Here is a 57,671-nt window from a genome sequence, read left to right as displayed (position 1 = left end):
AACAGTTCCTCGCACTACATGAAAAACTCATGCAAAAGCGCGGTTACCATACGGATGGCAGTATTAAACAGGCCCAGGAGAAAGCAGGGGCTACGCCAGTGACGTTGGATGAAAAAAGCATGGAAACCATACGCACGAATTTGCAGTTGGCAAGGCTGGTCGGCGTGCAAGGAACGCCAGCGACGATCATCGGCGACGAACTGATTCCGGGCGCAGTGCCCTGGGATACGCTGGAAGCGGTGGTGAAAGAAAAACTGGCGGCTGCCAATGGCGGGTAAACTGCGGCGTTGGCTGCGTGAAGCCGCGGTTTTTCTGGCGCTCCTCATCGCGGTGATGGTGGCCATGGACGTCTGGCGCGCGCCGCAGGCACCTCCGTCGTTTGCTGCTACACCGTTACGTACGCTGACGGGAGAGTCGACAACTCTGGCGACACTGAGCGAGGAACGCCCCGTACTGCTCTATTTTTGGGCTAGCTGGTGCGGGGTATGCCGCTTTACTACGCCTGCGGTCGCTCGCCTGGCGGCGGAAGGGGAAAACGTCATGACCGTTGCGCTCCGCTCCGGCGATGACGCTGAGGTTGCCCGCTGGCTAGCGCGCAAGGGCGTTGACTTTCCGGTCGTCAATGATGCTAACGGCGCCTTATCCGCTGGCTGGGAAATCAGCGTGACGCCAACGCTGGTGGTGGTTTCACAGGGTCGGGTCGTTTTCACCACCAGCGGCTGGACCAGCTATTGGGGCATGAAGCTTCGGCTGTGGTGGGCGAAAACGTTCTGAATATGCGCCGGGATTTCCCGGCGCTAACGCGTTTACTGTAAGAAAAACCCCCGTTTTGCGAAATCGTTCCCGGAAAAATGATCCGTTTCTGTCACACTCAGAACGATTTGATAACAACAAGAGGTCATAGGGATGAAAAAATCATTACTCGCTGTTGCTGTGGCAGGGGCTATTTTGTTGTCATCCGCCGTACAGGCGCAGACAACGCCAGAAGGTTATCAATTACAACAGGTGCTGATGATGAGCCGCCATAATCTGCGGGCGCCGCTGGCGAATAATGGCAGCGTACTGGCGCAGTCGACGCCGAACGCCTGGCCGGCGTGGGACGTTCCCGGCGGGCAACTGACGACGAAAGGCGGCGTGCTGGAAGTCTATATGGGGCACTACACACGTGAATGGCTGGTCGCGCAGGGGCTGATACCGCCAGGAGAATGTCCGGCGCCCGATACGGTATATGCCTATGCGAATAGTTTGCAGCGCACCGTCGCCACTGCGCAATTTTTCATTACCGGCGCTTTCCCCGGCTGTGATATTCCGGTTCATCATCAGGAAAAAATGGGCACTATGGACCCTACCTTCAATCCGGTGATTACCGATGATTCCGCTGCGTTCAGGCAACAGGCCGTACAGGCGATGGAAAAAGCGCGTAGTCAGATGCATCTTGATGAGAGTTATAAACTGCTTGAGCAGATAACACATTATCAGGACTCGCCGTCCTGCAAAGAGAAGCATCAATGTTCGCTAATCGACGCGAAAAATACCTTCAGTGCGAATTATCAGCAAGAGCCTGGCGTGCAGGGGCCGTTGAAAGTAGGGAACTCGCTGGTGGATGCGTTTACCCTACAATATTACGAAGGTTTTCCGCTGGATCAGGTTGCCTGGGGCAAGATTAACACCGATCGGCAGTGGAAAGTGCTGTCAAAACTGAAAAACGGCTACCAGGACAGCCTGTTTACCTCACCAACGGTGGCGCGCAATGTTGCTGCGCCGCTGGTGAAATATATCGATAAGGTGCTGGTTGCCGATCGCGTTAGCGCGCCGAAGATTACCGTGCTGGTGGGGCATGATTCCAATATCGCTTCGCTGCTGACGGCGCTGGATTTTAAACCCTATCAGCTCCATGACCAGTATGAGAGAACGCCGATTGGCGGTCAGCTTGTCTTCCAACGCTGGCATGACGGCAACGCTAACCGGGATTTGATGAAAATCGAGTATGTCTACCAGAGCGCCCGGCAGTTACGTAACGCGGAAGCGTTAACGCTCAAATCGCCTGCGCAAAGGGTAACGCTGGAATTGAAAGGATGTCCGGTGGATGCGAACGGCTTCTGTCCGCTTGATAAGTTCGATAACGTCATGAATACAGCCGCAAAATAACAGTATGCCCCCGCGCAGGCGGGGGCGTTTGTGTTATACGTTCTTACGTTCGATGGTCTGTTCGCCCCAGAAGAGCGAGTCTTTGTCCGTTTTCTCAAAGGCTTTGATCAACACCTCATCGCTACCTTCTTCCCATATTTTTTCTGCCAGTTTCTCGTCATAGTGAGCGACTTCAAAAATGGCTTCGGCAATTTCCGGCGACGTATTACGCAGGCTTGCCCATTCGCCGACGCGGTGCGTTTTTGCTTCTTGAGTTGGCATTCGAATCCTCCTGTTGAAGATTAGCCGTTGAGTTTTACTGCCAGACCGGCGACGTATTCCCCCTGATAGCGCGCGATAGAAAGTTCCTCCTGGCTTGGCTGGCGTGAACCGTCGCCGCCAGCGATAGTCGTTGCGCCGTAAGGCGTGCCGCCGCGTACCTGGGAGACGTCAAACAGCTCCTGTGCGGCATAACCGATCGGGATAATCACCATCCCATGATGGGCAAGTGTAGTCCAGGTCGAGGTGATGGTCTGCTCCTGGCCGCCGCCCGTTCCGGTAGAACTAAACACGCTGCCGAGCTTGCCGTATAGCGCTCCGGATGCCCACAGTCCGCCGGTTTGATCCAGGAAGGTACGCATCTGGCCTGACATATTGCCAAACCGGGTTGGTGTACCAAAGATAATCGCATCGTAATCCGCCAGCTCCTGTGGGGTTGCGACGGGGGCGTTTTGCGTTTTACCGCCAGCTTTTGCGAAGATTTCAGGCGGCATCGTTTCTGGCACACGCTTTATAATGACCTCTGCGCCGTCGACTTTCTTTGCCCCTTCCGCCACCGCGTGCGCCATGGTTTCAATGTGTCCGTACATGGAATAATAGAGCACCAGAATCTTTGCCATTTGTACTACTCCTCAGATTAATCATGTGTGTAGCGATTCGCTACGTCTATTTAAAGATATGCCCTCCTGCGAAGAGTGCAAATTTCAGCGCCACTTCTTTGATTTATAACAATAATTGATTTTTCGGCCTTTGTTGCAAAATGATACATTTTTAAGCGCTTCGATTTTTTCAATCATAAGAGCAACTTATTTATTTCTTATGGTTATTATTCTGCATATTCGGCTTCTGATGTTGCAGAATATTTCGGTAAGCGGCATACCACGGCGATTTTCACTACGCTTAATCTTACGTGGCGTTACTGATGGCATCGTTTATACGCTGCGCGAGGAGATACTCCTCACTACCTATGCAATATGATGTCTAATCTATGACGGAGGTCAGTAATGGCAAACCATCGTGGCGGTTCCGGTAATTTTGCGGAAGACCGCGAAAGAGCATCAGAAGCAGGTCGTAAAGGTGGCCAGCACAGCGGGGGCAATTTTAAGAATGACCCGCAGCGTGCATCTGAAGCAGGCAAAAAAGGGGGCAAAAGCAGTAACCGTAATAGCTAGCCTGCGTAAAAATAGCTTGACGTTTAGTGTTTCTCGTTAAAAAGCGTTATGCGCCACCGCCGCCGGATCTCCGGCGGTTTTTTGTTTATAAGCCGGATTTGGTATGCTTGCGTCCTGACAAAAAGGAGAGGGCGCATGTCGCAACGCGTAGAGAAAAAAATCGGGAAACGTTCGCAGGCCGCCAGTGCAAAACGGCAGGCTATCTTGATGGCCGCGCTCGCTGTTTTTTCCCAGTATGGCATTCATGGCGCGCGCCTTGAGCAGGTGGCTGAACGGGCGGGAGTCTCCAAAACCAACCTGCTCTATTATTATCCCTCGAAAGAGGCGTTGTATGTCGCGGTAATGCGGCAGATCCTTGATGTCTGGCTGGCACCGCTCAAGGCGTTTCGCGCAGAATTTTCTCCTCTGGAGGCCATCAAAGAGTATATCCGTCTCAAGCTGGAAGTTTCGCGTGATTATCCGCAGGCGTCACGGCTATTCTGTATGGAGATGCTGGCGGGCGCGCCGCTATTAATGGATGAACTGACCGGCGATCTAAAAGCTCTGATAGATGAAAAATCAGCGCTGATTGCCGGATGGGTACACAGCGGGAAACTGGCGCCCGTCTCCCCGTACCATTTGATCTTCATGATTTGGGCCACCACGCAACATTACGCCGATTTTGCCCCTCAGGTTGAAGCGGTAACCGGCGCGACGCTTCGCGATGAAGCCTTTTTCAACCAAACGGTCGAAAGCGTTCAGCGCATTATTATTGAAGGGATTCGCGTGCGTTAACCGGCTGGCGGCAGTGGGCAGCTCAAATCACCCTCTTCACATTGCAACAGCGAGGCTAAAAATGCTTCGCGTTCGTTCGTTTTATCGGTCAGGCACTGGCTGGAGATCATCGGTTGCACGCTGCCGCCCTCTGTACCTGAGCGAATAAGCGCGCAATCGGCGTCCCGAAGGGCAATCCATGCAACCTGCGCTTTTTGTAACAGCTCGCGCTGCGGCGGTTGCGCACGTTTAATCGCGCTTTGATAGGTTTCGTTCAGCTTTTTATCTGCCGCCTGGTATTGCGCTGCGGCGCAGCGATTCATTTCCAGTTGCGTACTGGCGCTGGCACACTCATCAGCCAACGCCTGACTGCTGAACAACAACGCAGCGCAGGTAAGGAAAATTCGTTTCATATGGTCCTCTGATGCGAGTAAAAAGGCTCCATTGACGGAGCCCTAATTAACCACAGTATTAGCCAATTGTCATCAGGCTGGCATTACCGCCAGCGGCGGCAGTGTTTACGCTTAGCGAACGTTCAATATAGAGCCGTTCCAGCAGCATATTGCTTTCGCCGCGGGCGAACCCCTGTACCGACACTATTGCGCCTTCGCGGGCGGCGACGGCTTCGCACACGGTCCGCAGCTTGTCGGAGTCGCCGTGGAAAATCACCGCGTCAAACGGCTGCGCCATCAGCGTTTCCGCTTTCGCAAACTGGACACGCGCCGCAGCGGCGGCGGGGAGGCATTTCGCCAGATCACGGTGGAAGGCATCGTCCGGCCATAGCGCCTGACTGCCGACGGCGAGAACGGCGGCAAGCTGCGCCAGCGCGTCCTGTTCATCATCAGCCAGGCATAACACCCGTTCACGTGGCAACAGCGTCCAGGTATTGCGCTCCCCGGTCGGCCCCGGTAGCAGGCGCTGCGTGCCGGCCTGCGCCAGATCGGCGAATTGTTGGCAGAGCATCTGTAGCGCCGGGCGATCCGCCGCCCATTGCGTCAGGGCGGTCAACGGCGCGAGTAGCGTCGCTTTAAGCTGCGCATCTACCGGGTAACGCGCATCCTGACGAGTAAGAGTCGTATTGAGCGCATTGGACGGGCGGTGTGCCAGCAGGCGGTAGAGATAGAGTGGCCCTCCCGCTTTTGGCCCGGTACCGGACAGTCCCTCGCCGCCAAACGGCTGGACGCCGACGACCGCGCCCACTATATTACGGTTAACGTACAGGTTGCCGACATGGGCGGAACCGGTGACTTGCGCAATGGTTTCATCGATACGGGTATGCACGCCCAGCGTTAACCCGTAGCCGGAAGCGTTAATCTGATCGATAAGTGTCGCCAGTTGGTTACGGTTATAGCGCACGACGTGCAACACGGGTCCGAAGACCTCTTTCTCCAGTTCTGCGAAGTTTTCCAGCTCAATAAGCGTGGGCATAACAAACGTACCGGTCTGCCATTCCTGCGCATCTTCGCTGTTTTCACGCGCGGCCTGGAAAACCGGGCGACCTTTGGCGCGCATCGTCTGGATATGGCGCTCAATGTTGGCTTTGGCCTCGCTATCAATCACTGGCCCGATATCGGTCGTCAGACGGCCTGGATTCCCCATCCGACACTCCGCCATCGCGCCGCGTAACATTTTTAGCGTATGTTCGGCGATATCGTCCTGCAAACACAGCACGCGGAGCGCGGAACAGCGTTGTCCGGCGCTGTCGAAAGCGGAAGCCAGCACGTCCACGACCACCTGCTCGGTGAGCGCGGAAGAGTCGACAATCATAGCGTTCATGCCGCCGGTTTCCGCAATCAATGGAATAGGGCGGCCCTGGGCGTCAAGACGCGTGGCGATGTTGCGCTGCAACAACGTCGCGACTTCCGTGGAACCGGTAAACATCACCCCGCGTACACGCGCATCGGCGGTGAGCTGGGCGCCGACGGTTTCTCCCCGTCCCGGCAACAGTTGCACGACGCCCGGCGGTACGCCCGCTTCCAGCAGAATAGCAATGCCCTGGGCGGCAATCAGCGATGTCTGCTCTGCCGGTTTTGCCAGAACGCTGTTGCCTGCCGCCAGCGCGGCGGCGATTTGGCCGGTGAAAATGGCCAGCGGGAAGTTCCACGGACTGATGCAGACCACCGGTCCTAACGGGCGATGCGTTTCGTTATCGAAATCGTCACGCACTTGACCGGCATAATAATGGAGGAAGTCTACCGCTTCGCGCACTTCGGCAATGGCGTTGCTGAACGTTTTCCCCGCTTCACGCACCAACAGACCAATCAACTGCTGCATTTGGTCTTCCATCAATACCGCCGCCCGCTGCAAAATGGCGGCGCGTTCTTGCGGCGGCGTCGCAAACCAAACCGGTGCCTGATTGACCGCGTTTTGCAACGCCTGTTCAACCTCGCTTTCTGTCGCTTCGCGTCCCCAGCCGACAATATCTTTCGGTTCCGCCGGGTTGATAACCGGCGTCATCTCACCGTCGGCCACCGGTTGTTCCAGCACAGGTTTGGCTTGCCATTTCTGCATGGCGTTGCTTAACAGGGAAGAAGAAAGTGAGGCGAGGCGATGTTCATTCGCTAAATCAAGTCCGGCGGAGTTTATCCGGCCTTCGCCGTACAGATCGCGCGGCAGGGGAATTTTCGGATGTGGTATGCCAGCCTGACCTTCCTGCTGCGCCAGTTTTTCCACGGCCTCGACTGGGTCCGCCACCAGTTCATCGAGCGGTAGGGTGGCATCGGCGATGCGGTTGACAAAAGAGGTGTTGGCGCCGTTTTCCAGCAGGCGTCGTACCAGATAGGCCAGCAGGGTTTCGTGTGTTCCCACCGGCGCGTAAATACGGCAGGGGCGGTTAAGTTTTCCGTCCGCCACTTTACCGGTGACCTGTTCATACAGCGGTTCTCCCATACCGTGCAGGCACTGGAATTCGTACTGACCCGGATAGTAATTTTGCCCGGCCAGATGATAAATCGCCGCTAATGTATGGGCGTTGTGGGTCGCAAACTGCGGGTAGATCAAATTAGGTACGGCGAGCAGTTTTTTCGCGCAGGCCAGATAAGAGACATCGGTATACACTTTGCGGGTGTAAACCGGATAGCCTTCCAGCCCTTCCATTTGCGCGCGTTTGATTTCGCTATCCCAGTAGGCGCCTTTCACCAGACGAATCATCAGCCGACGGCGGCTACGGGAGGCCAGACTGACTAAATAATCAATGACCAGCGGGCAGCGTTTCTGGTAAGCCTGAATCACAAAGCCAATGCCGTTCCAGCCCGCCAGTTCGGGTTCGAAGCAGAGTTTTTCCAGTAGATCGAGCGAGATCTCCAGGCGATCCGCCTCTTCGGCGTCGATATTGAGACCGATATCATACTGGCGCGCCAGCAGCGTCAGGGATTTCAGGCGCGGATAAAGCTCCTCCATTACCCGATCGTATTGCGCGCGGCTATAGCGCGGATGCAGGGCGGACAGTTTAATCGAGATGCCTGGCCCTTCGTAAATACCGCGACCGTTAGACGCTTTGCCGATGGCATGAATCGCCTGCTGGTAAGAGACCATATAGGCCTGCGCATCGGCGGCGGTTAACGCGGCTTCGCCCAGCATATCGTAAGAATAGCGGAACCCTTTCTCTTCCAGTTTTCGGGCATTCGCCAGCGCCTGAGCAATGGTTTCGCCGGTAACGAACTGCTCGCCCATTAAACGCATCGCCATGTCGACGCCTTTGCGGATTAAGGGTTCGCCGCTCTTGCCGATAATGCGGTTCAGCGAGCGCGAAAGATTGGCTTCGTTATGCGTTGAGACCAGTCGGCCAGTAAAGAGCAGCCCCCAGGTGGCGGCGTTTACAAACAGCGACGGGCTACGGCCAATATGCGACTGCCAGTTGCCATTACTGATTTTGTCGCGAATTAACGCATCGCGCGTAGCTTTGTCGGGAATACGCAGCAGCGCTTCCGCCAGACACATCAGCGCTACGCCTTCTTGCGAAGAGAGGGAAAACTCCTGCAACAGGCCTTGCACCATACCCGCGCGACCACTGGCGGATTTTTGATTGCGCAATTTCTCCGCCAGTTGATACGCCAGTTTATGCGCCTGTTCAGCGACAGGCGGCGACAGGCGCGCCTGTTCCATTAGCATTGACACCGCATCGGTTTCCGGGCGGCGCCAGGCGGCAGTGATAGCGGCGCGCGAGACGGATTGAGGAAGGATCTGTTCGGCAAACTCCAGAAAGGGCTGATGCGGCTCATCCTGCGGCGCGGTCGGCTCCTCGCTTTCATTCGCCGCGCCGGCAAACAACGCAGGCAGCTCCGGCAGCGTATCGCTATTTTCCAGTTTGTCCAGATAACTAAAGATTGCCTGTTTAATCAACCAGTGCGGCGTGCGATCGATACGCGATGCGGCCGTTTTGATCCGCTCGCGCGTGGCGTCGTCCAACTTAACCCCCATCGTGGTGGTTCCCATACCCTCTGCTCCTGTTGTTCGCTATATCTGCTAACTGATAGTTAGCGGAAAATATCTACCATGTTGCAACTTTGTGCAACCGCGTTAAATGTGACCTGCGTTGCAAGCTTAAAAATGAATAAATTGTTAAAAAAAGAAAGAGCGACTCTGACGGGAAAACAATCTGGATTTATTTTCTCTGCGGTAGTTAACACTTTTAAAAGGTGCAACCGTAAAAAATGTGAGAGAGTGCAACCTGGAGAAAAATAGTATCCCTCTGCAATCAAATTTGATGTAAATGGTGTGTTAAATCGATTGTGAATAACCACCGCTTCCGGCAGGATACGGTCGCCCTGGTAAACATAAACACCGTTGCCACGTTCCGGCAGGGTACAAAACGGCACGCTACGGCATTGCCAATAAATAAATCTGGAGAACCTTGATGGCTATTAGCACACCGATGTTGGTGACATTCTGTGTCTATATTTTTGGCATGATATTGATTGGGTTTATCGCCTGGCGCTCAACCAAAAACTTTGATGACTATATTCTTGGCGGTCGCAGCCTGGGACCGTTTGTCACGGCCTTATCTGCCGGCGCGTCGGATATGAGCGGCTGGCTGTTAATGGGGCTGCCAGGCGCTATCTTTTTGTCGGGGATCTCTGAAAGCTGGATCGCCATTGGCCTGACGTTAGGCGCATGGATTAACTGGAAGCTGGTGGCCGGACGCCTGCGTGTGCATACCGAATTTAACAATAATGCGCTCACGCTGCCGGACTATTTTACCGGTCGGTTTGAGGATAAGAGTCGGGTTCTGCGTATTATTTCCGCGTTGGTCATTCTGCTGTTTTTCACTATCTATTGCGCGTCAGGTATTGTCGCTGGGGCACGACTGTTCGAAAGCACCTTCGGTATGAGCTATGAAACCGCTCTGTGGGCGGGGGCCGCGGCAACTATCATTTATACGTTTATCGGCGGGTTCCTTGCCGTTAGCTGGACGGATACCGTTCAGGCCAGCCTGATGATTTTTGCGTTAATCCTGACGCCAGTGATGGTTATTGTCGGCGTAGGCGGTTTTAGCGAATCGCTGGAGGTGATCAAGCAAAAGTGCATCGAAAATGTTGACATGCTCAAGGGGCTGAATTTTGTCGCCATTATTTCCCTGATGGGCTGGGGACTGGGTTACTTCGGTCAGCCGCATATCCTGGCGCGCTTTATGGCGGCGGATTCCCATCACAGCATTGTGCATGCGCGTCGTATCAGTATGACCTGGATGATTCTGTGTCTGGCGGGCGCGGTTGCGGTGGGCTTCTTTGGCATTGCGTACTTTAACAATAACCCTGCGCTGGCCGGGGCGGTGAACCAAAACTCAGAACGCGTATTTATTGAACTGGCGCAGATCCTGTTTAACCCGTGGATTGCCGGTATTCTCCTGTCTGCTATCCTGGCGGCGGTGATGTCGACGTTGAGTTGTCAGTTGCTGGTATGCTCCAGCGCGATTACGGAAGATTTATATAAGGCTTTTCTGCGTAAAAGCGCCAGCCAGCAAGAGCTGGTATGGGTAGGGCGAGTGATGGTGCTGGTGGTGGCGCTGATCGCCATTGCGCTGGCGGCGAACCCCAATAACCGTGTGCTGGGGTTGGTGAGCTACGCCTGGGCTGGATTCGGCGCGGCATTTGGACCTGTTGTCCTGTTTTCTGTGATGTGGTCGCGTATGACACGTAACGGCGCGCTGGCGGGAATGATCATCGGCGCGGTCACGGTTATTGTCTGGAAACAGTATGACTGGCTGGAACTGTATGAGATCATCCCCGGCTTCATTTTCGGCAGTATAGGCATTGTAGTCTTTAGCCTGCTTGGCAAAGCGCCGACAGCGGCGATGCAGGAGCGCTTTGCAAAAGCGGACGCGCATTATCATTCAGCGCCGCCGTCGAAACTACAGGCGGAATAACCGACATGTCCGATAGCGTTATTGCTATCGGACATGTTTTACCCGGCGGTATTATACGCCTGCCTGGTTCCCTGATAAGTCCCAGACCGGTTCCAGCAGCGATAACTGCGATTTGGCTTCCAGCGTGCTGAGCGTACAGGGCATAAATAATTCTCGTAGTTTCTCTTTCATCACTTCGACGCCAGCCTCCTGCATCGTCTTATTGGGAACGGATTCAGACGAGCCGGGCGTTTCCAGCTTCGCATTAATTCGGCGCTGAAATTCTTCGCTAACCGTAAAGGCGTTTTTTTCGCTTTCCGCAGCGTCCCAGGCGGCAGGATTAAGCCGTTTGAGCATTGCCTGCCATGGCTCCCACAGGCTCAGCCATTCCAGAAAATGTTGATTTTCTGCTGTCTGAACCTGAATCCTTGCCGCTTCCACATCTTCTGTTGTCAGATACGAACAGGTGAAGAAATACATATCCGGTACGACTTGCGTCAAACGAAGCGTATGTTGTAGAGCGGTTTGGTAACCCAGCAGGACCTCTAAATCTTCATTAAAGTGTTCGTGCGCGCGTTGAATTTGGGCGAGCTTCTGACTGGCGATCTGAGTAAGCCTTTCCATACGGAATACCTCGCGGGCGAGGTCGACCATTTTAGGCAGATTATGTTCAGCGCCGTGTTGTTCAACGGTGTAGGCCATTTCCGCGATGCGCATGTTGTTCCAACTCAGAGAGACGCGGTCGTCACAGCGAGCCGTTGCGCCCAGCGCGCACATAAATAATTTTTCCCGTAACCCAGGGGACGCGGCTAAGCGGATCAGGCAGCCCATAACCTGATACCTGAAAGTCTCATACTGCGGATCGGCGTAACGGTTGCGCAGCCGGTCTAAAAACTCGCTAAAAATTCCGGCGTTTGCTTCATGCGTGATCTCCCGAAAGCGCTCACGAATATCTCGTTGTTGGACGAGAGGAAACCAGTCGGCGACGCTATCCGTCAGCGGACGCGCAGTGTTGGTCGCGCCGCCTTCATAGGGGCTATTATTAAGTGTAATGAGTGACGGCGGCAAAACAGGAAATTGCAGTAGGGGATTTTCCAGGTAGTTAAGTTCGTCCAGGTCAAGAGGTAATGTTGGCATTTCCCGGAGCTGATTACGTGGGCAGATGAGAGAGTTTAGCGACTCTGGTAAGTCTGGCAGTGTTTCTAATTTGCACCCTGAGCAGTAAAGTGAACACAGTGATCCCGGTAAACCGGGTAATGCTGATAGTGGATTGTCTGAGCAAATCAACATGCGTAGCGATTCTGGTAGAGCAGGAAGCGATCTAAGGCCATTGTTTGTGCAGGTAAGATACCTCATCGATACAGGGAGTACGGGAAGTTCTTCCAGAGAATTCCCTGAGCAACAGAGTTCTTCCAGAGCGTCTGGCAATGAAGGCAAGTTTTTCAGATGGCAGGCTGAACAGGTAAGCTCTTTCAGCGAGTAGGGTAAGGGAGGCAGTTGCTCCAGTGGATTAAATGAACAGATGAGTATCTGTAACGATTCAGGCAGATCCGGCAACGACGAAAGATGATTATCATTCACGTGCAGTGTCTTAATCAATGGCGGTAAGTCTGGCAGCGAACTTAAGTTAAGCTCGCTGAGATCTAACGTACTTTCCTGTTTCGCCAGACAGGCCAGTAATCTTTCGACTGCCATCTCTCTCAATTCATGGCCTCCTGCGGGCGCTTCTTTTGCCCAGGCCTGCCAGAGAGCAGGATAGTCCTTGTCCGTAGCCGGCGGTGTTTCTGGCACCAATGTCGGAATACCTCCGGGATTATTTATTGGTAGCATAATAACTCTCCTGTTCATGGCATCAATGTCGTTGATATGTCGATACCAGTGGCATCATATAGGAACGGCAGTAGTCGCCTGCGCTGTTAGCTAACTGTCTGTTTTTTCTTCCTGAAGAATCGGTTTTTTATTCGGTCCATAGTGGCTCCAACAAGGATGAGTGCTCTTTCGCTGCCAAAATTTTGCGTGTCTGATTAACAAAAATTTCGTGTATTTTTTCTGCAAGAACGATCTTACCTAAAGGATAGCGGGCATCGTCACGAGCCTCAGGAGGTACCTGATGTAATTGGAATTTTTCGTCCAGTCGGTTTTGAAAATCCGGGCCATCCACAAAAGCGTATTTTTCATTTACAGCCGTTTCATACCACAGTGGATCTATACGTTTTAGCAACATTTGCCACGGTTCCCAATTGTTGAGCCATGATTCAAACCGGCTATTTTCCGCTACTCGCACCTGACGTTCTGCAGTTTTTACATCTATTTCAGTAAGATGAGAAAAACGGAAGAAATACATATCTGGGGCGACATGCGTTAAGCGAAGAGCGTCGCGCAGTTGGGTTTGTAGGCCTAATATCACCTCTAAATCTTCATTGAATGTATTGTTTACTCTCAGGATCTGCTGGATTTTTCTGTTGGCAATCTCCGTTAACGATTCTATTCTAAATACTTGACGAGCTATATCGATCATTTCCGGAAGATTTCCCTCATGACCCTCTTGCTCTACGGTAAAAGCCATTTCAGCGACCCGCATCATATTCCATGTGAGAGAAATGCGATCATCGCAATTTAGTGTTGATTCATAGGCGCACATAAATAATTTTTCTCTCAATTCAGGTTTGTCAGCGAGTCGGATAAGGCACTCCTTAACCTGGGATCTGAAATCTTCATACTGTGGGTCTCTGTAACGATATTGAAGTCTGTTAAGAAAACGACTAAATATCTCTGCATTCTCTTCGTTGGCTATTCCCTCAAAACGAGTAAGCATTTCAGCTCTCTGCGAGAACGGAAACCAATATCCAATACTTTGGATGAACGAAAGAGGAGCGATAGCGCCTCCGGCAGACTCACTGTTATTCAGGCTTATGAGTGACGCCGGTAATTCGGGTAACGTTGTCAGTGGATTACCGCTGTAGCCAAGCTCTTGTAGGGTATCTGGCAAAGTAGGAAGCGTTTCCAGTCTATTGGCATAGCAATAAAGACTATTTAAAGTATTAGGTAAATCTGGGAGTACCGTAATCCCATTACTCGAACAGTTGAGAAACCTCAGTGATTCAGATAATTGAGGAAGCGTCGTTAATCGATTATGAAGGATAATCAGGAATTGAAGTGAATTGGGTAAAATAGAAAGCGTTTCTAAACGATTGTGTGAGCAATCAAGCGAAATGAGCGAGTCAGGTAGCGCTGGCATTCTCACCAGATAATTATTTGAGCAATTCAAATCGGTTAATGAAGCAGGCAACTCAGGCAGGAAGATAAGCTCATTATTCTGGCAATGAAGTTCCTGTAGTGCAGATGGCAGAGGCGGGAGTGCCGTTAGTGATGTGCTGGCGCAGGTAAGTCTTTGTAGTGAAAGAGGCAATACTGGAAACTGGTGAAGTGGATTATTTGTACATATGAATGTAGCCAATAAAGGAGGGAGTGGCGGTAGAGAATTAAATTCATTATAGGCGATGTCGAGATTTATCAGTGAATCAGGAAAAGGGGGAAGCCCGGTGAGTTCATTGTATGAGCAATTGAGTGTTTGCAGCGAAAAAGGCATAAATGGAAAGCCTATTAATCCATTGACAGCACAATTAAGAGTTTTCAATGAAGGGGGGAGATCCGGTAGGACTTCAAGCCTATTTCCTGAACAATCGAGTATTTGTAAGTTATCAGGTAATTCTGAAAGTGAGGCTATCATATTACCTGAACAATCTAATGATTGAAGTGTATCAGGTAAATGAGAAAGCTCTCTCAAACTATTTTTTGAGCAATTGAGCGCCGTTAACGCGGGAGGGACGTTTTGTAGTTCGGATAATGTGTTTTGTGAGCAATCAAGTGTTTGTAACGTTGGAGGGAGCACGGGAAGTGAGGCCAATGTATTGCCAGCGCAAGTAAGAGCTCTTAATCCTTTGGGTAGATCTGGAAGGGCAGATAAATGATTATTACTGACATTCAGAGTTGAAACACATGCAGGCAATAGGGGTAAAGTGCGCAGGTTAAGCTCCCCTAAATCAAGAATACTCTCCTGATTGGAAAGGCAAGCATACAATCTTTCAACCGCTATATCTCGTTGTTCCCCTTCTCCGACAATGGCTTCATTAGCCCAGGTTTGCCATAAGGTATAATAGCTCGTATTTGCTGCGGGGGATGCTTCTGATGCTGTGGGTGTAATACGTCCCGCGTAATCACCAACTGGCCACATATGAAATCTCCTGTTAATGGTACTAATAGCCTTAACGCGATAGAGTAATGACAAGAATTAAAACGATTCAGCGTTACTGGCGTAAATGTACCTCATAAAATTTTGCTAAATAAATGCCGTTGTAGCGACGATATAGAGGACACATTAATTATCCCATTTGAACCTTATACATGTTGCATATTCAATGGGTTATGGATATTTTCAGAATTAATACCTGCAGAATCTGATGATTATATTTTTTAGTATTCTGCCTATGAAATAATTGTGTAATCTTTCTGTAAGAGACTGGCAGTGACGCAATAAATTTTGGTTAATTTTTTGTAAGTACATTGTTGCATTTTTGATGTTTTGTGTTGTACTTAGTAGTAATAGCGGTAGTTCCCCGGCAGTGATGGCCACTCACTATGGAGATCGCGAATGGTAATGTCCGCACCAGGACACATTGTTTACAGTAGTTACAACACCCTGTACGGACGTTCTCTCTCCGGTGGTGATCTTGCCATCTTAAAATCTCTCATCATTTCCCTTACTCCCCATATCCATGACGTCATATTTGGTGCGCGTAGCCGTGTGTGGCGTCGTTTCAAAAAGCAAGATAAGGCTTACAAGGAAGCCAACCCTCAGATGTGTGTGCGCATAATCGCGTTTAATAGAACGCGGGTGATGTATACCTACAACTCAAGGTGCTATCCATGGGAAGACAAAAAGCAGTGATCAAAGCACGTCGTGAAGCAAAGCGTGTGTTGAGACGAGATTCGCGTAGTCATAAGCAACGTGAAGAAGAATCGGTCACGTCACTGGTACAAATGGGCGGAGTAGAAGCCATTGGCATGGCGCGCGATAGTCGCGATACCTCGCCTATTAAGGCGCGAAATGAAGCACAGGCGCATTATCTGAACGCTATCGACAGTAAACAGCTTATTTTTGCGACCGGCGAAGCCGGATGCGGAAAAACATGGATTAGTGCGGCAAAGGCGGCGGAAGCATTGATTCATAAGGACGTCGAGAGGATCATTGTGACGCGCCCGGTATTGCAGGCTGATGAAGATCTTGGTTTTTTGCCCGGTGATATCGCTGAGAAATTTGCGCCTTATTTCCGTCCCGTCTATGACGTACTGCTTAAACGGTTGGGCGCCTCCTTTATGCAATATTGCTTGCGTCCGGAAATCGGTAAGGTAGAAATTGCGCCGTTCGCCTATATGCGTGGGCGTACTTTTGAAAATGCGGTCGTGACCTTGACGAGGCGCAAAATGTGACAGCGGCGCAAATGAAAATGTTTTTGACGCGATTGGGAGAAAACGTCACGGTTATTGTCAATGGCGATATCACCCAGTGCGATTTGCCGGCACACGTTCAGTCAGGTTTAAGCGATGCCTTAGCCCGCTTTAACGAAGATGAGATGGTAGGGATAGTGCGATTCAACAAAGACGACTGCGTGCGCTCGGCGCTTTGTCAGCGAACACTTCACGCATACCGCTAATATAGCATTGACTTTCAGAGCCCGGGAGACCGGGCTTTGTTGTCTATAGTGCGTCCAGCAGACTCATGGACAAAAAGGAAAATGACGCCTGTACGTGAAGGGAATTATTTTGTCATGTCCAGGGCATTCATTGTCCGTAATTTGCTTTCTCGGGCCTGTTCTGGCGAGGACTGTACAAGAAGGGTATAGAGCAGGTCAAAGACGAAAAGCTGTGCGGCTTTCGTACCGATCGAGTCACCCTGCAACATTCCTTGCCGATTACCATTGATCAGGCAAAAATCGGCCTCTTCACATAATGGAGAACCCAGATTATGGGTAATGGCGACTGTGGTGGCGCCAGCCTGTCGGGCCAACCGGAGTGAATGCACCGTTTCTGGCGATGTGCCCGAGTGACTGACGCCCATCGCGACATCGCCTGCTTTTAATAGCGTAGCCTGCATGTACATAAAATGGTTATTGCTTACCGCATCGCCCCGTAAACCAATACGCATTAGCTTGTGTTTCATATCCAGCGCCGTGATCCCCGATGAGCCCACACCAAAGATATAAACTGAGTGACAGTGACGTAGGGCGTCCACAACACCGATAACCTGTTGCATATCAAGCAGATTTAGCGTTTCAGATAATACATTACTAATGGTGTTCTGCAATTTTAAACCAATGGCGTGGGCATCGTCGGATTCGCTAACTTCGGCATCCAGTAGAGGACTACTGTCATCAGACTCGGTAGTGGCAAGTTCAATGGCCAGGTCCATTTTAAAATCCTGAAAACCTTTATAGCCCAGGGTGCGACAAAAGCGAATAACCGTGGCTTCTCCGGCCTGTGTTTCGCGCGACAAATCGGCAATAGATGACTGTGTCACCTGTCTGGGGAAGGCTAAAATATATTGCGCAATACGCTGGGAGGCACGTGTCAGGCTTTTTTGCATAGCACCCAGAGTATCAAGGATTTTTCCGGGTTTAAGACGTGGGGGTTGAGGCTCCATATAGTTCCTGCTCTTGAGGGCTGATTGCGGCAAAAAGCCTGCAATATCGAACAGAGCAGAGCCTATCAAGTCTGCGGCATGAAAAAAAGCGCGATGTAAGTAAAGGAGGGGGAATATTTACATCGCGTTGCCAACTTATGACAGAACATCACTGGAGAGTAATCTGTTTGCTCTTACGGTGTTTATAGCGCGCCATCTGACGGATGGTTTATACCTGGCCCGGTATTGTCGCCCCGGGCGTCGGCGTCACTGTGTGCTGTGTCGGTATAGCGTGGTATCATGAACTCATAATGTCACCTTTGGTTCAGGTTTTTCATCCAGCGTCAATGGCGTTGCCGGGGCAAATAACGGGGCGAAAATAACGCCGCTGATCACCACACTTAGCGAGCCAATGACCCCATAAAAGAAGAAGTTAAGGTCAGTGGCATAGCGTGCGCCCAGCACGGTAATGACGCTGATAATAATTCCTAAAACCGCACTCCCGGCATTTGCTCGTTTAAAGAAAATACCCAGCATGAACAGACCGGTCATTGGCCCTCCCATCAGACCTATCAGACTATTAAATGCATCCCAGATTTCTGATTCATCGGCCATGACCAGCCATACCGAGGCCGCGCTACTTATCAGGCCCGCGACCAGAATAACTAATTTAGCTATTTTCATACGGTTTTCTGGCGTTCTTTTTTTATGACTCAGGCGCTGATAGATGTCGGAATTAAAACAACTGGAAATGCTATTTAAGCTGCTGGAGATACTGGACTGCGCGGCAGCGAAAATAGCGGCGATTATCAACCCTGCAATGCCGACTGGCATTTCGGTGACCACGAATAAGGGTAAAATGCCGCCAGTGTTGAATCCCGCCGGTAATAATTGTGGATGTTGCTGATAGTAGACAAACAATGCCGAGCCGATAGCAAAAAAGAAAACAGGGATCACAGCAACCAGTTTGGCATTTGTAAGTAATGTTTTCTTCGTTTCCTCTATGGAGTCAGTCACGATATAGCGTTGGACCACATCCTGACTGGCAGTAAATTGCTGAATATTGGCAAACAGAAAACCAATCATCAATACAGGTACTGTGCTTTCCGTCCAGCTCCAGTGGAACTGCGTGGCCGGAAAGAATTTATCCGCCTGCTGCGTCACCGTAAAAATTTCACCAATGCCGCCCTGGACTTTGAGACATATCACTATAAAAATCAGTATCGCGCTGCCAGAAAGTAAGAGACCTTGAATAACATCAGTCCATATTACTCCTTCAATTCCACCCATCCAGGTATAAATGATACACATCACGCTAATCAACAGTACCAAAATCACCGGGTCTATAGCGATGAAGGGGCGCAAGGCCAGCACGGTGAGGAAAGTGATAATGGCGATACGTCCAATATGAAATAACATAAATGACATGCTGGCGAACAGACGGCAGCGCACATCGAACCGTGCTTCGAGATATTCATAGGCTGATGTGACTTTCAATTTCCGAAAAAACGGAATATAGAAATAAAAAACCAGCGGTAAAATTGCGATAGCCAGATACTGACCAATGATAAACGTCCAGTCGGAAGTAAACGCTTTGGCAGGAATTGACATAAATGTAATTGAGCTTAACGTAGTGGCAAATACACTGACCCCAGCCGCCCAACCAGGAACCCGGCCACCACCGCGAAAATAATCGTCTGCTGTTTTTTGCCGTCTGGAAAAATAGACACCGACTAACATCATGGCCAGGAGGTAGCCAAATAATACAAGATAGTTAACGATGCCGAAAGAATGTGTGATCATAGTTCTTTCCTGCTTATGGTTTTGAGTAGAGTTGCGGTCATCGTCTGGGTATTTTTATCTTCCCATCATTCAGACGATACGATATTCAGATCAAGTAATAGTTTTTGTTAACCCCAATGACGCTAATCATGAGATGTGAAAGGCAGAGCATTTACTTTCCCTGATCAGCGTTTTACTGCGTGACTGAACCACTGACAGATATGCTCGATACGGGTGATAGCGGAACCAACGGTAACTGCCCAGGCACCATGCTCAATAGCATTGGCCGCCAGTGCAGGCGCGTTATAGCGCCCCTCGGCAATAACACGACAACCTGCATGGCTCAGTTGTGTCACCATTGCCAAATCTGGCTCAACCGGCGTGGTGGGGCCGGTATAGCCAGACAGTGTTGTACCAATGAACTCCACTCCTTTCTGATGGCAATCTATGCCTTCATTCACGGTTGAACAGTCTGCCATCGCCAGTAATCCATGCAGGCGAATACGTGTCAGTAAACTATCAATATCAACCGGGCGAGAGCGGAATGAGGCATCAAAAGCGATAATATCGGCGCCTGCCTGCGCCAGGGCGTCAACATCCTGTAAATATGGAGTGATACGGACTGGCGACTCTGTAAGGTCACGTTTAATTATCCCAATAATAGGAACAGAAAGATGGGGACGAACAGCCCGCAGATTCTCAATGCCTTCAATGCGCACAGCGACCGCACCCGCCGAAGCCGCTGCCTGTGCCATTGCAGCCACAATTTCAGGTTTATCCATAGGGCTGCCTGGTACCGGTTGGCATGAGACAATCAGCCCACCGTTTTCGTGTACACTTTGTTCCAGCCTGGCTAATAGTGACATTCAGTTCCGCCTTATATATTTTGAAGTTTTGCTCCGTTTTATATTATGTTGTGGAGTGTTGCTGCATCAAGCAAGAAGATAGAAAAATGTGAACACAGTCATAAGGTATGTTTGTCATTCAATTACCGCGCCAGCGGATTTGAGGCAATGACCTGAAGCTACAAGACAAATACAACTCATTCTGACGGCAGCATGCTGTATTTTATTAACTGCTTCCTGCATAAAGATAAAATGCTCAGAAGGAGCTTATACGCTACGGGATAGCCAGTATGAAATACATCACATAATTCTTGTTGTATTTATTCAGAATGCTATCGCTAACGAGTTTGACCATGACAGGTCACCCATAATCACTTCTAACATCACCATGGTGTGCTTTTACCTCGTACATGATAACCTCATGTAATTATTTTTAGCGCTTGGTCACATTTTGTCATTATCATTGTTGAAATTGTGCACCATAAGATCACTAATGATGAAGCTTTACTCCAATTGTATTTCTTCGCATGGGGATGCAGATGAAAAATTCTAAGAAAATGATGACGCTAATGGCGCTATGTTTATCAGTTGCTATCACCACATCAGGATATGCAACGACGCTTCCTGATATACCAGAACCACTGAAAAATGGTACTGGTGCTATTGATAATAATGGCGTGATTTATGTCGGCTTAGGTACCGCAGGGACATCCTGGTATAAAATTGATCTTAAAAAGCAACATAAAGACTGGGAGCGTATAAAGTCGTTTCCTGGCGGAGCTCGTGAGCAATCAGTGTCGGTATTTTTAAATGATGAGTTGTATGTTTTTGGTGGCGTAGGGAAAAAAAACAGTGAATCACCGTTGCAGGTTTATAGCGATGTGTACAAATACTCACCGGTGAAAAATACATGGCAAAAAGTTGACACTATATCTCCAGTTGGATTAACAGGGCATACGGGAGTAAAATTAAACGAAACGATGGTACTTATTACCGGAGGGGTTAATGAGCATATCTTTGATAAGTATTTTATTGATATAGCGGCTGCGGCTGCGGATGAAAGTGAAAAAAATAAAGTCATCTATAATTATTTTAATAAACCTGCCAAAGATTATTTTTTTAATAAAATTGTATTTATCTACAATGCTAAAGAGAACACATGGGAGAATGCCGGTGAGCTGCCAGGCGCGGGAACGGCAGGATCGTCATCGGTAATGGAAAATAATTCTCTGATGCTGATTAATGGTGAACTCAAACCGGGTTTACGTACCGATGTGATTTACCGCGCCATGTGGGATAACGATAAGCTAACATGGCTGAAGAACAGCCAGTTACCGCCATCGCCTGGAGAACAACAGCAGGAAGGATTGGCCGGAGCATTTTCGGGCTATAGTCACGGTGTCCTGCTTGTCGCTGGTGGCGCGAATTTTCCGGGGGCAAAACAAAATTATACCAATGGAAAGTTTTATTCCCACGAAGGAATAAATAAAAAATGGCGAGATGAAGTCTATGGTTTGATTAATGGTCATTGGCAATATATGGGTAAAATGAAACAACCTCTCGGCTATGGTGTATCAGTAAGTTATGGTGATGAAGTTTTCCTTATTGGTGGTGAAAATGCTAAAGGGAAACCTGTTTCGTCTGTAACCTCCTTTACCATGCGTGATGGTAATTTATTAGTAAAATAATTTTTTAAATACAAAAATAAAGTTAATTGATAAGCGGAGTATTTTATGAAAATCAACAGATATCTTCTGGGTATGGTTTCGTTTATAGCATTTTCATCATATCTACAAGCGGCAACCATTGATTATCGGCATGAATATGCTGATAGAACCAGAATTAATAAAGACCGTATTGCTATAATTGAAAAGCTTCCTAACGGCATTGGTTTTTATGTCGATGCCAGTGTTAAGTCGGGAGGAGTGGATGGCGAGCAGGATAAGTATTTAAGTGATCTAGTCACGAACGCTATAGAAATGGGGGTAAGTTATAATTATAAAATCACGGATCATGTTGTTTTGCAGCCTGGATTTATATTTGAAAGCGGTTCGGATACTTCCATATATAAGCCTTACTTAAGGTTGCAATATAATTTTGACTCTGGTGTTTATATGGCTGGTCGTTACCGTTATGACTATGCCAGAAAGACAGCTAACAACATTGATGACGAAAAGACGAACAGATTTGATACTTATATCGGGTATTCTTTTGATAAGTTAAAATTAGAATATAACTTTACCTGGATGGATAGCGATCAAATTAAATTTGATAACAAAAAAACAAACTATGAACATAATGTGGCTTTAGCCTGGAAACTGAATAAGTCATTTACACCATACGTTGAGGTCGGAAATGTAGCGGTGAAAAATAATACCGATGAGAGACAGACCCGTTATCGCGTTGGATTACAATACCATTTTTGATAAAGGTTAAAGAGTTACTGTACTAATCTTTGCTTAGTATTTATATCGATAATCTTATACCCGTGGTTACGTTACAGAACGTTAGACTTTGTCTTGAGTATTCACGTCCTTAACGTAGCTACGAATAAGGATGATAAACAATGAAGATACGCCTTACATAGCCACGATCTCAGGCGGTCGTTGGAAAGTGCCGGTTGATAGTGTCTTATTCGGCAATTGATATGACTTAAAAAGTAACTCCGTAAGCATTTCAGACGGTAACAGCAAATAAGGGTTTTATTGTGATAGCAAAATTCTTCCCGTGGTATAGCGAGATAACACGTCCACAAAAAAATGCTTTATTTTCAGCATGGCTGGGTTACGTGTTTGATGGCTTCGACTTTATGCTGATTTTCTACATTATGTATCTGATCAAGGCTGACTTAGGATTGACAGATATGGAGGGCGCATTCCTTGCCACAGCGGCCTTTATTGGGCGACCATTTGGCGGGGCGCTATTTGGTCTGCTGGCAGACAAATTTGGCCGTAAGCCGTTAATGATGTGGTCGATAGTTGTCTATTCTGTAGGTACAGGGTTAAGTGGCCTGGCTTCCGGTGTAATTATGCTGACGCTTAGTCGTTTCATTGTCGGTATGGGGATGGCGGGGGAGTATGCTTGCGCTTCAACTTATGCCGTGGAAAGTTGGCCAAAGCATTTAAAATCTAAAGCGAGCGCATTTCTGGTTTCAGGTTTCGGTATTGGTAACATCATAGCAGCCTACTTTATGCCGTCATTTGCCGAAGCGTATGGTTGGCGCGCTGCTTTTTTTGTCGGTTTGCTACCCGTTCTTTTAGTAATCTACATCCGGGCCAGGGCACCTGAATCTAAAGAGTGGGAAGAAGCCAAACTCAGTGGTCTCGGAAAGCATTCACAAAGTGCCTGGTCAGTTTTCTCTTTGTCAATGAAAGGGCTATTTAATCGAGCTCAATTTCCACTGACATTATGTGTATTTATTGTTCTGTTCTCTATCTTCGGCGCAAACTGGCCGATCTTTGGTCTACTGCCTACGTATTTGGCGGGAGAGGGCTTTGATACGGGCGTGGTCTCTAATTTAATGACGGCGGCGGCATTCGGCACTGTATTGGGAAATATCGTTTGGGGCCTGTGCGCAGATAGAATTGGTTTGAAGAAAACGTTCAGCATTGGTCTTCTCATGTCCTTTTTATTCATTTTCCCGTTATTCAGAATTCCGCAAGATAATTATTTACTGCTGGGCGCATGTTTATTCGGTTTAATGGCGACTAACGTGGGTGTTGGCGGGCTGGTTCCCAAATTCCTCTACGACTACTTTCCTCTTGAGGTTCGTGGTTTGGGTACCGGGCTGATTTACAATCTTGCTGCGACATCAGGCACATTCAATTCAATGGCGGCGACCTGGCTTGGAATAACAATGGGGCTAGGCGCTGCGCTAACGTTCATTGTTGCTTTCTGGACCGCAACAATTCTACTCATTATTGGCTTATCCATTCCGGATAGACTAAAAGCACGTCGTGAAAGATTTCAGTCAACAAAAGAATTTTAATAGAGGATAAATGATGACGAAATACGGTGTTGTAGGTACGGGTTATTTTGGCGCTGAACTGGCGCGATTTATGTCTAAGGTTGAAGGGGCGCAAATCACTGCGATTTACGATCCGGCAAATGCGGCTCCGATAGCGAAAGAGCTGAACTGTGTCGCCACTGCAACGATGGAGGCGCTTTGTACTCATCCTGATGTGGATTGCGTAATTATTGCTTCACCAAATTACTTACATAAAGCGCCGGTCATTGCGGCGGCTAAAGCGGGTAAACACGTGTTTTGTGAAAAACCTATCGCCTTAAATTACCAGGATTGTAAGGAGATGGTTGATGCCTGCAAAGAAGCTGGTGTTACCTTTATGGCGGGTCACGTTATGAACTTTTTTCACGGGGTTCGCCACGCAAAAGCGCTCATCAAAGCCGGTGAAATCGGTGAAGTTACACAAGTTCACACTAAACGTAATGGTTTTGAAGATGTGCAGGATGAGATCTCATGGAAGAAGATTCGCGCAAAGTCAGGCGGGCATCTGTACCATCACATTCACGAACTGGATTGTACACTATTCATCATGGATGAAACCCCATCCCTGGTTTCAATGGCGGCGGGGAATGTTGCGCACAAAGGTGAAAAATTTGGTGATGAAGATGATGTTGTCCTGATCACCCTTGAGTTTGAAAGCGGTCGTTTCGCGACACTTCAGTGGGGATCATCGTTCCACTACCCTGAGCACTATGTATTAATTGAGGGCACGACAGGTGCAATTCTCATTGATATGCAAAACACGGCTGGTTATCTAATAAAAGCGGGCAAAAAAACACACTTTCTTGTGCATGAAAGCCAGGCGGAGGATGATGATCGTCGCAACGGTAACATATCCAGTGAGATGGATGGCGCAATCGCTTATGGTAAACCCGGTAAACGTACGCCGATGTGGCTCTCATCAATTATGAAACTGGAGATGCAGTACTTGCATGATGTGATAAACGGTCTGGAGCCAGGCGAGGAGTTTGCTAAATTGCTAACGGGAGAAGCGGCGACAAATGCCATTGCTACCGCTGATGCTGCGACGCTTTCCTCAAACGAGGGGCGCAAAGTTAAACTCTCTGAAATTCTTGGCTAAAATTGAAAGCCGGATGGTAGTTTTATTGCCCGGTGGCGCTGCGCTTATGTAGACCGGATAAGGCGCCTGTGAACTGCGCCGCCATCCGGCAATGGACGGGTGACTTAATGCGAAAAAAAGCCCGTACTTTCGTACGAACTCTTTCTTTAAGATGGCGGTGAGGGGGATTGACTCGCTGCGCTCGCCCTGTGGGCGGTCTCCTCGCAGGCTCGTCGTCTGTCCAACTGGCTGCGCCAGTTGTCGAACCCCGATCGGGTGTTCTCATCCCCCCGGTAAGGTAACTTAATGCGAAATAAATATCCTCCGGCATAGCCCTGTCTCTTGATCAGGAGATCTGATCAAGAGACAGAGCCTGGCTGGGGGTTTTCCATAGACAAAAAAGCCCGTACTTTCGTACGAGCTCTTTCTTTAAGATGGCGGTGAGAGGGGATGAGTTCTCATCTTGCAGACGTAGCTGATTATCGTAACGTGACCGGACAGTGTAGTGCAGCATGGCGGTTTCCGCGCGTAGGGATACATAGGTAGTAAGTGGTCTACCCGTAGACTCAGTCAGTTATATCGCGGGAGGGGGAGTATATGGTCTGTTTTTTAAGTTGTATGATCAATGCCGGAATTATTGTTTTCTATAAAAGGTAAGCCCTCTCCATAGAGAAGCCAGTTAGAATTAACATTAAATTCAAACGACAGATGATCGATGAAAATGAGATCCGGAGCCTCTATGCCTGTGCAATAATTTAATAATATTTTAGGGTCGTATCCCTCCATTTCTTGCAGGATGAAATCTAATGCAAAAGAAGATCTGTTTTTTTCTTTGTCATCGTCATCTCGGTCAGAATGTATGGCCAGATGAAGGATCACCCACGTTAACTTAGTGCTGATATGAGATTTCCAGTTTATATATTGTTGTAACTGTATACTGCCATTCTTGTTAATGTGTTGCACAAGCAGAGAGTAAAACCCGTCGATAATTAATTGTTCTTTTGATTTATTTTTATCCATGATTAGTGCCTTATGAGAGCATTATCAGTTTCTATTGCTGATGGCTTCGTATTAACTAATACTTGATACAATTTTTTTCTGGAATGTCTATTAGATAGAAAAATATTTTAATATGCTTTATAAGCGTTATGATTCCTTTGTGTTATTGTTTGTGAGTTTTATTATTACATAATGTTATTATTTTATTTTTCTGTAATGTCTCTAATGTCTCTAATGTCTCTGTTATCTCGATCAAATGACGCGCATGGATAACATGCAACGTGCTGTTTTAATTTATTTTTTGTTGTTTTGTTTCATTCTTGTTAAGAAAAGGTGATTTAAATCACATTTTGATAACATTGTAATTTTTTGTATGTTTTCAGCTTTGAAAATAATTTTTTAGATGATAAAACTAAGACAGAAGCCAGATGTTAATTATTTCAACGGAAAATATATTCTTAGTGAATACATTAACATATTGATAATGCGTTTTTTATTGTGCACAGACGATCTCCAGCCAGGCCGGAGGTTCCGTTCCGTGTTTTTTATGAGAATTTGAATTATTGATAAGCTGGAAACAGGATAAGTAAGGTGAAGAAAAATAGAGACAGTGCTCTGATATATACTTATCTTTTCCGTGCTTTGGGTGACTGGGCATTTCGTTTTGCAGTACCACTCTTTTTATACGCTAAAACGAATTCGGCACTGGGTACGGCTCTGGGATATATTTTAACTTTTTTACCGCAGGTTCTGTTTGCAATACCCGCAGGCGTTATGGCCGATCGCTATGATAAGAGAACGTTATTATGGCTTCTGGATTTAGTTGGTTTTGCTTCCTGCCTGATACTTGCCTTTCAGGTCCACCACCAGGCGCCAATCTCTACCATCTATACGATGATTTTTGTTATATCGTCGATTGGTACATTTTATCATGCCGTTTTTCAGGGCAGCATTCCCATCGCGATTGGCAAGCAGCGTCTCCATTGGGCAAATTCGATGGTAAATGCCGGAGACAGTTTGCTCAGTGCGCTAGGGCCTATAATTGGCGCATTGGCGGTGGTGGTACTGGGTTATGAGTTCGTCATTTATCTCAATGCGTTTAGCTATCTTGTTGCGGTCATCGTCACCCTGAGGTGTATCCATTTTGTGAGTATCCAGGTTCGTAATGTTCACGTCGGGCATATGCTAAAGGAAGGTGCTAAAGCAATAAGCAGTGATGATTTTTTAAAGTTTGGTGTTTTACTTTTCATGGCAAATAATTTTGCTATGTTTCTTTACTTAGGTGTGTTTGTTTATCATCTGAAACATAATTTTGGATTATCCGATCTTGCTGTCGGTGCCGTGTGTTCGGTCGGAGGGGCCGCGGCGATTGCCGGCAGTTTTATGGCGAAAAATATCCTTGATGAAAGAATTGGTGCGCTAAAGAAAATTTCTATTCTGGCCATATTGCTCGGTGTAGCTACGTTGTTTATGGCGATTAACCAGCCTGTTTTCTTTTCTGTAGCATGGGCGATGGTAAATTTCGTCGATGCATTGATTATGGTGACTTACTTTACTGAACGCCAGATCCGCGTTCCCGGCGAACTACTCGGCCGGGTCGTTTCTTTTTCACGTATGGTTGCGTATGTCGCTATTCCTTTAGGGGCCGGGGTCGGGGCGCTTGCAGTGGGATATTTCTCAATACCCTCTGTTATTATCGTTTCAGGTATTTTAATGACAATTTTTGGCGCATCTTCAGTATTGTTTTGTCGGTATTATCCGGAGCATGCTTTATAGCATCTTTAATACTACTGCGTTTGTGATTCGAACAGTGATTACGCCGCACGGTCATAATAGCGGCCTGGTTATATCTATTTGATATTACCATTTTTGTCGTGACTGAAAGCTAAAAATACACATTTGCTTAAAAACAGCGGAAGAATTTGTGACAACTGTAATACATTGAATTTATCGGATTAAACCTATTTAAACTGGAGGGGGTATGGGTCCAATTGATTTACAAGGTACAGGAAAAGAAGATGAATATAGCGTCGTGAAGAATAGCGAAGGTCAATTTTCTATCTGGCTCCTTGAATTACCTTTGCCGGAGGGGTGGCAGGTTTCTGGTTTTATCGGCAAGAAACAAGATTGTCTGGATTATATCAGGAAAGAATGGCGCGATATGCGGCCTTTCACATTGCAATGTGCAGAGCAACGGTTATCACCGCAGAAGAGTGAGAGAATATTGTGAGCCAACAAATAAGCCTGGAAGATATTTTTCTCTTATATAAAGACAGAATAGCGGTCGTTGATGCGGATTGTGCGATGAGCTATGGCGAGCTTGACGAACTGAGCGCTGCACTGGCCGAAACGCTGCTCCCGTATCGACATTCCGGAAATAAGGTAATCCTGGTACTTGACCGAAGCATCGAGGCGTTGGTCGCGATTAGCGCGGCTATTCGGGCAGGTATCTGTTATGTCCCGCTTGAATGGGACGGGCATGATACCCATGCCTTTGAACGCCTTCAGGGATGCGGCGATATCCCCGCGGTAGCCGTCAGCAGACATGCTCAGGCGCTGTCCGACCTCGGTATTGCGCATATTGCAATGGACAATCTTTCACGTGACCGGGGCCGCAACGTATCGCGCGATAGCTTCCCTGATATCGATGCGAATCACCTGATTTATACCATTTATACGTCAGGCTCTACCGGGATATCAAAGGGGGTGGATATTACCCGTGCCAGCATCTGGCACTACACTACCTCGCTCATCTCGCTTTTATCGATAAACGAGTCGCTCAGCTACGCCTATATGTCGAGTTTATCGGCAGATCTTGGTAATACCAGCCTTTTTTTATCACTCCTTACCGGGGGAACTCTGCATTTCATCAGTGACACCCTGCGTAGGGATGCGTGCGAGTTTCAACGTTATATGCGCGAGCAGCGTATAGATGTGGTGAAAATTACCCCTTCCCATTTTACCAGCCTGACGATGCATCACTACACCGATTTTACGCTTAAGTGGTTAATTTTCGGCGGGGAATCCTTGCAATCAGAGCGTGTCAGGACGGTGTTTCAGAAGGGGTGGGCACGGGCCGTGGCAAACCATTATGGTCCGACTGAAACCACGGTCGGTGTGGCACTTTTTCCGATGCGTAATCTGAATGACGTCCCTGACGATCTCGTGGTGCCCGTGGGTTTTCCTATTGGTCAAAGCCGTTTTGAACTGGTCGATGAAGAAGGGCAGAGGCTGGCCGGAGAGGCTGTGGGTGAATTAATGATAGGAGGCCCTGGCGTAGCGGCCGGCTATACCAACGATCCTCAACTGACCACTACGAAATTTTATCGGCTGCCACATCGAATGGCGGACGGTCCGTTTTATGCCTCGGGAGATCTCTTCAGAAGGTCGAAAACAGGAGCGTATATTTTTATCGGTCGCAAAGATCGTCAGGTAAAAATCCGCGGTTATCGCGTCGATCCTGACGCAATCGAGGCGCTGATCGCTTATGAAGATGACGTTGAATCTGCTGCAATCTTTGCCTGCGACAGCGACAGACCCGGCCATTCGCAGCTGGTAGCGTGTATCGTTCCAAAGCAACCCGCTGAGGATTCGGTATTGTCCATGCAGAGCTTACTGTCGCGTATTCTTCCCGCGCACATGATGCCGGGGCGGATAGTACTGCTGTCCACAATGCCCGTCACCGACAATGGAAAAGTGGATTATAAGGCGCTGAAAGCTCAGCTATCCGTTCCAGCCCGGCACGTTGAGAATACCCTCCACGTCGCCGGGCTGGAGGGTAACGAACGGGTTGCCGCTTCCGCATGGCGTCAGTGTCTGGGGAGCCATCCTCACCGCTATGATGAAAATTTTTACGACGCTGGCGGTGATTCGATACTGGCTATCCAGCTGCTTTCCCTGCTGCAGAATGAAAACTATCCAGTTCGCGCCTCGCACTTTTACCAGGATCCCACGTTTACCCGGCTGATTCAGGCCATGGATACTGAACTTCAACCCGCCGTTTCCCCTCAGCAAGGCATCTCTGAACGGTACCTGGCTCCTGTTCAACACTGGTTCTTTGAGCAGTTTCCTCAGGGGGTCGATCGCTGGTCGCAGGCTATGGTTATTGATGCGGCGCAGAAGATCAATGTTGCGGCGTTTCGCAAGGCGCTGGACGGGTTGCTGAAAGCGCACCCGATTCTGGGGACCTGCTTCATTCAGCGTACAGGAGGCTGGAGCGTAGAGGATAACGTGTGCGAAGTGGCGGACATTTTCCGTTGCCTGGAGCTGCAGGGGAGCGCCGAAGAGCTGGAAAATATGATAGAACGCGCGCATCAGGAGATTGCGATCCGTACAGGCCAGCTCTTGCGTATATGGCTACTGAAGGGGCTCGACGGTCACGATCGTCTGCTGATGGTTTGTCATCATCTGGTAATTGACGGCGTCTCGTGGCGAATTCTGATTGACGATTTGGCGCGATTATACGAATCGGCCCGGGATAATATCCAGCGCAGCGTGGCGATTGAACCGCGGCTGTACTGGTCCTGGTCTCGTCAACTGAAGACGCTGGCGGCGACTCTGCCTGCGGAGGAGGTATACTCGGAAGCAGCCGCAAACCTCGCGAAGCTGCGTAATGATTTTAGGCTGGGTCCAAACAGCGAAGGAAGCGCAAACACGCTCTGGATTGGGTTTGACGAGCGGCAGTCTCACGCGCTGTTGCGTGATATTCCCCGACAGCACTGCGTGGCGATTCAACACCTGCTATTGGCCGCGTATGTGCGAAGCGTCGCTGACGTTCTGGCATCCGGCGGCACGCATCTGTCTGTTGATATTGAAAGCCACGGGCGCCAGCTGTTCGAGGATGAGCTGGAGATGAACCGTGCGATGGGATGGTTTACCGCCGTCTATCCCCTGATAGCCGAAGTTGTGGATGGCGAACCTGTTCTTCTTACGGCCCGCCGACTGGCGAACCTGGCGGAAAAGCAAGCCGACGCTGGCGCACTATACGGTATCCGCCGCTACTTATCCGATGCTCCCCGGAAAAGCGTTAAAGGGTCTGAACTCTGTTTTAACTTTCTCGGTCATTTTGGCCTCGATTCTGATGCGTCGCTTGGCTGGTCATGGTCGAACCTCTATCCCGGAGCCGCGCGACACCCTGATGTATCTCGCGTGCATCTACTGAAGCTGACGGGACGCGTGGTGGCGAACCGGCTGACACTTGATTTGTCCTACTCCAGTAATGTCCATTCCCGTCAGACCATTACCCGTATTGGGGAGCGGTTTATTGGGCTGCTCAATGATGCCCTGCAGAAGGCGGGCGTGAATGCGGCTGCGGAACAAACCTCAACCTTGTTCAGCGAGCACAACAGCACGGGTCTTCTCACGTATATTCCGTCCGCCCTCAGTGGGTTGCGTGAAACTCGACCCTCCGGTGCGCTTCGGGCGGTGCTGCTGACAGGAGCGACCGGCTTTATCGGCATCTACTTGCTAAAAATGTTGCTGGCAACCCCTTGTTGTGTCGTGCATTGCCTGGTACGTGGCGACGATCAGCGCTCTGCCCAGGAACGGCTGTGGGAACGCTTCTGCTGGTACTTCCCGCACGCCGATCGTGATGCATTGAGCGCCCGGGTGGTGGTTCATGAAGGGAGCCTGAACTCAGTCGGCTTTGGCCTTGCTCCGGCAGCGTTCACCCGGCTGGCAAGAGAAATCGATACGGTGGTCCATGCCGCTGCGGATGTGCGGCTGATGGCGCCTCTGGATGAACTTCGCCAGACCAACGTGGAGGGCACCTGCGCCATCGTCGAGTTTTGCCACATGGAACGCGCCAAGCGGCTTCATTTTGTCTCGACACTGAGCGTGGCGGGCATCGTAACGGATAAGCAAAGCTTCAGTGAAGATCATTTGCACATCGGGCAAAGCTTTATGACGCCGTATGAGCAAAGCAAATATGAGGCCGAACTTGTCGTCAGGGCATTTATCCGGGAGGGCGGGAGCGCATGCATTTACCGAACCGGCAGCGTGTCTGCAGATTCAACGGGAACCTTCCAGATCAACATTGAAAGCAACCGGTTGATGCAGTCGTTGAACACCTATGTGCTGAGCGGACTGATCCCTGACCGTGAGGAAGACCTTTTGCTCTGCCGGGTTGACGATCTTGCGCATGCGATCGTCAGGATTGTGATGAATACCCGTATCTCGGGCAGAACATTCCACATGACGCCTGATGCGGAATTTATGCATAACGACCTGGTGGAGGTGTTACAAGCCTCCGGATTCTCTGTGCAACTGGCGAGTACCGAAAAGTACTTGTCGGCGCTGCGCAAGATGGATGCAGATTTTCCTCGCGAAGCGGCTCTGGGCCAAATGTGGTCGACGCGGCCCTCGCGTAAGGTCCGCATCGATGCTGCCGTCACGCACACCTTGCTGAAACGTCTGGATGCAGAAATTCCCCCGGTGGATCGGGCCTGGTTTACTCGCTTTTTAGCTTGCTGCGTGGAGAGAGGTTTTCTCCCCGGCTCGACAAAAGTCTAATTTTCACAGCATGACATCCTGAGGCTTACATGAACAATTTTGAAAATCGTATTGCTGTCGTGACAGGCGCCAGCGCAGGGATAGGTTATAGCATTGTTAACGCGTTACTGGAGGCTGGCGTCCGGGTGGTGGGAAATGCCAGGCGCGCCCAAAGGCTTGACGATATGACTACTGGGGCTGAAAAACGCTACGGCGAACGGCGCTTCGTAGGGGGGACGGGAGATATCAACAAAGAGGAAACCCTCGTCAAATTGATGGCCGCCAGTCAGGCGGCGTTTGGTGAAACGCCAGATATCTTCGTTGTGAATGCGGGGCGCGGGCTGCCGGGCTCGTTGCTCCAGTCCGACCAGTCGTTGTGGGCATCGTTATTTGAGTTGAACTGTTTATCCGCCATGGCGCAGATGAAGTCAGCGGCACAGGTCATGGTTGAACGTGCGAAAAGACGCGCCGGGCAGCCGCTGGCGCAGGACATTATCATCCTGGGCTCCATTGTCGGACGGCATCTGTCACCCGTTAATCCCATCTATGGTGCGACCAAGTACGCGGTTAATTCCCTCGCGGAAGCGCTCAGACGTGAAGTTTGCGAACACTGGGTGCGCGTCACCCTTATCGAACCGGGAACCGTGAAATCGGAATTCCAGGAAGTGGCCGGGTACGATGCGCAGGCCTTTGCTGCATATGAGCAGCAGAGCGGCCCTTTTGTGACGGGTGACGATGTCGCTAACTTCCTTATGTTTGCTGTGAGTCAGCCACCGCATGTGCACTTTAACAATGTCGTGATCCGTCCGACACGCCAGGTTTATCCGTAACCATATGAAAATAAATAATATAGTAGATTTTCCTGCTGCGATGACGCTGGTGTCACTGTTCGAAGAGCAGGTCAGAAAAACGCCTGACGAGGTAGCCTTAGTTTCAGATGAGATGACGCTTACCTTGCAGGAGCTAAACACGCTTGCTAACCGCCTTTCTGAACCTCTCAGAGAGCATGGCGTCACTGCGGGGAGTGTGGTCGGCCTGTGTATGCAGCGCTCTGCGATGGCTATTGCAACGTTGCTGTCCATTCTGAAGTCGGGTGCGGCCTATCTACCCATTTCGACAGAGGCACCCGCCGAACGGCGAGCGTTTATGCTGCGTGACAGCCAGGCTATTTTGGTCGTGGCCGATGACGCGCAACTGGTGCATTTTGCCACTACCGACGTGATGGTATTGTCCGGGAAAGCCCTGGCCGCAGCGGCGCAAACCGCAGTGGATACCCGTCCCTCATCCTGTGACGTCTTCCGATGTGGCGTGGGTTCTCTATACCTCTGGATCGACAGGGCAACCAAAAGGCGTGCTCGGTAGTCATCGCGCCTGTGTCGTAAGGCTCCAGGCTATGTGGTCGCACCAGCCCTTCATCAGGGGAGAGCGCTGTTTCCTCAATACCGCTTTCACTACGGTCGACTCCTTCTGGGAAATTTTTGGACCGCTGTGTGCAGGGCATGCACTCTGCGTGCTGAATGATGACCTGTTGCGTGATCCTTCGCGCCTGCTGCCGGAACTGGCGACGCTAAAGATACGTCGTATATGTATGGTGCCCTCCCTGTTGGCGACATGGCTGGAAATCTACCCCTCGCTTTCACGTGTCGTCCCGGCGTTGCAGCTTTGGGTGGTGAGCGGAGAGGCGTTAACCGTTTCGCTATGCGAACGCTTTCGGATGGCGATGCCTGAGGCGCATCTGATTAATCAGTATGGCCTGACGGAGAGCTGTGCGGACATCACGACCTTCGATACCTGGGGCTGGACAGCTCCCCCGGACTATGGAAGCCACTATGTGCCTGTCGGCAAGCCGTTTGAGGGGACATCGATGGTGGTAGTGGATGCGGGACAGCAACCGCTCCCGGATGGACAGGCTGGCGAGCTATGCATAGCGGGACTCTCGCTGTGTAATGGTTATCTGAATCGCCCGGATCAGGAAGGGCAGCGATTTGTCTCCCTGAATATTGAGGGTGAGAACGTGCGGGTCCTGAGGACCGGCGATAAAGTCATCAGGCTGGCGAGCGGCGATCTGATTCATCTTGGGCGGATCGACAGCCAGATAAAACTACGTGGTTACCGTATTGAGCCAGGGGAAGTTGAAAACCTGCTGGGTGACCATCCGTCTGTGAAACAAGCGGCTATCGTTTTCGATGCTGACCAGCAGCGTCTTGTCGCTTTCCTCGCCGTGCGTGAGGGGACGTATGATGCTGAAGATGCGCTGATCGACTCATTGCGTCGCTACGCTGAGACAACGCTGCTGCCATATATGCGTCCGACCACCTATGTTCTCAACGACGTCCTTCCCACAACGGCGACCGGGAAGATTAACCGTCAGGCATTGCGCATTCCGGATGAGAATAAGCCTCCTCTTACGGCCTATGTTGAACCGCAGCAGGGTATCGAGCTAGATATTGCCCAGGCTATGGCTGAGGTACTGGGACTACAGCGTATCGGCGCGACTGATAACTTTCTTTATCTGGGCGGAAATTCGTTGCAGGCGATGAAAGTGATGGCCCTGTTGCGTACCCGAGTCACCGTGGACATCGTACCTTCCCTGTTTTTCCCTGACCCGACGCCGCGGGCTATCGCAAGGGCGCTGGCGGATGCCGGTGCCAGCCGCGCTGAGACAGAATTGCGGCCAGTGCAGCATGGACGTTACTGCCGGGCTTCATTTACCCAGGAAAGGCTCTGGGTTCTCGACCGTCTGGGGGGTGGCAAAGCGGCATATACGATAGTCTGGCACCTGCAAATGCAGGGCGAGGTTAATATCCCTGCATTGAACGCAGCGCTGAACGTGATCGTTGCCCGACATGACTCCCTGCGGACCCGGTTTCTGGAACGTGACGGTGAGTGTCTGCAGGAGATTATGCCTGCTGAAACCTTGTCTCTTGACGTTGAGTCTCTGACCGCAGGTGAATGCGAACAGCGTTTAAACCAGCTCGCTAACCGGGAATTTGATTTAACGCGCGGGCCGCTATACCGCTTTGAACTGCTGCAATCCGGCGACAGAAACTTTTCGTTAGCCATAGCACTTCATCATATCGTCTGTGACGGCTGGTCTGTCGACGTCCTGGCGCGCGAGCTGTGCGAGCTCTACACCGCCAGGGTGGAAGAGCGTGAAGCTATCCTGCCGGAACTGCCTGTTCAGTTTGCCGACTTTGCGCTGTGGCAGAGGCAGATGCTGGATAAGCCGGAAGCGGCGCGGCGCCTGGCGTACTGGAAAAACAAACTTCAGGGCGCACCGGCCGGGCTGGAGCTGCCGACAGATCGCCCCAGACCGGCAGTGGCAAGCTATCGCGGGGCACATGTGCCGGTCTCGCTTGCTCCCGAAACGGTTGAAGCGCTGCGAGCCCTGGCGCAGCGCCAGGGGGTGACTCTTTATATGGTGCTGCTGGCGGCATTTCAGGTGGTGCTGTCGCGCTGGAGCGGTCAGGACGATGTCGTGGTCGGCTCGCCCGTCGCGGGGCGTATGCTGGCGGAAACGGAACCGATGATTGGCTTTTTCGCTAACACGCTGGCGTTGCGCGGAGATTTGTCCGGCAACCCGTCGTTTGAGACGCTGCTGCACCGGACGCGGCAGACCGCGCTGGAAGCTTACGAGAACCAGGACGTCCCCTTTGAACGGATCGTGGAGGCGCTACAGCCGGTGCGAGATCTTTCACGGCAGGCCATTTTTCAGGTGATGCTGGCCTTGCATCCGCAGTTCAGCGATCTACAGATGCCGGGGATATCCCTGCGCGCCGAAGAGAGGCTACCAGAAAGCGCAAAGTTCGATCTTGCGCTTGAGCTAACGGAGACCCGTGATGGGCTTTCAGGTCAGCTAGAGTATGCCCTCGATCTCTGGGACAAAGAAAGCGCAGAACAGATTGTCCAGTGCTTATCAACGTTGCTGCAATCTCTGCCCGACACCGTTGAATGCCCTCTATCGCAGCAGCCGCTGCTGACGGCTGCCGGGCAATATCAGTTGCTTACCGAATGGAACAACACGGCGGAAGATTACCCCCACGATCAATGCATCGCGTCGTTGTTTGAGGCTCAGGCAGAGCAAACGCCCGATGCGCTCGCCGTCTATTTTGATGGCGAGGAGATCGACTATCGTGAACTGGACCGTCGGGCGGAGCAGGTGGCTTCCCGCCTCGTGCACGCGGGGATTGGCCCGGATTGCGTGGTCGGGCTGTTTGTGGAGCGCTCCATTGAGATGATTTCCGGGCTGCTGGGGATCCTGAAGTCTGGAGCTGCCTACCTGCCGCTGGATACGGATTATCCGCCAGACCGGATCGCTTATATGCTGGAGGATGCGCAGGTTCCCGTTGTGTTGACCCAGCGCCGTCTCCTGGCGAGGCTGCCGGAGACGTCTGCCTGCTGCATGTTCATTGATGACGAAACTTCAGAGACGGCGCTCCCGCCCCGGAAAGCGCGCAACATCAATGCTCATCATCTCGCGTACGTCATTTATACATCAGGTTCTACGGGGCGTCCTAAAGGGGTGATGATTAGCCACTTCAGCATCCTGAATCACCTGAGCTGGATGCAAAGAACGCACCGGCTGACCCCCGACGACCGCGTGCTCCAGAATGCGCCTGTTAGTTTTGATGTCTCTGTCTGGCAGCTCTTCTGGCCGCTACTCAATGGTGCGGGGCTGGTAGTGACCAGCCCCGAAGGGCATCGCGACCTGAGCTATCTGTCCAGTTTAATTGAGTCGTCCCGGGTCACGGTTATGCATATGGTGCCATCGATGCTTCAGGCTCTGGTGGACATTGTGTCGCCGCATACCCTGCGTCGGGTCCGCGATTTTATTGTCGGTGGTGAGGCGTTGCCCCCGTCACTGCTACAGGATTTTTCCCAACGTTTTGACTGCAGACTACATAACCAATACGGTCCAACGGAAACCTCTGTAGAGGTAAGCTGGCATCAGTGCTCTGCCGATGAAGATCGTCTGGTCGTGCCGATTGGTGCTCCGCTAAGCAATACCCGACTGTACGTGCTGGACAGGTATTTCAATTTATGCCCGGTTGGGGTGCCCGGTGAATTGTATATCGCCGGAGCGGGTCTGGCTCGTGGTTACCTCAACCGACCAGACATCACCGCTGAACGCTTCCTCCCGGATCCTTTCAGTGACGGGCAGAGAATGTATCGTACTGGCGATCTTGCCCGATGGACAGCCAGAGGCGTGCTCGAATATCTTGGCCGAATCGATCACCAGGTTAAAATTCGCGGCTTCCGGGTAGAAACGGGCGAAATTGATACCTGCTTGCTGGCGCACCCCGGTATCCACCAGGCGATTGTCGTTCCCTGGTCCAGTGAGCAAAAGCCGCTGCAGCTTGTTGCTTACCTTGTGCTGAAGGATCCGGCATTGCAGACTGCCGAGGTGCAGGTACATCTGCGCCGGTTCCTGCCAGAACATATGATTCCGGCGGCTTTCGTGACGCTGGGCGCACTGCCGTTAACCCCAAACAGCAAGGTTGATCGTAAGGCATTACCACCGCCAACTTTCGTGACGCGTCAGCGCCAAGCCGTGCCGCCGCGGACTTCAGAAGAGTTTGCGCTCTGCGAAATCTGGGGCCTGTTGCTAAATTGTCCTGAGGTCGGGATTGAGGACGATTTCTTCGCGCTAGGTGGACACTCCCTGCTTGCCATGCGCATGGTGGCAATGGTACGTGCGCGTCTCGGAGTCGAACTGCCGCTGCGTGAGATTTTTGATGCGCCAGTAATTGTGCAACTGGCATCACGGCTGGCGCATTATCAGGCCCGGGAGGAGGGCTCTTCTCCGATTGGCATTACGCCACGGGACGGCAATCAGCCGCTGAGACTGTCATTTTCTCAGGAGCGTCTTTGGTTCCTCGACCGTCTGGTTGAGGCCGGGGTGGCCTATAATGTACCTTGGTCGCTCGAGATGCGCGGCGAGCTACAGACCGCCGCGCTGGAGTGGGCAATTAATCAGGTGATTTGCCGCCACGAAAGTTTACGTACAGTATTCCGTAACAGCAACGGCACGGCCGTTCAAACGATCGTGCCAGCCGAGAATGAGTCCCTTGTGTCGCAATCTGTCCCGGAATATGCGCTCGATAATGTCTTGCAGACGGTAGCTGAGTATAAGTTTGAACTGCAAACCGGCCCGCTGTATCGCTTCCGGCTTTACCGGCTATCTGCTGAACGGCATGTGCTCGCCTTTGTCGCCCACCACATTATTTGCGACGGCTGGTCTGTCGACGTCCTGGCGCGCGAGCTGTGCGAGCTCTACACCGCCAGGGTGGAAGAGCGTGAAGCTATCCTGCCGGAACTGCCTGTTCAGTTTGCCGACTTTGCGCTGTGGCAGAGGCAGATGCTGGATAAGCCGGAAGCGGCGCGGCGCCTGGCGTACTGGAAAAACAAACTTCAGGGCGCACCGGCCGGTCTGGAGCTGCCGACAGATCGCCCCAGACCGGCAGTGGCAAGCTATCGCGGGGCACATGTGCCGGTCACGCTTGCTCCCGAAACGGTTGAAGCGCTGCGAGCCCTGGCGCAGCGCCAGGGGGTGACCCTTTATATGGTGCTGCTGGCGGCATTTCAGGTGGTGCTGTCGCGCTGGAGCGGTCAGGACGATGTCGTGGTCGGCTCGCCCGTCGCGGGGCGTATGCTGGCGGAAACGGAACCGATGATTGGTTTTTTCGCCAACACGCTGGCGTTGCGCGGAGATCTGTCCGGCGACCCGTCGTTTGAGACGCTGCTGCACCGGACGCGGCAGACCGCGCTTGAAGCTTACGAGAACCAGGACGTCCCCTTTGAGCGGATCGTGGAGGTGCTACAGCCGGTACGCGATCTTTCACGGCAGGCGATTTTTCAGGTGATGTTTGGCCTCTACTCGCCCGACCATCAGCTGCAGATGACAGGCCTGGAACTGGAGGGGCGCGAAGGTCGTACCCACAGGGCGAAAATCGACCTTAACCTTGAGCTGACCGAAACGGCTAATGAGGTATCTGGCCACATTGAGTACCTCACCGGCTTATGGGACGAGGAGACAATGTTACGTTTCAGCAGCCACCTGCTGAACGTTCTGCGAGACGTGGCGGTGGATAGCACGCGCCGCCTTTCTGGGGTGGATATGCTGGGGGAGCAGCAACGCTATCAACTGCTGACATCCTTCAATGCGACGCGTGCGGGTTATCCGACCGGGTATTTGTTGCATCACTTGTTTGAGCGTAATGCGCAGGAAAATCCACAGCGTCTTGCGCTGGTATTCAGACAGCAATCGTACACCTACGGCGAGCTTAACCGTCGGGCGAATCGGCTGGCAAATCATCTGATTCATTCCGGTATTGGCCCGGACGATCGCGTAGCGCTCCTGCTGGAGCGAACCCCCGCGATGCTGGTGGCACTTCTGGGCGTCCTGAAAGCAGGCGCGGCCTACGTTCCCCTTGATACTGGTTATCCGGAGGAGCGGGTCGAATACATGCTGCGACACTGCCAGCCGAAGCTCTTACTGGGCGGTGAAGATGATGTGGCCCCCTATGGCAGCACCGGCATACCTTGCCTCGTTCTGGATGATGAAGGCCATAGCCCGCTGATCTCTGGCGTTTCAGACTGCGATCCCGAACCGGTGCTGGTGGGGCTGACGCCCGAGAACCTTGCCTACATTATCTATACCTCAGGATCGACCGGACGCCCGAAAGGCGTGATGCTGCCCCACGGTGCAGTCATCAACTTCCTGTATGCAATGCGCGACCGTCTGGGCTTTACGGCGAATGATGGCATGCTTGCCGTGACGACGCCGTCATTTGATATCGCGGTGCTGGAGCTCTATTTACCGCTCATCACCGGAGGTCGAATTGTCTTAACCAGTCGTAAAGAGATGCCAGTCGTAAAGAGATGCGCGATGGTGCCGCTCTTGCCCGGCTCGTGGCCCATCGAGACGTTACTTTCATGCAGGCAACGCCGTCGACATGGCGAATGATGCTGGAAGCTGGCTGGCAGGGTAGTCCACAGCTCACAGCGCTGTGTGGTGGAGAGGCGCTCGATCGGGAGTTATGCAATCGACTGGTTTGCGCCACGCGTCGTTTCTGGAACATGTATGGCCCGACGGAGACGACGGTCTGGTCAACCTGTCAGCGTATTGAGGATGTCGACACGCCGATCTCGATTGGTACTCCTGTCGCAGAAACCACCGTGAGGATCCTTAACGGTCAAGGATTGTTGCAGCCCGTTGGCGTGGCTGGTGAACTGTACATCGGCGGGGCCGGGCTGTCGCGCGGCTATCTCTGGCAACCGGAGTTAACTGCTGAACGTTTCATCCCCGATAGGTACTCGGAGGAACCGGGAATGAGGCTGTATCGTACCGGAGATCTGGCCCGCTGGCGCAGAGACGGGACCATTGAATATCTGGGACGTAACGATCATCAGGTGAAGCTGCGGGGATTCCGTATTGAACTCGGGGAAATTGAAGCGTGTTTACAGGCGCATCCTGCCGTTCGCGAGTGCATTGTTATGGTCCGTGAGGATCGCACAGGCGAAAAACGGCTTGTTGCTTATATTGTGGCTAACGCGGATTTGGGGACATCCCCGGTTGCAGTGCTGCGCGCTCACGCTTCGCAAACGTTGCCCGAGTTTATGGTACCTACGGCAATAGTCACCCTACCGGCTTTCCCACTTACGCCAAACGGAAAAGTCGATCGTAATGCGATGCCTGAACCGGATCTGACGTCACTGGCCACTCGAGAGTATGCCGCGCCGAAGGGCCACGTGGAAATGGCGTTGGCGGAGATCTGGCAGCAACTGCTGGGGGTTTCCAGGGTGGGGCGTACCGATCACTTCTTTGAGCTGGGGGGACATTCTCTGCTTGCTCTGAGGCTCATAGAAGGCATCAACGCTACGCTGGGCGTTGAGTTTGCATTACGGGATCTCTTTGCCAATCCCGTTCTGTCTCAGATGGCGAAACAGCTGACCGCCCAGGATAAGAAGGACGTGGCAACGTCGGACAGGCCGAATCTGGTTCATCTGCGTCGCGGTCGTTCACCCGTTAAGCTCGTCTGTATTCATCCCGGCGGAGGCGGGGGAATTGGGGAAGCTTACGCTCCGTTGATTGGCGCGTTGAGTAAGGAGATGGACGTGACAGGCATCAGCGCCGTCGATCTTGATACGTTGACTAGACCGGAGGCTAGCGTTCCTGAAATCGCTGCAAATTATCTTCACCAGCTGTCTGACATTATTCAGACGCCGTGGATCCTTGTGGGGTGGTCAGCTGGAGGGCTCATTGCGTATGAGATGACGCGACTGGCAATGAAAAACGGTTGTATGCCACTGGGGACGCTGCTTATTGACAGCTATCCACATACCCGTGACACGATGCCTGATGAACGCGAAGTTCGAGTGGAATTTTACGAATTTCTTCAGCGGATTGGCTGGCTGACGCCGCAGACGGGTGGGGGAAATAATGATGCACTTTCGTCGACGGAAAGCGCCTTGTTCGAAGCAATTCTCGGCAGGATGCAATCCAGCGGTGAAGAGCGGGTCAATATTACAAGAAATGAGCTGGAATATATTTACCAGGTCTTCTCAACATTGCAGGAGGCTTATTATAAATACCAGATCCCAGATTACGACGGGAATATAGATCTGTTTATTGCCAGAGATTCAGACACGGATCCCGGTGAGTTTTGGGCCAACAGGGTGAGGGCTGGATTAACAATTACGCCAGTGAATGGCACTCACTACAGCATGTTGTTCCAGGAAAATGTTACGCCGATAGCTCTGCGTATTCAGCAGCTCTGTGTGAACTACGACGCTCTCACGCAGTTTGATGAGTCATTTTAGAAAAAAAGGACTGTTATGAATAAGCAACAGAAAATTCGCAGTTTTGCGGATTTAGAATATATCACGGGGCGCTGCAAGCGAATTTTGACCCTGTTTAGCGGTGGGTTAGACAGCAGCTACGTGCTCAGCGAATTAGCAAAATACGAGCACTGTGAGATCATAGCCCTCACTATCGATATGGGGGAAGGGGTCGAACGTGAAGACCTGGCGAATATCGCCGGACACTTTGGCGCGCGGTCTATTGTCATTGATGGGCGCGAAATCTTTGCCCGGGAGGCGGTATTGCCAGCCTTGCGCTGTAATGCGCAATACATGGGGCTGTACCCGATCAGTGCCTCTTTGTCCCGGCCGCTGATTTGCCGCATCGCTATTGAGGTCGCGGCGCAGCATGGATGCGATGCCATCATTCATACAGCCAACCAGTCACAAAACAGCCTGCGCCGCCTGAACGGCGCGCTCCGCCAACTGGGTTTTGACGGTTTTTACGGTAGCCCGTACGAATATTCAGCATTGACTCGTCAGGAAAAGCTTGAGGCATTGCAACGCTGTGGCCTGAGTATGTTTGAAGCGCGTGGTACGAGCGGGGATGCCAATCTTTGGTGTCGGGAGTTTGAGTCCGGCTGGCTGGACAATCCGGAAGATTTTCGGGTTCCGGCTGAACTGTTTACCTGGACGGCGCAGCCTATGGGGGAACGAGGGCCAGCCCGAATAGCGGTTCGCTTTGAAGAGGGCGTTCCCGTCTCTGTTGACGGGGTCCGGCTCCCGTTGGTCGAGTTGATTGCTGAGCTGAATCATCGCGTTGGTGCCTACGGAATCGGACGATACTGTGGCCTGGAACATCTGGATGACGGTGAAAAGGTGCTTGAGGTTCGTGAGGCGCCCGCAGCCTGTTTGCTGATGAATGCCTGTCGCCACCTTGAGATGGCGACATTAGATCCTGAGCTCTTACGCGAAAAAATATCGCTCGAGCAGGTATGGGTGAGAGAAGCCATCGAAGGTCGCTGGTTCTCAGGGTTAAAAGTGTCAGTAGAACAGTTTATCAACCAGTATAAAGAAAAAATCACTGGCGACGTGGAATATATTCTACGGGAAGGCGTAGCTGATGCGTGTTCAATACGTGCGCAGCAGCCGCTTTATTTAACTGAACGGGATGAATGGGAAAAGGAAATAGCGGCTATTCGTGGAGCGCGCACGCTAAAAGAGCTGGAAGAGGTTAGCTCTGTTTATCCCCATTCACTGGTTAATCAAAAATAACTCAAACGGATTAATAAAAATGAATATGACTGATGAAGTGAATACCGCTAAATACACGGATATGGCATCTGACCTTACCGACAAATTCTATATTACGGGAAATGTTGATGAAGCCTTTTCTAATACCATCACCCGCACGACGGCGTGGAGAAACTTTGCAAAAAGCTGGTTTGATTTGCAGCAGGACGGGTACATGGCGGACGGGGGGACTTATCGCAGCCGGCGCTACGCCGAGTTTCTCGTCGATCCGGCCCGCCAGAGCGTGGAGGTGCAGCCGCAGGTGCCCTACAGGCAGTCAAAGGCCCTGAATTACCTGAACGGCGATGTTGATCGGCATTACCTGTCCATTGCGCCAGAGACGATTAGCAATGAGGCATTCTGTCATATTTTGCTGGAGTGCGCCCGGATACTGGCGGTAAAGCACCCGGAAACCCTCTGGCGTGCGCGAATATTCCAGAATCGTATTTCTGCCCAGCGTCGTGAACCGGGTTCACCTACGCCAGAGGGTATTCACCGTGACGGTGCAGATTATGTTCTTACCATTCTGAGCGACAGGCAGTCCGTTGTTGGCGGGGAGAGTTCCATGTATAGCGCTGATGGTAACACGCGGTTAAGTTCAATGCTGATGCGCGATCCGGGGGACTTTATCCTTTTAGACGATCGGCAGACCATGCACGGCGTCACGAATATTGAGTGCGAAAAGCAAGCTGACACGGGGTATCGCGATGTCATGGTTGTAATGTACACCGCAGAGTAATATGCGAGAGCGGTCGACAGCCAGTTGCTGTCGGCCGTTCCTGATGCTGTGTGTTTTTTATCGTATGACTGGTCACGGTGACCTGGTAAAACACTCAAGGAATATGATTAATGGAGCCTGTATGATAGATATGCAAGAATTGAGTGCCAGAATGGATGAAATGAAGCGTAACGTGGTTTCCCGTGGTATTCAATGCAATGTGGATGAGATCGTCCTGGCGTATTCGAAATACAAAGCGTGCACGCAGAAACTGGACTCGCTGCGTGCCAGCATGAATCAATTATCCCGTAAAATCGGAACAGACGGCTCTCTGGATCGCGAGGCTATTCAGCAGGCGAGTGCACTTAAAAGATCGATAGTGGATCTTGAGCCTCAGGAGAAGATATATCGGGAGAGTTTCCAGACGGCGATGCTGACTCTACCTAACTGGATCCCCTCAGACAAGCCTCAAGGGTTAAGTGATAATGAGAACGTCGAAATCAAACGTTGGGGGGCGCTGCCAGCAATAGACAATGCCCGGGATCATCTTGAGATCGCGCAGCGGTTAGATCTCATTGATTTCGAGTCAGGAACGAAGGTTGCGGGGAAAAAATTCTATTTCTTAAAAAATGAAGCCGTCATGCTGGATTTGGCCCTGCAAGCCTTTGCTCTAAAGATTGTGCAGAAACACGGTTTCATTCCGCTACAAACCCCTGATTTAGCAAAGAATTCAATTCTGGAAGGGATCGGTTTTTCACCCAGAGGCAATGAAAGCAACATTTATCGGGTTGAGAGTACGGATTTGAGTCTTATTGCCACTGCGGAAATTACTGTAGGGGGGATGCACTCTGATGAAACATTAGCACTGGATAAGCTGCCGTTAAAATATGTTGCCCTGAGCCACTGTTTCCGCACTGAGGCTGGTGCATCGGGGAGGACATCTAAGGGACTGTATCGCGTACACCAGTTCAACAAAGTTGAAATGTTTGTCTTTTGCGCGCCCGAGGATAGCCAGCGTTTGCATGAAGAGATCCTGCAAATTGAAGAAGAGATTTATCAGTTACTCAATCTGCCTTATCGTGTGTTGCGAATCTGCGCTGGAGATCTTGGCGCTCCGGCGTCTAAGAAATATGACATTGAAGCCTGGATGCCTGGTAAAGACGGTGGAGAATATGGCGAGGTCACTTCAGCGAGCAACTGCACTGATTTCCAGGCACGTCGTTTAGGGATTCGATATCAAAATAATGATAAATCGCTGCGGGGATATGTTCATACGCTTAATGGCACTGCTATCGCGACCAGTCGTGTTATATTAGCCATCCTGGAAAACTATCAACAGCCGGATGGTAGTGTGGTCATCCCTCAAGTTCTTCAGGATTATATGGGCCTGGATAGTATTAAACCAAGGTAAACTCTTTATGTTATTGAGGGAGGGCGTATTTGGCCCTTTCTTCATGTTTATAATATTTAAAGAATGATGGTTTATATTTATATAGGTCTGATTGCCGTTATTGAAATAGTACGTGGATAGTAAAGAGTGTAATTATTTGATGTTTTTTGGGAGGCGAGCATGTTTACGAAACAATTTACAAAGTATAGTAGGGGATTTGTACATACCTTACAATGCGGGTTTGTTACTGCTCATCCGGAGGTGAAATACTGCATCGTTGATTTCGATCCTGAACATTATAACGATCGGTTATTTGACAGTTTAGCTATACAGCTACCATTAGCACTGAAGCAATCTTGTATCAAACGAAAGGCTGAATATCTTGCAGTAAGGTATGCGGCTAAAGGCATTCTATCTATGGCTGGCTGCAAACATATTCCTGGAACAGCTATGGATAGAAGTCCAGTCTGGCCAGTTGGTTGGTGTGGCAGTTTGTCACATTCGAATAATTCTGCTATCGCACTTATAGCATCTGAAGCTATAGGCGTTATGCCGGGTGTAGATTTGGAATTTTTAAGAAAAAATGAAATATTAGGAGTAGCGGGTTTATTAGCCAGAGATGAGGAGCTTGCTTTAATAAAACACACTAATATAGATTATGAGAATGGTCTGTACTTATTATTTTCAATTAAAGAGAGTTTATTTAAGTCACTTTATCCTGAACTGGGTGAGAGGAAGGCGGGGTTTAAAGATGTTCGTGTTATTGGTATTGATACAATAAGTGGGGATGTTACCCTTGAATTAACGAAAACGTTATCATTATATTATGTTGAGGGTTTTCAAATAACTGGTAAATATATCATTGATACTAATATGATAATCACGCTGGTGCTATGAATTCATAACTCAAAATATAAAGTAATATTTTCAGACTGCTGACAAAGTGCATTTTGTGAGTTTCGCCCGGCGGCACTACGCTTACACGGGACGACAATGAAACGTGCAACATATTGATATTTTTGCGCAATGTAGGCCGGGTAAGCACAGCGCCACCCGGCAAGAAAGACAGGTCAATTGTTTATGAAAGGGTTTGTCATTAATCTCAGCGCATGTTAATTAATAACATGTGCTCGTAATATGGCGGTGAGGAGGGGATTGACTCGCTTCGCTCGCCCGGCGGGCGGCCTGTTCGCTGCGCGTATAGTCTGTCCAACTGGCTGTCGCCAGTTGTCGTGATCTTACCCAGCAATAGTGGACACGCGACTAAGTGAGTAAACTCTCAAGTAAGAGGTGACTCACATGACAAAACCAGCATCAACCACCAAAAAGCCACGCAAGCAACATACGCCTGAATTTCGCGACGAAGCCCTGAAACTGGCTGAACGTATTGGTGTGGCCGCAGCCGCCCGCGAACTTAGCCTGTATGAATCACAGCTTTATGCGTGGCGCAGCAAGCTGAAGAATGCACATTTCTCTTCCGAGCGTGAGCAGGAAATGGCGGTTGAAATTGCCCGCCTTAAGCGGCAACTGGCGGAGCAGGCTGAGGAGCTGACCATTATCCAAAAAGCCGCGACATACTTCGCGAAGCGCCTGAAATGAAGTATGTCTTCATCGAAAAACATCAGGCTGAATTCAGTATCAAAGCTATGTGCCGTGTACTTCAGGTTGCCAGCACCCGACCGGTCAGCGTATCGCTTTCTTTCTGAAGCACCTTCAGGTCAGCTTCCATCTGTGCGATACGGCGGGATACCTTTTCGGAACGACTGCCGAAGTTCATCCGGCGCAACTTGTCCAGTTGCGCCTGCAGATAGTCGATTTCGCGCTCCCGGTTGCTCAGCTTTTCCTGCAGGGCGTGGATCAACGCTTCCTGTTCAGCCAGGCGCTATTTCAGCAGAAGGATATCGTCAGAAGGGGCGTTGTTCATAAGTCCCTATTTTACCAAGCTTATTCCCCGGGAACCAGGATAAAGAGAGCTACAGTATAGTCAGGGATGTCAACAACCGCCTGGGCTGCCGCCAGTCGATACCTTCCATCAGCATCGCCAGTTGTGCCGGAGTGAGGAACACTTTGCTATCCCGGGCTGATGGCCAGGCGAAGCGACCGCGCTCCAGCCGTTTGGTCAGCAGACACAGTCCGTCACCGGTAGACCACAGCAGTTTGACCAGGCTGCCGCTACGACCCCGGAAGATGAAGACGTGGCCGGACATGGGATCATCTTTTAGCGCAGTCTGCACCTTTGCGGCCAGGCCGTTGAAGCCGTTACGCATATCGGTGATGCCGGCAACCAGCCAGATTTTTGTGCCCGGAGGTAGCGGGATCATCGCTTCAGCTCCTGTATCAACAGAGTCAGGAGATTTTCGCTGACAGCGCCATTCAGACGGAGCGTGCCGTGCCGGAACGTCACCTCACAGCCGATATTGAGGATTTCCACCTCCTCTGCAGACTGATCTGCCTGCACTGCCGGCGGTACGCCGGGGATATCGAGCGTCACAGGAAGTAGCAGCGGAAAGTCTGACGAAGGCAACCGTAACTTTCCCTGTCGCCACTGTTGACGCCATTTGAACAATAGATTAGCGTTGATAGCGTGTTCAAGTGCCAGTCCTGATATGGACACACCCGGTTCACAGGAGGCAGCAACAAGCTGCTGCTTAAATTCGGGAGAATAATGAGGGCAGCCCTTACGCCTGCCAGGAGTTATATTTTTCTGCATATCTGACACTTTGGTTTCCACTATTATTTGGTGGACACCACTTTGTCGAATCCATCAGATTATGACCAGACGGTTCTCGCTGTACGCTTACGCTGAAACTCAGGAAAAGACGATTTCTTTCCGTGTCATGGAAAGGATGATTGCTGTCAGTTCGCTGATAATTTCATGTTATTTTTGGTGTTATTCCCAAAAAGTAGATATCGCGGTGCCACATGGTTACAGATGTACTGTATTCTTGGTTTATTTGCTTTATTCCCCAGAAATCTCCGGCCCGGTACGATTTATAACCATAAGTTGCCTGTAAAAGTGTGGATACCCCGCCATTCCATTCGTACATCCATCCTGTCCGCAATATGGTCTTATCAAATGAATTATCTTCTGTCTCTGCTCTGACGATACTGTATCCCAGACCCGCTGAAATATACTGCCAGGAATCCGGGAAATAAATCAGAGTCTCATTTAACGAATAACTGTACCCGTCAAGATAAGTTTGTTTTTTTATATTAATTTTTACCCGATTTAAAGTCCGAGTATAAACGCCACCTGGGGGTAAGCTGGAGTTGCGTTTCTGCTATAATACCCGCAGTATCTTAATAGGGCTGCAGACCATTATTTGACACACGCCCACCGCCATAATAACTTTTTTTCGTAAAAAGGGATAATCTGAATCATTGTGTTAACGTTCCTGTAACCCAGTCCCACGCCAGTGCTGCCACTGAGTTCATCATAAGAATGGTTATTCCAGTATGTTTTCCCTGATACGGTCAGTCGGGTGACACCGAAAAGATTATCCGGAAGAGAAAGGGTTTTTTCTGCCTCGCCCCAGTACAGCAGCCCCTTACCCGACTGTGGTTTTCCAGGTCTCCATTTTCCGATAGTTCGTCCGGAGGGGGGGACATTGTTAATGTTTTTTTCATTCAGATAAGTAAAACCACCACGAAATGACCAGTGATCAGTTTTCTGTATTCTGGCAATGAACCGGTCAATGAGGCCGGCCGTATCCTGAGACAACGCTTCACTGCGTAATTTTCTCAGTTGCTCTTTGACCGAAAGAATGTCTTTGTTCAGATATAATACTGTGGCCAGCTGTAACCTTGCACTGTACCAGTCAGGTCTGGCTGAAATTATCTTTCTGTAATGCCGTATTGATTCAGAATAGTTTTTCTTCCGACGTTCAAGAATGGCATCAGCCCATTCGAGAAAAAGAGGGTCGATATTCTTAAGGCATTGTTCACAATATTGCAGAGTATTCTCCACACCATCAGAATCATTGTTCACTAAATACCCGACGGATGAATCAGTGTTGAAACTGCTGTACCTTGCGCTGCACAATATCTCAGCAAAATGGACGATGCCGATCCAGAACTGGAAACCCGCAATGAGCTAGTTTATGCTGATGTATGGAGAGCGGGTACCCCAGTGATGCTGTGGCCATTTACACAGAAAATTTTACAGTCTCCCATCTGTTATTTTTACCCGCTTATTCCCTGTGTCTGAACAAAATAGAATATCTCTGGAAAGTGTTACACGAACATGTGACCCGAAGTCATCAGTGTCGGTTCATGTGGCAACTGCTTGAGCAGGTAAGGAATTTTCTGGACGCGGCTTCCCCGTCTGGTCGCCGGGCCTAAAGTGGAGCACAAATTTGAAACGTTATTTACATCTGGTTCAGCGCTTTTACTGCAGGCTCACTGTCAAGACGACCATATCCCGCCAGTTTTCTGACCACTGAGCCATTTTTTTGCTCTATCCATGACTGATCGTTTTTCCAGTATGGTCGGGAAGCGGGGATGGCAGGCTCTTTTGAACTTTATCAACGGCCCGTATGATCAACTCAGCGTTACGTGCCGACAGCACCACACATTCAGTCCATTCGCTGGCGATATCGGTTAGCGATAGCGTCCACAAAAAGGTGCCAGAGAGATGTCGGCCACAGTGTGCCACCAGATCCATTTCCATAAATCCCGGAGAATGTCGCTCATGCTCGGTGAACATCCTGACCGGGATACTTTTACTGACACGGTTAACCGCCCGGTTACGCTTTTTACCGGCAGTGGTATGTGCTTCTTTCAACAGGCGATCGATGGACTATACACTGACTTTCAGAAACTGCTCGCGAAGTGCCGGATTCAGACTGAGATGCCCGTGTTTCTCCATCGCTGGAATAAGCTGGGGCAGTAATGCCCTGAGACGCTTACCGCACAACCGATCTGAAGCTTCCCAGAGAACGATCAGAGCCTGCTGAACAGCTGCGCCATAAACCGAGCCGGGGCTGAGCGACGCCGGTGATTACCGCTGGTGATGGCACCGTTCAGCAACCGGATTGCTGATTTACGATGGTACCCACTGATCAGTATGAACTCTTCCAGTATCCGGGTTTTCTCGGCTTTACTGGTTGCCTGATATCGCGTTTTCAGCGCCCGCAGAAGCTGACGACGGGTATCCATAGGCAACAATACATTGTTCACAGGTACACCTTTGACTGATTATTTATCACACAACCAAAGTAACAATTTTGGTGAGGCAACAGTGCGCGTTGGGTAACAAAAATGCTGAGTCAATGCGCCGGACGGAGTTATTGTCGTCTCATAATTGTGGCATCACTCATATGGTCACAATAATATTAGCCGGTATCGTTTGATGTGGTATACATAAAGCATACCGTCATACATTTGGGTGGTAATATCCATTTTCAGATATATTTTAACTTTACTGACAGTTCCTGACAGGCTTCCAGAACCAGGGAGGAATAGTACGGAATTCTTTCCTTAGGCAACTGAACCTCAACACCACTGACACTGATTGCGGCCACAGCCTCCTGCGCCCGGTTAAAGACTGGCGCGGCAATGCAGTAAATTCCCGGTGAATCCTCCGCATTATCAAAAGCCCATCCCTGCTCACGAATATGCGCGAATTCCTGCATCAGCTCAGATTTACAGGTGATAGTGGTATCCGTATAGCGCGGCAAGGTTTCATCCGGTAACAGCGTATCAATGGTCTCCGGCGGCAGCCACGCGCACAGAGCCTTACCTACCCCAGAACTGTGGAGTGGCAGTTTCTTGCCCACCCATGTCTTTATCCCTATTGGCTGGGCGCTTTCAAGCTTCAGGATATAAATGGGCGCAACTTCATCAAGGATCCCCAGGTGGCAAATAAGGTCTGTACTGTCCCTCAGTTTCTCCAGCACCGGCCTGGCAACCTTACTGATGTCGAACTGTTCCAGGGAACGGTTTCCCCATTCGTACAGCTTCAGTCCCAGGAAAAATCTACCTCTCTCCTGGCGTAAAAAGTGATGCTCAACCAGTGCTGTCAGTAAAGATGAAGTACTGCTTTTGGGCAGCCCCAGATCCTGCTGGATCTGACTGAAGGTGGCACCCGGGGAGTTAAAAAGATAATTGCAAATCCGGACAGTTTTATCGAGTGCAGGTACGGATGTTTTACTGGTTTGATTATTCATAGAGGAAAATGTTCTTTAATTCATAGCCATAAGTAGTGTACTCGGTCATTTATGGAGCACAGAACCGCCTTCTTCTGGTGTTATACATCATTTCCGGTTACGGGTATCCCGCTATAAATCTGACATAACTCACAGATATCAGCTCTCGTTGTAAAACCCTTTGACTACCGGAATCGAATTCTGATGCACTGATTTCAATGAGTGGAACTTAAGTTCCATATATTGAACTAGATGAGGGTAGTATGTCAACGAAATTCAGGGGTATCTTCCCTCCGGTTCCCTCCATTGTCGATGAACAGGGGGAACTGGATAAAGCAGGTATGGCCCGTATGCTTGATCATGTTATTGAAAGTGGCGCGGACGGAATGCTGATCCTGGGCAGTGGAGGCGAGTTCTCACAGTTTTCTTCCCTGCAGCGAAAAGAGATAGCGGCATTCTGCCTGCATCATGTGGACAGCAGAGTACCGGTTCTGGTGGGTATTGCCTGTACAGGGACTGCAGAGACCATTGAACTGGGCCGTCATGCGCAGGAGCACGGTGCGGATGGCGTGCTGGTTGTAAACCCGTACTATGTAAAACTCAGCGATGACGCCAGGTTCATGCATTACAAAAATATTGCTGACGCGCTCGATACGCCGGTATTTCTCTATAACTTCCCTGACCTGACAGGCCAGGATATTGGCCTGGATGTCATTACCCGGCTGGCCAGAGAAGTACCGAACATCGTGGGCATCAAGGACACGATCGATAATATCAGCCATACCCGGGAGATCATCAACCGTGTGCATACTTTTCGCCCGGACTTCATTGTCTTCAGTGGATATGACGAATATATGCTGGATACCCTGCTGCTGGGTGGCCACGGCGGCATTCCGGCCACCTTCAACTTTGCGCCGGATATCACCAGAGGTATTTATCAGGCTTTTCAGGATAACGACCTGGAGCAGGCCCGTTATTTTCAGCAGCAACTGGCCAAACTTTCTCCACTGTACGCGCTGGAGCAGCCTTTCTTTGGTGTGATAAAGACCGCCATCAGACTGTGTGGGCTTGACATATCTCCCGCCGTTGTGGCGCCAGCACTGCCGCTCAGTGATGAAAAAACTGCTCAGGTGAAAGCCATTCTGGCAAGTATTCACCAGTAATCATGGGGGTCGAAAGATGAATAACAGTCCGGTACTCAAACTAAACGCAGCGGATGATGTTGTGATTGCCCGACAGGACCTTCCTGCAGGAAGCAGGCTGGAAGCTGAGGGTCTGGAAACGTGCGATCTCATTCCGGCTGGCCACAAAATTGCACTTCATGATATATCAGCCGGCAGCGTGGTAAAGCGCTATGGACAGATTATTGGCTTTGCCACTCGTGACATCCGGCAGGGTGAACATATTCATGTGCACAATCTCGGTATGGGCAATTTTGAGCGGGACTATGCCTGGGGAGCGGACAGTCGTCCTCCGGAACGGGAAGCGCATCAGGATACCTTTATGGGGATCCGCAGAGCAGACGGTCGGGTGGCAACCCGCAATTTTATCGGTGTACTCAGTTCGGTGAACTGCAGCGCGACGGTCGTCAGGGCAATTGAAGATCATTTCCGTGCCCGTGGTCTCAGTGATTTCCCGAATGTGGATGGCATTGTGGCCCTGCCACAAAGTTTTGGCTGTGCCTTCGGATCTGACAGCGAAATGATGACAGTCATGCGCCGGACGATTGCGGGCTATTCCACCCACGTAAACTTTGCCGGGATAGTGATCGTGGGACTGGGGTGCGAATCCTTTCAGATAAAGGACATGATGAATGTCCATAAACTGAGTGAAGGCGCAATGTTCCATACCCTGACCATTCAGGAAAGTGGGGGAACCCGTAATGCTATCCAAAAAGGTATCTCCCTGATCCACGACATGTTACCGGAGGCTAACCGGGTTAAACGCGAGCCGGTACCGGTTTCGGAAATCATTCTTGCCCTCGAATGTGGTGGCTCTGACAGCTACTCCGGAATCTCTGCAAATCCGGCACTCGGGTACGCAGTGGACCGGCTGGTTCGCCAGGGGGGAACCGCAATACTGTCAGAGACCTCTGAAATTTACGGCGCTGAACATCTCCTGACGCGCCGGGCCATCAGCCGGGAAGTGGGGGAAAAACTGATCCGCCGGATTAAGTGGTGGGAGGACTACTGTGAACGAACGGGGAGTGAAATGAATAACAACCCGTCAGCAGGGAACAAAGCGGGCGGTCTGACGACGGTACTGGAGAAATCACTGGGGGGTATCGCCAAAGCCGGTACGACCAGCCTGATGGAAGTCTACGAGTATGCCGAACCGGTCACTGCGAAAGGCGTTGTCTTTATGGACACCCCCGGGTACGACCCGATGGCTGTCACCGGGCAAATCGCCGGCGGGGCAAATCTTGTGTGTTTTACCACCGGCCGGGGATCAGCCTTCGGCTCTAAACCGACACCCTGTCTGAAAATTGCGACCAACAATACTCTGTGGCGCCGTCAGCAGGATGATATGGATGTGAACTGCGGCACCATTGTGGAAGGCGAGGAAACAATTGAACAGGCCGGGGAGCGAATTTATCAGAGACTTATCGAGATGGCCTCGGGTGCCCGGACGCGAAGTGAAGAACTTGGTTATGGCAGCCAGGAATTTGTCCCCTGGATAATGAACGCAATTATGTAATAACCGTTGACCTGGCATGTCAGGAAACGCAACACGAAATTTTGTAAAACACAGAGGTGAATAATGGAACGTAAACCTGTTCTGGGGATATTTCTGGGTGAAGCAGCCGGGATCGGTCCTGAGCTGATTGCTAAAGTGGTGGCTGATGGTACCGTTTATAAGTACTGCCGACCGATCCTGATTGGCGACGCACGGGTTATGGCGCTTGGTCAAAAAATTGCCGGCGTGGATTTTCAGTGGGATGTCATCAGCGATCCGTCTGATGCGGACTGGAATACCGGGAATATTCCGCTGCTGGATTTGAAAAACTTTAATCCTGAAAATCTGGTCATGGGCACCATTGATACCTGCTCCGGGCACGCAACGGGCGAGTCACTGGTGACCTGCATGTCATTACTTAAAACCGGAAAGATTGACGGTTTTGTCTTCGCCCCCCTGAATAAAGAAGCGTTCAAGAAAGGCGGCTGGGATATTGAGGACGAACATTATCTCTTCGCTGAACAACTGGGATGTCTGGACAGACCGCGTGGATTGCTGAACGTGCTCGATGACCTCTGGGTATTTCGTGTGACCGGGCACATCCCATTTAAAGATATTGCCAGCCATATTACACCTGAAAATGTCAGCCGTTCGGTTCAGTTATGCTATGACACATTACGTATGGCGACCATTGAAAACCCACGAATTGCAGTAGCAGCCCTGAATCCCCATGCCGGCGATGGCGGCACCTGTGGCAAGGAAGAGATTGACGTTCTTATCCCGGTCATTGAAAGCTTCCGCGAGAAAGGGATGGATATGTACGGCCCGGTACCGGGTGATACTGTTTTTATTCATGCGTTTAATCATGAATACGATGCGGTTGTGACCCTGTTCCATGACCAGGGGCAGATTGCCACCAAGCTCCATGCTTTTGACGTGGGGATCACGGTGGCAGCAGGATTACCGTATGCAATCACAACGCCGGAACACGGTACTGCATTTGATATTGCAGGCAAGGGCGTGGCCAAAACACTGGCAACAGAACGCGCTATTGCTGTTGCAGCCAGAATGGCGTCCACAACACATAAATAAAAATAGGTGATACTTTCTGTGAGCTGAAAAAGGAATAAAAGAAATCATCATTGAATATAAATATTAAATATATCATGCATAACTAAACACCCATTAAAAATTGAAAATTAATTAAATTCTCATTAGTTAATTTGAGGGGGGCAGCCATGTCATTCAGTGATAAATTAATAAACTCTGTTTCTTCGAGCAATATCCAAAAGCCAACTAATATCCGATGGCGAATATTTTTCGTTCTTTTCCTTCTTGTTGTTGTCAGTATGATTGACCGTGCTTCAATATCAATAGCGATGCCGACGATTGCTAAAGACCTGGGTCTGAGTGATACCATGCAGGGGCTGATCCTGAGTGGTTTTTTCTGGACTTATGCCTGTATGCAGATCCCTGGAGGATTCCTGGCGGATAAGTTTGGCGCAAGGGTTATACTGACTTTATCTGCAGTCCTCTGGGGTATTGCAGAAGCCCTGTTAGGGCTTTGTCCAACAGGCTTTGCTTTACTTGCTGCTAACCTTTTACTCGGTGCAAGTGAAGCGCCTGTGTTTCCCTCCGGCGCCAGACTGAATGCTATCTGGTTAAACAAGAATGAAAGAGCGCGTGGGGCCACGCTAATGGACGCCGGTGGTCCGTTTGGTGCCGCAATTGGTGGAATATTAGTAGCCGAAATGATTCTGTATTTTTCATCATGGCGGATTACTTTTATTATCTGTGGTGTAGCTGCAGTTATTCTTGGACTGATAGCCTACTGGATTATTCGTGACAAACCCGAAGACTCACCTAAAGTAAATGACGGTGAACTGGAAATTATTAATCTTGATCGAACTGAAAATGAAGTTGTTGAAGAAAATAAGGAACCATTGCTAAAAATTATTCCGCTGCGTTCCTTCACAGGTATGCTTCTGGGTCGTTGTTCATGGGCAATGTGTTTCTTTGGGTTGTTAACATGGGGACCTGGATATCTGACACGAGCATTAAATCTGGATTTGAAATCCGTTGGGTTCGCTACGATGATAATTTTCTGTGCAGGGGGATGTGGTAGCCTTTGTGGTGGCTGGCTTGCGGATAAATTATCAAGCAAAGGTTTAGGTCGGGGTCGGTCCTGCAAATTATTACTGACAATCTCAGGCGTTTGTACACTCTTTGCATTTGCGGTATTACCTAGCATCCCGGATGTCAAAACATCCATTATTCTTCTGTCCTGCGCTGCATTTGTATTAATGTGGGGGAGTATGTACTGGACATTTCCTCCATTGCTGGCTCCACGCTCCCGGGTAGCAACAGTGGGTGGTATGATGAATATGGCTGGTAGCGTTGGTGGGATCTGTATTCCATTAATAGTTGGTCTTATTTTAGACCTGACAGGTTCATTTGACCCGGTACTCTACTTCTTCGCAGGTTGTGCTGTAATATTCATTATTATGACAAATATTATTGACTTACGTCATGTACGCTAGGAGATAAAGATGAATACTGAAAAATTGAAATTATATGATGGTCCGGTTATTGACGCCCATCATCATTTCTGGGACCCAATTGAAAATGACCATCCGTGGCTGAAGCCTGATGTGTTGATCCCTTTTCGATATGGTGATTATACAGCCATTAAGAAAAAGTATTACCCGGAAGATTATTTCCTGGATGTCGGGAATATTAATGTTGTGGAAACCTGCTATATGGAAACAGAATGGGACCCAACAGACCCCTGTGGTGAAAGTGATTTTATTACCTCGGTGGCCAAAAAGACGGGGTATCCGAATGCTGTTGTCGGTCAGGCCTGGTTACACCATGATGACATAGAGTCCGTATTGAAAATGCAAAGTACATACGAACTCATGCGCAGCATCAGGCATAAACCGGAGGGACCTGACAAACCTGAAGATGTAGGGCAGTACACCACCCTGATGAGTAATGAAAAATGGCGATATGGTTATTCATTACTTGCAAAATATAATCTGATGTTTGATCTACAGACTCCGTGGTGGAATTTACATGAAGCGGTTAAACTGGCC

Annotated in this window: 40 protein-coding genes and 5 pseudogenes (2 of these 45 running past the window's edge); 27 read left to right on the top strand and 18 right to left on the bottom strand. The window is 50.2% G+C overall.

Annotated features, from left to right (window positions below; all coding sequences use genetic code 11):
- The 3 genes from ACE15A_RS13980 to agp form a co-directional block, all read left to right on the top strand.
- Positions 1 to 278, top strand: the end of a protein-coding gene (locus ACE15A_RS13980) for a DsbA family protein (protein ID WP_023248712.1). 346 nt of this gene lie to the left of the window's left edge; 278 of the gene's 624 nt are visible here — the last part of the coding sequence; its start codon lies off the left edge, out of view; the stop codon is at positions 276 to 278.
- Positions 268 to 774, top strand: a complete 507-nt coding sequence (locus ACE15A_RS13975) for a protein disulfide oxidoreductase (protein WP_023248711.1) — start codon at positions 268 to 270, stop codon at positions 772 to 774. The genes ACE15A_RS13980 and ACE15A_RS13975 overlap by 11 nt, the downstream gene beginning before the upstream one ends.
- A 132-nt stretch (positions 775 to 906) precedes the next feature.
- Entirely contained in the window at positions 907 to 2,148 is a 1,242-nt protein-coding gene (gene agp, locus ACE15A_RS13970; RefSeq protein WP_053510695.1) for a bifunctional glucose-1-phosphatase/inositol phosphatase, read from the top strand.
- 33 nt (positions 2,149 to 2,181) lie between these two features.
- Here agp and ACE15A_RS13965 read toward each other — a convergent pair whose 3' ends face one another.
- On the bottom strand, positions 2,182 to 2,409 hold the full coding sequence (locus ACE15A_RS13965) for a YccJ family protein (protein WP_023248709.1): 228 nt from the start codon (positions 2,407 to 2,409) through the stop codon (positions 2,182 to 2,184).
- A gap of 20 nt (positions 2,410 to 2,429) precedes the next feature.
- Positions 2,430 to 3,026 (bottom strand): NAD(P)H:quinone oxidoreductase, encoded by a 597-nt coding sequence (gene wrbA / locus ACE15A_RS13960; protein WP_023248708.1) that lies wholly within the window; start codon positions 3,024 to 3,026, stop codon positions 2,430 to 2,432.
- Positions 3,027 to 3,410: 384 nt separating this feature from the next.
- Between wrbA and ACE15A_RS13955 the strand changes: the two genes are divergently transcribed.
- Positions 3,411 to 3,578 carry a general stress protein gene (locus tag ACE15A_RS13955; protein WP_001273663.1) on the top strand — a complete coding sequence of 56 codons (168 nt, stop codon included), beginning with the start codon at positions 3,411 to 3,413 and terminating at the stop codon, positions 3,576 to 3,578.
- Between the two features lie 135 nt (positions 3,579 to 3,713).
- On the top strand, positions 3,714 to 4,352 hold the full coding sequence (gene rutR / locus ACE15A_RS13950) for an HTH-type transcriptional regulator RutR (protein ID WP_023248707.1): 639 nt from the start codon (positions 3,714 to 3,716) through the stop codon (positions 4,350 to 4,352).
- Here the strand turns inward: rutR and ACE15A_RS13945 are convergent.
- Entirely contained in the window at positions 4,349 to 4,744 is a 396-nt protein-coding gene (locus ACE15A_RS13945; protein WP_053510693.1) for a lysozyme inhibitor LprI family protein, read from the bottom strand. The genes rutR and ACE15A_RS13945 overlap by 4 nt on opposite strands.
- Positions 4,745 to 4,802: 58 nt before the next feature.
- Complete coding sequence (putA, locus tag ACE15A_RS13940; protein WP_053510691.1) at positions 4,803 to 8,765, bottom strand: trifunctional transcriptional regulator/proline dehydrogenase/L-glutamate gamma-semialdehyde dehydrogenase; 3,963 nt, start codon at positions 8,763 to 8,765, stop codon at positions 4,803 to 4,805.
- A gap of 421 nt (positions 8,766 to 9,186) precedes the next feature.
- On the opposite strand from putA, the gene putP reads away from it, so the two are divergent.
- Positions 9,187 to 10,695 carry a sodium/proline symporter PutP gene (putP, locus tag ACE15A_RS13935; RefSeq protein WP_053510689.1) on the top strand — a complete coding sequence of 503 codons (1,509 nt, stop codon included), beginning with the start codon at positions 9,187 to 9,189 and terminating at the stop codon, positions 10,693 to 10,695.
- Positions 10,696 to 10,746: 51 nt separating this feature from the next.
- Here the strand turns inward: putP and ACE15A_RS13930 are convergent, their stop codons facing one another.
- Positions 10,747 to 12,504 carry an NEL-type E3 ubiquitin ligase domain-containing protein gene (locus tag ACE15A_RS13930; RefSeq protein WP_024149720.1) on the bottom strand — a complete coding sequence of 586 codons (1,758 nt, stop codon included), beginning with the start codon at positions 12,502 to 12,504 and terminating at the stop codon, positions 10,747 to 10,749.
- A 127-nt stretch (positions 12,505 to 12,631) separates the two neighbouring features.
- Positions 12,632 to 14,908, bottom strand: coding sequence for an NEL-type E3 ubiquitin ligase domain-containing protein (locus ACE15A_RS13925; protein ID WP_077944454.1), 2,277 nt, complete (start codon positions 14,906 to 14,908; stop codon positions 12,632 to 12,634).
- 692 nt (positions 14,909 to 15,600) lie between these two features.
- Between ACE15A_RS13925 and phoH the strand changes: the two are divergent.
- Positions 15,601 to 16,388, top strand: a pseudogene (gene phoH / locus ACE15A_RS13920) (phosphate starvation-inducible protein PhoH).
- A gap of 104 nt (positions 16,389 to 16,492) precedes the next feature.
- Here phoH and ACE15A_RS13915 read toward each other — a convergent pair.
- The 3 genes from ACE15A_RS13915 to ACE15A_RS13905 all read right to left on the bottom strand — a co-directional run bounded on the left by ACE15A_RS13915 (position 16,493) and on the right by ACE15A_RS13905 (position 20,001).
- Positions 16,493 to 17,374: a MurR/RpiR family transcriptional regulator gene (locus tag ACE15A_RS13915; RefSeq protein ID WP_023248699.1), complete on the bottom strand. Its 882-nt coding sequence runs from the start codon at positions 17,372 to 17,374 to the stop codon at positions 16,493 to 16,495.
- 285 nt (positions 17,375 to 17,659) lie between these two features.
- The gene (locus ACE15A_RS13910; RefSeq protein ID WP_023248698.1) at positions 17,660 to 19,156 is read right to left on the bottom strand and encodes a sodium:solute symporter; all 1,497 of its coding nucleotides are present in this window, start codon (positions 19,154 to 19,156) and stop codon (positions 17,660 to 17,662) included.
- Between the two features lie 164 nt (positions 19,157 to 19,320).
- Entirely contained in the window at positions 19,321 to 20,001 is a 681-nt protein-coding gene (locus ACE15A_RS13905; RefSeq protein ID WP_023248697.1) for an N-acetylmannosamine-6-phosphate 2-epimerase, read from the bottom strand.
- A 506-nt stretch (positions 20,002 to 20,507) separates the two neighbouring features.
- Between ACE15A_RS13905 and ACE15A_RS13900 the strand changes: the two genes are divergently transcribed.
- The 4 genes from ACE15A_RS13900 to ACE15A_RS13885 all read left to right on the top strand — a co-directional run bounded on the left by ACE15A_RS13900 (position 20,508) and on the right by ACE15A_RS13885 (position 25,085).
- Positions 20,508 to 21,668: an N-acetylneuraminate epimerase gene (locus ACE15A_RS13900; RefSeq protein ID WP_023248696.1), complete on the top strand. Its 1,161-nt coding sequence runs from the start codon at positions 20,508 to 20,510 to the stop codon at positions 21,666 to 21,668.
- A gap of 45 nt (positions 21,669 to 21,713) precedes the next feature.
- Positions 21,714 to 22,406, top strand: a complete 693-nt coding sequence (locus ACE15A_RS13895) for an oligogalacturonate-specific porin KdgM family protein (protein ID WP_023248695.1) — start codon at positions 21,714 to 21,716, stop codon at positions 22,404 to 22,406.
- A 281-nt stretch (positions 22,407 to 22,687) separates the two neighbouring features.
- Positions 22,688 to 23,968, top strand: a complete 1,281-nt coding sequence (locus ACE15A_RS13890) for an MFS transporter (protein WP_053510687.1) — start codon at positions 22,688 to 22,690, stop codon at positions 23,966 to 23,968.
- A 10-nt stretch (positions 23,969 to 23,978) separates the two neighbouring features.
- On the top strand, positions 23,979 to 25,085 hold the full coding sequence (locus ACE15A_RS13885; protein ID WP_077944453.1) for a Gfo/Idh/MocA family protein: 1,107 nt from the start codon (positions 23,979 to 23,981) through the stop codon (positions 25,083 to 25,085).
- Between the two features lie 588 nt (positions 25,086 to 25,673).
- Here ACE15A_RS13885 and ACE15A_RS13880 read toward each other — a convergent pair.
- Positions 25,674 to 26,084: a hypothetical protein gene (locus tag ACE15A_RS13880; protein ID WP_053510684.1), complete on the bottom strand. Its 411-nt coding sequence runs from the start codon at positions 26,082 to 26,084 to the stop codon at positions 25,674 to 25,676.
- Between the two features lie 570 nt (positions 26,085 to 26,654).
- Here ACE15A_RS13880 and ACE15A_RS13875 point away from each other — a divergent pair.
- The 10 genes and pseudogenes from ACE15A_RS13875 to ACE15A_RS13830 form a co-directional block, all read left to right on the top strand.
- Positions 26,655 to 27,839, top strand: a complete 1,185-nt coding sequence (locus ACE15A_RS13875) for an MFS transporter (protein ID WP_053510682.1) — start codon at positions 26,655 to 26,657, stop codon at positions 27,837 to 27,839.
- 205 nt (positions 27,840 to 28,044) lie between these two features.
- Positions 28,045 to 28,293 (top strand): MbtH family NRPS accessory protein, encoded by a 249-nt coding sequence (gene tniA / locus ACE15A_RS13870; RefSeq protein ID WP_023248691.1) that lies wholly within the window; start codon positions 28,045 to 28,047, stop codon positions 28,291 to 28,293.
- Positions 28,290 to 32,573 carry a non-ribosomal peptide synthetase gene (tniQ, locus tag ACE15A_RS13865; protein WP_072158776.1) on the top strand — a complete coding sequence of 1,428 codons (4,284 nt, stop codon included), beginning with the start codon at positions 28,290 to 28,292 and terminating at the stop codon, positions 32,571 to 32,573. Before tniA ends, tniQ begins: the two co-directional genes overlap by 4 nt.
- Positions 32,574 to 32,602: 29 nt before the next feature.
- Positions 32,603 to 33,382 (top strand): SDR family oxidoreductase, encoded by a 780-nt coding sequence (tniO, locus tag ACE15A_RS13860; protein WP_064055836.1) that lies wholly within the window; start codon positions 32,603 to 32,605, stop codon positions 33,380 to 33,382.
- A 4-nt stretch (positions 33,383 to 33,386) separates the two neighbouring features.
- Positions 33,387 to 42,374: pseudogene (gene tniN, locus ACE15A_RS13855) on the top strand (non-ribosomal peptide synthetase).
- A 15-nt stretch (positions 42,375 to 42,389) separates the two neighbouring features.
- Positions 42,390 to 43,628 (top strand): argininosuccinate synthase-related protein, encoded by a 1,239-nt coding sequence (gene tniG, locus ACE15A_RS13850; RefSeq protein ID WP_053510672.1) that lies wholly within the window; start codon positions 42,390 to 42,392, stop codon positions 43,626 to 43,628.
- Positions 43,629 to 43,647: 19 nt separating this feature from the next.
- On the top strand, positions 43,648 to 44,385 hold the full coding sequence (gene tniD, locus ACE15A_RS13845) for a 2OG-Fe dioxygenase family protein (RefSeq protein ID WP_053510669.1): 738 nt from the start codon (positions 43,648 to 43,650) through the stop codon (positions 44,383 to 44,385).
- Between the two features lie 121 nt (positions 44,386 to 44,506).
- Positions 44,507 to 45,775 (top strand): serine--tRNA ligase, encoded by a 1,269-nt coding sequence (gene tniS / locus ACE15A_RS13840; protein ID WP_137330527.1) that lies wholly within the window; start codon positions 44,507 to 44,509, stop codon positions 45,773 to 45,775.
- Positions 45,776 to 45,934: 159 nt separating this feature from the next.
- Positions 45,935 to 46,651: a 4'-phosphopantetheinyl transferase gene (tniP, locus tag ACE15A_RS13835; RefSeq protein WP_023246651.1), complete on the top strand. Its 717-nt coding sequence runs from the start codon at positions 45,935 to 45,937 to the stop codon at positions 46,649 to 46,651.
- 402 nt (positions 46,652 to 47,053) lie between these two features.
- Positions 47,054 to 47,424: pseudogene (locus ACE15A_RS13830) on the top strand (transposase); the annotation flags it as partial.
- Between the two features lie 2 nt (positions 47,425 to 47,426).
- Here the strand turns inward: ACE15A_RS13830 and ACE15A_RS13825 are convergent.
- The 5 genes and pseudogenes from ACE15A_RS13825 to ACE15A_RS13805 form a co-directional block, all read right to left on the bottom strand.
- Positions 47,427 to 47,633: pseudogene (locus tag ACE15A_RS13825) on the bottom strand (IS66 family transposase); the annotation flags it as partial.
- 94 nt (positions 47,634 to 47,727) lie between these two features.
- The gene (tnpB, locus tag ACE15A_RS13820) at positions 47,728 to 48,075 is read right to left on the bottom strand and encodes an IS66 family insertion sequence element accessory protein TnpB (RefSeq protein WP_023246648.1); all 348 of its coding nucleotides are present in this window, start codon (positions 48,073 to 48,075) and stop codon (positions 47,728 to 47,730) included.
- Positions 48,072 to 48,368 carry a transposase gene (locus tag ACE15A_RS13815; RefSeq protein WP_241489904.1) on the bottom strand — a complete coding sequence of 99 codons (297 nt, stop codon included), beginning with the start codon at positions 48,366 to 48,368 and terminating at the stop codon, positions 48,072 to 48,074. Before ACE15A_RS13815 ends, tnpB begins: the two co-directional genes overlap by 4 nt.
- A gap of 259 nt (positions 48,369 to 48,627) precedes the next feature.
- Positions 48,628 to 48,966: a surface lipoprotein assembly modifier gene (locus ACE15A_RS13810; RefSeq protein ID WP_380913891.1), complete on the bottom strand. Its 339-nt coding sequence runs from the start codon at positions 48,964 to 48,966 to the stop codon at positions 48,628 to 48,630.
- A 107-nt stretch (positions 48,967 to 49,073) separates the two neighbouring features.
- Positions 49,074 to 49,742 (bottom strand): surface lipoprotein assembly modifier, encoded by a 669-nt coding sequence (locus ACE15A_RS13805; protein WP_053510662.1) that lies wholly within the window; start codon positions 49,740 to 49,742, stop codon positions 49,074 to 49,076.
- Positions 49,743 to 49,927: 185 nt separating this feature from the next.
- Between ACE15A_RS13805 and ACE15A_RS13800 the strand changes: the two are divergent.
- Positions 49,928 to 50,095: pseudogene (locus ACE15A_RS13800) on the top strand (IS630 family transposase); the annotation flags it as partial.
- 115 nt (positions 50,096 to 50,210) lie between these two features.
- Here ACE15A_RS13800 and ACE15A_RS13795 read toward each other — a convergent pair.
- From ACE15A_RS13795 to ACE15A_RS13785, 3 genes are all read right to left on the bottom strand, one after another.
- Positions 50,211 to 50,537 carry a hypothetical protein gene (locus ACE15A_RS13795; protein WP_129382447.1) on the bottom strand — a complete coding sequence of 109 codons (327 nt, stop codon included), beginning with the start codon at positions 50,535 to 50,537 and terminating at the stop codon, positions 50,211 to 50,213.
- Between the two features lie 158 nt (positions 50,538 to 50,695).
- Positions 50,696 to 50,932 carry a hypothetical protein gene (locus tag ACE15A_RS13790; protein WP_129382446.1) on the bottom strand — a complete coding sequence of 79 codons (237 nt, stop codon included), beginning with the start codon at positions 50,930 to 50,932 and terminating at the stop codon, positions 50,696 to 50,698.
- Positions 50,933 to 51,156: 224 nt separating this feature from the next.
- Positions 51,157 to 51,921, bottom strand: coding sequence for an IclR family transcriptional regulator (locus ACE15A_RS13785; protein ID WP_023247003.1), 765 nt, complete (start codon positions 51,919 to 51,921; stop codon positions 51,157 to 51,159).
- Positions 51,922 to 52,163: 242 nt separating this feature from the next.
- Here ACE15A_RS13785 and ACE15A_RS13780 point away from each other — a divergent pair, with 242 nt between their 5' ends.
- From ACE15A_RS13780 to ACE15A_RS13760, 5 genes are all read left to right on the top strand, one after another.
- Positions 52,164 to 53,063, top strand: a complete 900-nt coding sequence (locus tag ACE15A_RS13780; RefSeq protein ID WP_064055838.1) for a dihydrodipicolinate synthase family protein — start codon at positions 52,164 to 52,166, stop codon at positions 53,061 to 53,063.
- Positions 53,064 to 53,079: 16 nt separating this feature from the next.
- Positions 53,080 to 54,597 carry a UxaA family hydrolase gene (locus ACE15A_RS13775; RefSeq protein ID WP_053510655.1) on the top strand — a complete coding sequence of 506 codons (1,518 nt, stop codon included), beginning with the start codon at positions 53,080 to 53,082 and terminating at the stop codon, positions 54,595 to 54,597.
- Between the two features lie 63 nt (positions 54,598 to 54,660).
- Positions 54,661 to 55,668 (top strand): PdxA family protein, encoded by a 1,008-nt coding sequence (locus ACE15A_RS13770; RefSeq protein WP_023247000.1) that lies wholly within the window; start codon positions 54,661 to 54,663, stop codon positions 55,666 to 55,668.
- A 146-nt stretch (positions 55,669 to 55,814) separates the two neighbouring features.
- A complete protein-coding gene (locus ACE15A_RS13765; protein WP_053510653.1) occupies positions 55,815 to 57,116 on the top strand; it encodes an MFS transporter in 1,302 nt (433 codons plus the stop codon).
- Between the two features lie 9 nt (positions 57,117 to 57,125).
- Positions 57,126 to 57,671: the 5' portion of an amidohydrolase gene (locus tag ACE15A_RS13760; RefSeq protein ID WP_023246998.1), read on the top strand. 411 nt of this gene lie beyond the right edge of the window; only the first 546 of its 957 coding nucleotides appear in the window; the start codon lies at positions 57,126 to 57,128; its stop codon lies off the right edge, out of view.

Source organism: Salmonella sp. HY31, assembly GCF_042604575.1.
Taxonomy (GTDB): domain Bacteria; phylum Pseudomonadota; class Gammaproteobacteria; order Enterobacterales; family Enterobacteriaceae; genus Salmonella; species Salmonella diarizonae.
The sequence above is the reverse complement of the archived record's forward strand: the minus strand, read 5'-3'. Positions and strand labels throughout refer to the sequence as shown.

Coding starts and splice junctions, on each gene's coding strand:
- ACE15A_RS13975 (WP_023248711.1), top strand. CDS start 268: ATGGCGGGTAAACTGCGGCGTTGGCTGCGTGAAGCCGCGGTTTTTCTG.
- agp (WP_053510695.1), top strand. CDS start 907: ATGAAAAAATCATTACTCGCTGTTGCTGTGGCAGGGGCTATTTTGTTG.
- ACE15A_RS13965 (WP_023248709.1), bottom strand. CDS start 2,409: ATGCCAACTCAAGAAGCAAAAACGCACCGCGTCGGCGAATGGGCAAGC.
- wrbA (WP_023248708.1), bottom strand. CDS start 3,026: ATGGCAAAGATTCTGGTGCTCTATTATTCCATGTACGGACACATTGAA.
- ACE15A_RS13955 (WP_001273663.1), top strand. CDS start 3,411: ATGGCAAACCATCGTGGCGGTTCCGGTAATTTTGCGGAAGACCGCGAA.
- rutR (WP_023248707.1), top strand. CDS start 3,714: ATGTCGCAACGCGTAGAGAAAAAAATCGGGAAACGTTCGCAGGCCGCC.
- ACE15A_RS13945 (WP_053510693.1), bottom strand. CDS start 4,744: ATGAAACGAATTTTCCTTACCTGCGCTGCGTTGTTGTTCAGCAGTCAG.
- putA (WP_053510691.1), bottom strand. CDS start 8,765: ATGGGAACCACCACGATGGGGGTTAAGTTGGACGACGCCACGCGCGAG.
- putP (WP_053510689.1), top strand. CDS start 9,187: ATGGCTATTAGCACACCGATGTTGGTGACATTCTGTGTCTATATTTTT.
- ACE15A_RS13930 (WP_024149720.1), bottom strand. CDS start 12,504: ATGCTACCAATAAATAATCCCGGAGGTATTCCGACATTGGTGCCAGAA.
- ACE15A_RS13925 (WP_077944454.1), bottom strand. CDS start 14,908: ATGTGGCCAGTTGGTGATTACGCGGGACGTATTACACCCACAGCATCA.
- ACE15A_RS13915 (WP_023248699.1), bottom strand. CDS start 17,374: ATGGAGCCTCAACCCCCACGTCTTAAACCCGGAAAAATCCTTGATACT.
- ACE15A_RS13910 (WP_023248698.1), bottom strand. CDS start 19,156: ATGATCACACATTCTTTCGGCATCGTTAACTATCTTGTATTATTTGGC.
- ACE15A_RS13905 (WP_023248697.1), bottom strand. CDS start 20,001: ATGTCACTATTAGCCAGGCTGGAACAAAGTGTACACGAAAACGGTGGG.
- ACE15A_RS13900 (WP_023248696.1), top strand. CDS start 20,508: ATGGGGATGCAGATGAAAAATTCTAAGAAAATGATGACGCTAATGGCG.
- ACE15A_RS13895 (WP_023248695.1), top strand. CDS start 21,714: ATGAAAATCAACAGATATCTTCTGGGTATGGTTTCGTTTATAGCATTT.
- ACE15A_RS13885 (WP_077944453.1), top strand. CDS start 23,979: ATGATGACGAAATACGGTGTTGTAGGTACGGGTTATTTTGGCGCTGAA.
- ACE15A_RS13880 (WP_053510684.1), bottom strand. CDS start 26,084: ATGGATAAAAATAAATCAAAAGAACAATTAATTATCGACGGGTTTTAC.
- tniA (WP_023248691.1), top strand. CDS start 28,045: ATGGGTCCAATTGATTTACAAGGTACAGGAAAAGAAGATGAATATAGC.
- tniO (WP_064055836.1), top strand. CDS start 32,603: ATGAACAATTTTGAAAATCGTATTGCTGTCGTGACAGGCGCCAGCGCA.
- tniG (WP_053510672.1), top strand. CDS start 42,390: ATGAATAAGCAACAGAAAATTCGCAGTTTTGCGGATTTAGAATATATC.
- tniD (WP_053510669.1), top strand. CDS start 43,648: ATGAATATGACTGATGAAGTGAATACCGCTAAATACACGGATATGGCA.
- tniS (WP_137330527.1), top strand. CDS start 44,507: ATGATAGATATGCAAGAATTGAGTGCCAGAATGGATGAAATGAAGCGT.
- tniP (WP_023246651.1), top strand. CDS start 45,935: ATGTTTACGAAACAATTTACAAAGTATAGTAGGGGATTTGTACATACC.
- tnpB (WP_023246648.1), bottom strand. CDS start 48,075: ATGATCCCGCTACCTCCGGGCACAAAAATCTGGCTGGTTGCCGGCATC.
- ACE15A_RS13785 (WP_023247003.1), bottom strand. CDS start 51,921: ATGAATAATCAAACCAGTAAAACATCCGTACCTGCACTCGATAAAACT.
- ACE15A_RS13780 (WP_064055838.1), top strand. CDS start 52,164: ATGTCAACGAAATTCAGGGGTATCTTCCCTCCGGTTCCCTCCATTGTC.
- ACE15A_RS13775 (WP_053510655.1), top strand. CDS start 53,080: ATGAATAACAGTCCGGTACTCAAACTAAACGCAGCGGATGATGTTGTG.
- ACE15A_RS13770 (WP_023247000.1), top strand. CDS start 54,661: ATGGAACGTAAACCTGTTCTGGGGATATTTCTGGGTGAAGCAGCCGGG.
- ACE15A_RS13765 (WP_053510653.1), top strand. CDS start 55,815: ATGTCATTCAGTGATAAATTAATAAACTCTGTTTCTTCGAGCAATATC.